The 56612-nt window shown below is 58.4% G+C and carries 50 protein-coding genes, 2 tRNA genes and 1 pseudogene (2 of these 53 only partly in view); 22 read left to right on the top strand and 31 right to left on the bottom strand.

The genetic code is table 11. The features are described 5' to 3' along the window. Window positions 1-2040, bottom strand: the 5' portion of a protein-coding gene (locus DQN55_RS21310) for a TonB-dependent receptor (protein ID WP_048383890.1). It extends 33 nt beyond the left edge of the window; the window shows 2040 of its 2073 coding nt (coding positions 1-2040); its start codon is at window positions 2038-2040; its stop codon lies off the left edge, out of view. 257 nt (window positions 2041-2297) lie between these two features. On the opposite strand from DQN55_RS21310, the gene DQN55_RS21305 reads away from it, so the two are divergent. Together DQN55_RS21305 and DQN55_RS21300 are read left to right on the top strand one after the other, a co-directional pair. After that, window positions 2298-2993 carry a DsbA family protein gene (locus DQN55_RS21305; protein ID WP_048383892.1) on the top strand — a complete coding sequence of 232 codons (696 nt, stop codon included), beginning with the start codon at window positions 2298-2300 and terminating at the stop codon, window positions 2991-2993. A 252-nt stretch (window positions 2994-3245) separates the two neighbouring features. After that, on the top strand, window positions 3246-4529 hold the full coding sequence (locus DQN55_RS21300) for an OprD family porin (RefSeq protein WP_048383899.1): 1284 nt from the start codon (window positions 3246-3248) through the stop codon (window positions 4527-4529). Window positions 4530-4615: 86 nt separating this feature from the next. Here the strand turns inward: DQN55_RS21300 and dsdC are convergent, their stop codons facing one another. The 6 genes from dsdC to DQN55_RS21270 all read right to left on the bottom strand — a co-directional run bounded on the left by dsdC (window position 4616) and on the right by DQN55_RS21270 (window position 12195). After that, window positions 4616-5581 carry a DNA-binding transcriptional regulator DsdC gene (gene dsdC / locus DQN55_RS21295; protein ID WP_048383900.1) on the bottom strand — a complete coding sequence of 322 codons (966 nt, stop codon included), beginning with the start codon at window positions 5579-5581 and terminating at the stop codon, window positions 4616-4618. An 83-nt stretch (window positions 5582-5664) separates the two neighbouring features. Next, entirely contained in the window at window positions 5665-7011 is a 1347-nt protein-coding gene (gene dsdA, locus DQN55_RS21290) for a D-serine ammonia-lyase (protein WP_048383901.1), read from the bottom strand. Window positions 7012-7222: 211 nt separating this feature from the next. Further along, window positions 7223-9661 carry a TonB-dependent siderophore receptor gene (locus tag DQN55_RS21285; protein WP_048383902.1) on the bottom strand — a complete coding sequence of 813 codons (2439 nt, stop codon included), beginning with the start codon at window positions 9659-9661 and terminating at the stop codon, window positions 7223-7225. 113 nt (window positions 9662-9774) lie between these two features. Next, on the bottom strand, window positions 9775-10722 hold the full coding sequence (locus DQN55_RS21280) for a FecR domain-containing protein (RefSeq protein WP_048383903.1): 948 nt from the start codon (window positions 10720-10722) through the stop codon (window positions 9775-9777). After that, window positions 10722-11222 (bottom strand): sigma-70 family RNA polymerase sigma factor, encoded by a 501-nt coding sequence (locus DQN55_RS21275; protein WP_048383904.1) that lies wholly within the window; start codon window positions 11220-11222, stop codon window positions 10722-10724. Before DQN55_RS21275 ends, DQN55_RS21280 begins: the two co-directional genes overlap by 1 nt. Window positions 11223-11295: 73 nt before the next feature. Further along, window positions 11296-12195, bottom strand: coding sequence for a LysR family transcriptional regulator (locus tag DQN55_RS21270; protein ID WP_048383906.1), 900 nt, complete (start codon window positions 12193-12195; stop codon window positions 11296-11298). A gap of 158 nt (window positions 12196-12353) precedes the next feature. Between DQN55_RS21270 and DQN55_RS21265 the strand changes: the two genes are divergently transcribed. Further along, window positions 12354-13913, top strand: coding sequence for an MFS transporter (locus DQN55_RS21265; RefSeq protein ID WP_048383908.1), 1560 nt, complete (start codon window positions 12354-12356; stop codon window positions 13911-13913). A 125-nt stretch (window positions 13914-14038) separates the two neighbouring features. Here the strand turns inward: DQN55_RS21265 and DQN55_RS21260 are convergent. From DQN55_RS21260 to DQN55_RS21250, 3 genes are all read right to left on the bottom strand, one after another. Beyond that, a tRNA-Thr gene (locus DQN55_RS21260) sits at window positions 14039-14114 on the bottom strand. A gap of 84 nt (window positions 14115-14198) precedes the next feature. Further along, on the bottom strand, window positions 14199-15632 hold the full coding sequence (locus DQN55_RS21255; RefSeq protein ID WP_231995631.1) for a heavy metal sensor histidine kinase: 1434 nt from the start codon (window positions 15630-15632) through the stop codon (window positions 14199-14201). Continuing rightward, window positions 15625-16299 carry a heavy metal response regulator transcription factor gene (locus DQN55_RS21250; protein ID WP_048383909.1) on the bottom strand — a complete coding sequence of 225 codons (675 nt, stop codon included), beginning with the start codon at window positions 16297-16299 and terminating at the stop codon, window positions 15625-15627. The genes DQN55_RS21255 and DQN55_RS21250 overlap by 8 nt, the downstream gene beginning before the upstream one ends. 135 nt (window positions 16300-16434) lie before the next feature. Here DQN55_RS21250 and DQN55_RS21245 point away from each other — a divergent pair, with 135 nt between their 5' ends. Both DQN55_RS21245 and uraH read left to right on the top strand, forming a co-directional pair. Next, window positions 16435-16914: a GlcG/HbpS family heme-binding protein gene (locus DQN55_RS21245; RefSeq protein ID WP_048383910.1), complete on the top strand. Its 480-nt coding sequence runs from the start codon at window positions 16435-16437 to the stop codon at window positions 16912-16914. Between the two features lie 36 nt (window positions 16915-16950). Further along, window positions 16951-17361 (top strand): hydroxyisourate hydrolase, encoded by a 411-nt coding sequence (uraH, locus tag DQN55_RS21240; RefSeq protein WP_048383911.1) that lies wholly within the window; start codon window positions 16951-16953, stop codon window positions 17359-17361. Between the two features lie 51 nt (window positions 17362-17412). On the opposite strand, the gene DQN55_RS21235 is transcribed toward uraH, so the two are convergent. From DQN55_RS21235 to DQN55_RS21215, 5 genes are read right to left on the bottom strand one after another with little or no spacing between them, the layout of a single operon-like run. Further along, complete coding sequence (locus DQN55_RS21235; protein WP_048383912.1) at window positions 17413-18645, bottom strand: methyltransferase; 1233 nt, start codon at window positions 18643-18645, stop codon at window positions 17413-17415. Beyond that, the gene (locus tag DQN55_RS21230) at window positions 18626-19315 is read right to left on the bottom strand and encodes an ABC transporter permease (RefSeq protein WP_048383914.1); all 690 of its coding nucleotides are present in this window, start codon (window positions 19313-19315) and stop codon (window positions 18626-18628) included. Before DQN55_RS21230 ends, DQN55_RS21235 begins: the two co-directional genes overlap by 20 nt. Further along, entirely contained in the window at window positions 19315-20007 is a 693-nt protein-coding gene (locus DQN55_RS21225; RefSeq protein WP_048383916.1) for an ABC transporter permease, read from the bottom strand. The genes DQN55_RS21230 and DQN55_RS21225 overlap by 1 nt, the downstream gene beginning before the upstream one ends. A 58-nt stretch (window positions 20008-20065) precedes the next feature. After that, complete coding sequence (locus tag DQN55_RS21220) at window positions 20066-20821, bottom strand: ABC transporter substrate-binding protein (protein ID WP_048383918.1); 756 nt, start codon at window positions 20819-20821, stop codon at window positions 20066-20068. A 13-nt stretch (window positions 20822-20834) separates the two neighbouring features. Further along, the gene (locus tag DQN55_RS21215) at window positions 20835-21608 is read right to left on the bottom strand and encodes an ABC transporter ATP-binding protein (RefSeq protein WP_048383920.1); all 774 of its coding nucleotides are present in this window, start codon (window positions 21606-21608) and stop codon (window positions 20835-20837) included. A gap of 547 nt (window positions 21609-22155) precedes the next feature. Between DQN55_RS21215 and gabP the strand changes: the two genes are divergently transcribed. The 4 genes from gabP to gltS all read left to right on the top strand — a co-directional run bounded on the left by gabP (window position 22156) and on the right by gltS (window position 26691). Then, window positions 22156-23547: a GABA permease gene (gabP, locus tag DQN55_RS21210; protein ID WP_048383922.1), complete on the top strand. Its 1392-nt coding sequence runs from the start codon at window positions 22156-22158 to the stop codon at window positions 23545-23547. A 192-nt stretch (window positions 23548-23739) separates the two neighbouring features. Continuing rightward, window positions 23740-24465: an IclR family transcriptional regulator gene (locus DQN55_RS21205; protein WP_048383924.1), complete on the top strand. Its 726-nt coding sequence runs from the start codon at window positions 23740-23742 to the stop codon at window positions 24463-24465. A gap of 20 nt (window positions 24466-24485) precedes the next feature. Continuing rightward, window positions 24486-25424: a formimidoylglutamase gene (gene hutG / locus DQN55_RS21200; RefSeq protein ID WP_048383926.1), complete on the top strand. Its 939-nt coding sequence runs from the start codon at window positions 24486-24488 to the stop codon at window positions 25422-25424. Between the two features lie 58 nt (window positions 25425-25482). Next, window positions 25483-26691 (top strand): sodium/glutamate symporter, encoded by a 1209-nt coding sequence (gltS, locus tag DQN55_RS21195; RefSeq protein WP_048383928.1) that lies wholly within the window; start codon window positions 25483-25485, stop codon window positions 26689-26691. Between the two features lie 54 nt (window positions 26692-26745). On the opposite strand, the gene DQN55_RS21190 is transcribed toward gltS, so the two are convergent. Further along, the gene (locus DQN55_RS21190; protein WP_048383931.1) at window positions 26746-27780 is read right to left on the bottom strand and encodes a PDDEXK nuclease domain-containing protein; all 1035 of its coding nucleotides are present in this window, start codon (window positions 27778-27780) and stop codon (window positions 26746-26748) included. A 360-nt stretch (window positions 27781-28140) separates the two neighbouring features. On the opposite strand from DQN55_RS21190, the gene DQN55_RS21185 reads away from it, so the two are divergent. Then, window positions 28141-28395: a DUF1272 domain-containing protein gene (locus DQN55_RS21185; protein WP_074703066.1), complete on the top strand. Its 255-nt coding sequence runs from the start codon at window positions 28141-28143 to the stop codon at window positions 28393-28395. 112 nt (window positions 28396-28507) lie between these two features. Here the strand turns inward: DQN55_RS21185 and DQN55_RS21180 are convergent, their stop codons facing one another. The 6 genes from DQN55_RS21180 to DQN55_RS21155 all read right to left on the bottom strand — a co-directional run bounded on the left by DQN55_RS21180 (window position 28508) and on the right by DQN55_RS21155 (window position 33798). Further along, window positions 28508-29419 carry an alpha/beta hydrolase family protein gene (locus tag DQN55_RS21180; protein ID WP_074703064.1) on the bottom strand — a complete coding sequence of 304 codons (912 nt, stop codon included), beginning with the start codon at window positions 29417-29419 and terminating at the stop codon, window positions 28508-28510. Between the two features lie 8 nt (window positions 29420-29427). Beyond that, window positions 29428-29898: a hypothetical protein gene (locus tag DQN55_RS21175; RefSeq protein ID WP_048383936.1), complete on the bottom strand. Its 471-nt coding sequence runs from the start codon at window positions 29896-29898 to the stop codon at window positions 29428-29430. 165 nt (window positions 29899-30063) lie between these two features. Next, window positions 30064-30139 (bottom strand) — tRNA-Phe (locus DQN55_RS21170). 103 nt (window positions 30140-30242) lie between these two features. Beyond that, entirely contained in the window at window positions 30243-30515 is a 273-nt protein-coding gene (locus DQN55_RS21165; RefSeq protein ID WP_048383937.1) for an oxidative damage protection protein, read from the bottom strand. Beyond that, the gene (gene mutY, locus DQN55_RS21160; protein ID WP_048383938.1) at window positions 30512-31579 is read right to left on the bottom strand and encodes an A/G-specific adenine glycosylase; all 1068 of its coding nucleotides are present in this window, start codon (window positions 31577-31579) and stop codon (window positions 30512-30514) included. The genes DQN55_RS21165 and mutY overlap by 4 nt, the downstream gene beginning before the upstream one ends. Next, window positions 31576-33798, bottom strand: coding sequence for an AsmA family protein (locus tag DQN55_RS21155; protein WP_048383941.1), 2223 nt, complete (start codon window positions 33796-33798; stop codon window positions 31576-31578). The genes mutY and DQN55_RS21155 overlap by 4 nt, the downstream gene beginning before the upstream one ends. A 414-nt stretch (window positions 33799-34212) precedes the next feature. Between DQN55_RS21155 and DQN55_RS21150 the strand changes: the two genes are divergently transcribed. The 6 genes from DQN55_RS21150 to hisF all read left to right on the top strand — a co-directional run bounded on the left by DQN55_RS21150 (window position 34213) and on the right by hisF (window position 39085). Beyond that, window positions 34213-35874 carry an OFA family MFS transporter gene (locus DQN55_RS21150; protein ID WP_048383943.1) on the top strand — a complete coding sequence of 554 codons (1662 nt, stop codon included), beginning with the start codon at window positions 34213-34215 and terminating at the stop codon, window positions 35872-35874. A gap of 161 nt (window positions 35875-36035) precedes the next feature. Then, the gene (gene hisB, locus DQN55_RS21145; protein ID WP_048383945.1) at window positions 36036-36629 is read left to right on the top strand and encodes an imidazoleglycerol-phosphate dehydratase HisB; all 594 of its coding nucleotides are present in this window, start codon (window positions 36036-36038) and stop codon (window positions 36627-36629) included. Continuing rightward, a complete protein-coding gene (gene hisH / locus DQN55_RS21140; RefSeq protein ID WP_048383947.1) occupies window positions 36629-37267 on the top strand; it encodes an imidazole glycerol phosphate synthase subunit HisH in 639 nt (212 codons plus the stop codon). The genes hisB and hisH overlap by 1 nt, the downstream gene beginning before the upstream one ends. Further along, a complete protein-coding gene (locus DQN55_RS21135; RefSeq protein WP_048383952.1) occupies window positions 37267-37527 on the top strand; it encodes a DUF2164 domain-containing protein in 261 nt (86 codons plus the stop codon). The genes hisH and DQN55_RS21135 overlap by 1 nt, the downstream gene beginning before the upstream one ends. A 39-nt stretch (window positions 37528-37566) precedes the next feature. Beyond that, the gene (hisA, locus tag DQN55_RS21130) at window positions 37567-38304 is read left to right on the top strand and encodes a 1-(5-phosphoribosyl)-5-[(5-phosphoribosylamino)methylideneamino]imidazole-4-carboxamide isomerase (RefSeq protein ID WP_048383954.1); all 738 of its coding nucleotides are present in this window, start codon (window positions 37567-37569) and stop codon (window positions 38302-38304) included. Window positions 38305-38314: 10 nt separating this feature from the next. Continuing rightward, on the top strand, window positions 38315-39085 hold the full coding sequence (gene hisF, locus DQN55_RS21125; protein ID WP_048383956.1) for an imidazole glycerol phosphate synthase subunit HisF: 771 nt from the start codon (window positions 38315-38317) through the stop codon (window positions 39083-39085). Between the two features lie 54 nt (window positions 39086-39139). Here the strand turns inward: hisF and DQN55_RS21120 are convergent, their stop codons facing one another. The 5 genes and pseudogenes from DQN55_RS21120 to gpmI form a co-directional block, all read right to left on the bottom strand. After that, a complete protein-coding gene (locus tag DQN55_RS21120; protein ID WP_048383958.1) occupies window positions 39140-40786 on the bottom strand; it encodes a trypsin-like peptidase domain-containing protein in 1647 nt (548 codons plus the stop codon). 238 nt (window positions 40787-41024) lie between these two features. Further along, window positions 41025-41807 carry a divergent polysaccharide deacetylase family protein gene (locus DQN55_RS21115; protein ID WP_048383960.1) on the bottom strand — a complete coding sequence of 261 codons (783 nt, stop codon included), beginning with the start codon at window positions 41805-41807 and terminating at the stop codon, window positions 41025-41027. A 1-nt stretch (window position 41808) separates the two neighbouring features. Beyond that, window positions 41809-43118 (bottom strand): annotated as a pseudogene (locus DQN55_RS21110) (S41 family peptidase). A gap of 34 nt (window positions 43119-43152) precedes the next feature. Continuing rightward, on the bottom strand, window positions 43153-44439 hold the full coding sequence (locus DQN55_RS21105) for a murein hydrolase activator EnvC family protein (protein WP_048383967.1): 1287 nt from the start codon (window positions 44437-44439) through the stop codon (window positions 43153-43155). A 198-nt stretch (window positions 44440-44637) separates the two neighbouring features. Further along, window positions 44638-46173, bottom strand: coding sequence for a 2,3-bisphosphoglycerate-independent phosphoglycerate mutase (gpmI, locus tag DQN55_RS21100; protein ID WP_048383968.1), 1536 nt, complete (start codon window positions 46171-46173; stop codon window positions 44638-44640). A gap of 148 nt (window positions 46174-46321) precedes the next feature. Here gpmI and DQN55_RS21095 point away from each other — a divergent pair, with 148 nt between their 5' ends. From DQN55_RS21095 to secB, 3 genes are read left to right on the top strand one after another with little or no spacing between them, the layout of a single operon-like run. Next, on the top strand, window positions 46322-46735 hold the full coding sequence (locus DQN55_RS21095; RefSeq protein ID WP_048383969.1) for a rhodanese-like domain-containing protein: 414 nt from the start codon (window positions 46322-46324) through the stop codon (window positions 46733-46735). Between the two features lie 2 nt (window positions 46736-46737). Then, on the top strand, window positions 46738-46992 hold the full coding sequence (gene grxC / locus DQN55_RS21090; RefSeq protein ID WP_048383971.1) for a glutaredoxin 3: 255 nt from the start codon (window positions 46738-46740) through the stop codon (window positions 46990-46992). Window positions 46993-47034: 42 nt separating this feature from the next. Further along, the gene (gene secB / locus DQN55_RS21085; protein WP_048383973.1) at window positions 47035-47520 is read left to right on the top strand and encodes a protein-export chaperone SecB; all 486 of its coding nucleotides are present in this window, start codon (window positions 47035-47037) and stop codon (window positions 47518-47520) included. A gap of 107 nt (window positions 47521-47627) precedes the next feature. Here the strand turns inward: secB and DQN55_RS21080 are convergent, their stop codons facing one another. After that, window positions 47628-48083, bottom strand: a complete 456-nt coding sequence (locus DQN55_RS21080; protein ID WP_048383975.1) for a tRNA (cytidine(34)-2'-O)-methyltransferase — start codon at window positions 48081-48083, stop codon at window positions 47628-47630. Here DQN55_RS21080 and DQN55_RS21075 point away from each other — a divergent pair. Beyond that, entirely contained in the window at window positions 48082-48522 is a 441-nt protein-coding gene (locus tag DQN55_RS21075; protein WP_048383977.1) for a hypothetical protein, read from the top strand. The two genes, DQN55_RS21080 and DQN55_RS21075, sit on opposite strands and share 2 nt — an antisense overlap. Window positions 48523-48838: 316 nt before the next feature. On the opposite strand, the gene ntrC is transcribed toward DQN55_RS21075, so the two are convergent. From ntrC to glnA, 3 genes are all read right to left on the bottom strand, one after another. Next, complete coding sequence (gene ntrC, locus DQN55_RS21070) at window positions 48839-50272, bottom strand: nitrogen regulation protein NR(I) (RefSeq protein WP_048383979.1); 1434 nt, start codon at window positions 50270-50272, stop codon at window positions 48839-48841. Continuing rightward, entirely contained in the window at window positions 50269-51354 is a 1086-nt protein-coding gene (gene glnL / locus DQN55_RS21065) for a nitrogen regulation protein NR(II) (protein ID WP_048383981.1), read from the bottom strand. Before glnL ends, ntrC begins: the two co-directional genes overlap by 4 nt. A gap of 358 nt (window positions 51355-51712) precedes the next feature. Continuing rightward, window positions 51713-53119, bottom strand: a complete 1407-nt coding sequence (gene glnA, locus DQN55_RS21060; protein WP_048383983.1) for a glutamate--ammonia ligase — start codon at window positions 53117-53119, stop codon at window positions 51713-51715. Between the two features lie 333 nt (window positions 53120-53452). Here glnA and thiI point away from each other — a divergent pair, with 333 nt between their 5' ends. After that, the gene (gene thiI / locus DQN55_RS21050; RefSeq protein ID WP_048383985.1) at window positions 53453-54907 is read left to right on the top strand and encodes a tRNA uracil 4-sulfurtransferase ThiI; all 1455 of its coding nucleotides are present in this window, start codon (window positions 53453-53455) and stop codon (window positions 54905-54907) included. Between the two features lie 140 nt (window positions 54908-55047). Further along, window positions 55048-56612: the 5' portion of a translational GTPase TypA gene (typA, locus tag DQN55_RS21045; RefSeq protein WP_048383986.1), read on the top strand. 256 nt of this gene lie beyond the right edge of the window; the window shows 1565 of its 1821 coding nt (coding positions 1-1565); its start codon is at window positions 55048-55050; its stop codon lies beyond the right edge, outside the window.

The following is a 56612-nucleotide window of genomic DNA, read 5'->3' as shown; positions in this document are numbered from 1 at the left end:
GCGCGGTTCGCCCGGCATGATCTGTGATGCACTGGTGGCCGAGGCATAGTAATCACGGTCGGTCAGGTTGGTCAGCGCACCCCTCACATCCCAGTCTTTTTCGCGATAGCCCGCCAGCGCATCCCAGCGCCCGTAACCCGACAAGACGACAGTGTTCAGGTTGTCGGCATAACGCTGCCCCACCAGCGTCAGGCCCGTTTCGGCGTACCAGCCCATTTCCGGTTTCCAGGTAATAAACAGGCTGCCATTGTGCTTGGCCACTCCGTTGATGCGTTTGCCTTCGAAACCATTGTTGTCCTTGACCACGGTTGCGTCCTGCAGGCCTATGCCGCCGCGCATGTACCAGTTGCCACCGAGTTTGCCGTTGGCCGTCAGCTCAATACCGCGCGAGCGTTGCAGCCCGGAAAGCAGGGTGATGGTCGGATCATCCGGGTCCTTGGTGCGACGGTTGTAGAGTTCCAGCTCATACACGGCCAGGGTGGTACTCAGGCGATCCCCCATCCAGTCGCTTTTCACTCCGACCTCTTTCTGCTTGGTCAGCTCCGGGCTCAGGTCATTGGTGTTGCCGGCAGCTCCCGGGGTGATGCCGATCAAGCCACCGCCTGCCGGGGAGAACGTTTTTGTCCACGACGCGTAAAACGAGTGATTTTCCAGCGGGGTCCAGACCACACCCAGACGCGGGCTGGTGCTGTGGCTTTTACGCTCTTCAGAGATTTCTTTCAGGTTGTTGGTGGACTCGATATCAAAGCGGTCATACCGCAAGCCGGCGAGCACCTGCCATTGATCGTTGAGGCGAATCTGATCCTGAACGTACAGGCCCTGGCTTTCGACTTCAGTGTGGTTATCGCTGGATATCAGCATCGGCCCGGTTGGGCGCAGGTGGCGGTCAGGGTTATATACATCGACCGCCGGTACGCCCTTGGCGCTGTAGAGCTTCGGATCGCGACGCTGGTTGCCGATTTCCAGCCCTGTCAGCAAGCGGTGCTCCAGGCCGAACGTGTCAAAGCCGCCTTCGATCTCGATGTTATTAAAGATGTTGCGGGTGCTCATGTCCTGCTGCCAGCTCTGGCGATTGACCTTGTTGATGATGGGGTCGTAGCCGGTCAGGTAGGTGTTTTCGAACTGACTGTCGAGCTTGAATACGCCCAGGGTATGACGCAGCTGCCAGTTGTCGCTTAATTCATAGCTCAGGCGCGAGCGCAGGTTCTGGGTTTTGTCATCGATAAAGTCGTTTTGCCCGCCGTACGACGTGCCACGGCTGACATCGGCGGGACGTCCGTTGATGCTCGGGATACCGCGATCAGGGGTACGGTTGTAGCGGCTGTATTCGTACTGCACCAGCCAGTTCAGATCCGGGGTAATTTGCCAGCTTATCGAGGGTGCAAAAAGCTGGCGATTGCCGCTGACATGATCGCGAAAACTGTTCTTGTCTTCATTGCCCATGTTCAGGCGCAGGCTGACGGTGTCGCTCGGGTCCGCGCTAAGGTCGGCGTACAGGCTGCGCAAATCTTCGCTGCCTCCCTGGGCCTGAACACTCGACTGACGCCCGAATTGCGGCATTTTGCTGACGCGGTTGATGATCCCGCCCTGACTGCCCCGGCCATACAACACGGCCGCAGGCCCTTTAAGCACCTCAATGCGCTCGATGTTATGCAGGTCGCGCACGTATTGACTGTCGTCGCGAATGCCATCGAGATAAAAGTCGTTGCTGGCGTCAAAACCACGAATGCGCAGGCTGTCGAAGCGGGTATCGGCGGTGCTGCTGACGTTGGGGATCCCGCTCAGGGCTTCGCCCAGACTGTTGATCCCGTAATCGAGTACGTTGCTGGTTTTCACGGAATCGATGGCTTGCGGTACATAGCGCGCCGGAGTTGACGTGCGGGTGGCGGTGGTGACGTCTTTGACCCGAGGGTCATCGGCCTCGGCTTCGCTGGCATTGATCGACAGTTCGGGAAGCACGGTAGCAGCGGTGCCGAATCCGGCGTACAGCAAGGCGCACAGCCCCAGATTCAAGGGCGTTAAACGGCGAGGGGAAAGCATGGTTGAGAAGTGTCCGGGCGGTTGAGAGGGGGGTTATATTTTTAGGGCGCGAATGGTAATGGTTCTTGTTAGTGGGTGGTAAGGATTACCATTTGTGCTGCCTGTAAATATGTATCTGTTTGTTTCTATCTCTTCCGGATCTCACCACACCGGATTCGCCCGGTTCGCGAAACAGACTAAAAGCCATACCGGCGTTTTTCCGCTTACCTCGCAAGGCTAGGCTGGCACTCTGATTTATTGATTCTGCGGAGCAAGCCATGACTGCTACACCCGTCCTGCATTACATCTACGATCCCCTGTGTGGTTGGTGCTATGGCGCCAAGCCATTGATCGACGTGGCACGCGGCATTTTGCCGGTCGTTGCCCACGGCGGCGGGATGATGACCGGCGCGCAACGCCAGCCGGTGTCTGCGCAACTGCGCGACTACGTGATGCCTCACGATCTGCGTATCGCGCAGTACACCGGGCAGCCCTTTGGCGAGGCGTATTTCGAGGGTTTATTGCGCGACACCACGGCGGTGTTTGATTCGGCGCCGCCGACCACTGCGGTGCTGGCCGCTGAACAGCTGGGCGGACGTGGCCTTGAGATGCTGGGGCGTTTGCAAACGGCGCATTACGAAAAAGGGCGGCGCATTGCCGATAACGACGTGCTGATGGCGGTGGCTGTTGAGATGGGGCTGGAGGCCGACGCATTTCGAACGGCATACGATGCGATGAGTGGTGAGGTGACCCTGGCGCACTTCAAGACCAGTCGTCAGCTGTTGTCAAAGGTCGGTGGCCAGGGCTTTCCGACGGTCGTACTGGAACAGTCCGGGCAGTATCAAGTCATCGACCTGGGACCCTATCTGGGCAAGCCCGAAGCGTTTGCTGCCTGGCTGCGCCAGCGCGAAGGCGTAAGCGCAGAACGCGAAGGTGTATGCGCGCCAGTCTGCGGTCTGGATGGCTGCCAGTAACTGTTTCGGGTATTTCGGGCAAAGTTTTGAAGTTTTATGCCAAGTAACGAATTTTTCACGAAATTGACACCTTGCCTTCACGGCGGCTAGGATTCCCGCCAACGCCTGTGGCGATAAGCCATGCACCAAACTTTGCGAAATACCCGCATCGAGTCTTCGAGCGGGTCTTTTTTGTTTATGTGAAGCAACCACCACTCAATGTTTCAGCTTGAAACCCACAGCGCGCCTTTATTCAGTAATAAGGAAAATAAAATGTTGAACAAACGGATAGGTTTGCTTGCATTGGGTGTGCTTAGTGCGACCCAGGCCATGGCCAACGATCAAGCTGATGCAAAAGGTTTTGTCGAAGACAGTCATCTGAACGTGCTGGCGCGTAACGCGTATATCAGCCGCGACTATAAAAACCATCAACAAGATAAAGCCGAATGGGGCCAAGGCTTCCTGGGTACATTTACCTCGGGCTTTACCCAAGGCACCGTCGGTGTGGGTGTGGATGCCTTCGGCATTTACGCGCTGCGCCTTGATGGCGGTGGCGGCAAGAGCGGTGCGGGCGGCATCGACTTCTTCAAGCAGGGCGACAGTGGCAAGGCCGCTAACGACATTGCCAAGGCTGGCGCAGCTGTAAAGGTTCGCGTATCCAACACCGTGCTCAAGTACGGTGATCAGATGCCTGCGCTGCCGGTGCTGATGTACGACAACACGCGCCTGATGCCAGAGAGCTATACCGGCACACTGTTGACCTCCAAGGAAATCGACGGCCTGGAACTCAACGTCGGTCGCTTCACCGCAGAGTCGCGTAAAAGTGCCGAAGCCCGCGACAGCGGCGATCTGAAAAGCATCAACGTGTTTGGTGGCAGCTACAAGTTCACCGAGAACCTGTCGGCGTCGTTGTACGGTTCCGAGATGGAAGACGTATTGCGCAAGCAGTACTTGGGCGTGACCTACGCGATCCCGCTGCAAGACAAACAATCGCTGACGTTTGACTTCAACGGTTACCGTACTCACCTCAACGAAGACTTCGCCCGTGACGAGCTCAAAGTCGACGGTGATGACAACAAAATCTGGAGCCTGGCGGCCACTTACGCCTTTGGCGCACACTCGCTGCTGCTGGCCTACCAGAGCAGCACCGGTGAGATCGGCTACCCGTACGGTGGCTACCGTAACGCCGGCGGCGTCGGCGATGGCGGCAGCACCATTTTGCTGGCCAACTCCTACTGGTCCGACTTCAATGCCAAGGACGAGCGTTCGTGGCAGCTGGGTTACGGCTTCGACTTCGGTTCCGTCGGCATCCCGGGCCTGACCTACAACATCGCTTACGTACGCGGCAGCAACATCGACGACGGTTCAGGCCGTGGCCGTGGTACCGAGCGCGAAATCTTCAACCAGGCCAAATACGTTGTTCAAAGCGGCCCGGTCAAAGACCTGAGCGTGCGTCTGCGCGGTTCGTGGTTGCGCGTGTCGAACAACGCCAGCAACTACAACGTTGGCGGCAACGAAATACGCGTGTTCGTGGATTACCCGATCAGCGTGTTCTGATGCCAGTGGCCTGTTACACAGGCCGCACAGATCAACAAAAAACGCCCCGACTGGTTCGGGGCGTTTTTATTGGCGCGGGCAAACACCTATCCGTCCTCCTGATCATCCAGCACAGCGGATTGTCGTGCGCACTCGCGCAGCCAGTTCATAAACACCAGCAGGCGCTTGGGGATGGTACTGAGCGGTGGATGCACCAGATAATAATCGTAGTGACCAGAACGGCTGAACCCGGCGAGGGGCAGCACGAGTTCGCCGCTATCAATGTGCTTCTGTACCAACTGCTGGCGGCCAATGGCAATGCCGGCGTGATTCAGGGCCGCTGTCACGCTCAGGTCGGAGCGGTCAAAGGTCAAGGTCCGTTTGGGCAGAGCCCCCAGCAGGTTGTGTTGTTCTGCCCACAGCGTCCATTCGGCATCGAAAGCCGCATGATCCCAGGCCAGAGCGTCATGCAGCGTGGTGCAATGCTTGAGGTTTTCCGGTTGCTCATACAGACGATGGTGCTCTGCATATTCAGGGCTGCACACCGGGGCCGACTGTTCGCGCATCAATCGATGGCTTTTCAGTCCGGGGAATTCGCCATTGGCGTAATACAGGGCCAAGTCAACTTTGCGGGTTCGGAAATCAACATTGTCATTGCCTACCCGCAGGTCCAGCGAGACCAGAGGGTAACGCTCGACAAAATCAGCCAGCCTGGGCACCAGCCAGCATTGAGCGATCGAGGGCCGTACATAGAGGGCGATGGAGCCGGTAACTTCGACGCGTGAAGAGTGCTCCAATGCTTCGGACAATTCGCCCATCGCGTGCTGCAGTACTTCGAAGATGCGCTCGCCCTCATCTGTCAGGCTGACCTGTCGGGTCAGGCGCTGGAACAGCTTCATGTTCAACGCCGTTTCGAGTCGGCCGATACGGTGGCTGACGGCGCTGGCGGTCAAGCACAGTTCTTGTGCTGCCCGGGCGAAACTCAGATGACGAGCGGCGACCAGAAAGGTATGCAGGTTGGCGAACTGGCGACTGTCGAGCCGGGCGCTGATTCGAGGTGGAAGGTTAAGCACAGCGGTTTTCCCTCAAGCCAAAGGCTGACTTCTTACGGGATGTGGCAATGCGTGCATCTTGCCACATCCGCTTTGCGCTTGAGTCAGCCCAGCAACTCACGACCTTTGGCCAGGTAAGCGTCCATCTCGTCTGCAGGCACCATATTGCCCCCTGTGGCCCATATCAGATGGGTGGCGTTGTTCATGGCTTGCGGGCTCAAGCCTGCGCGGGTCAGATAGCCTTGTTGTTCGGCCTGCACCCTGGCAAAACCGGGCACGCCCGCCAGCGCGGAAGGTTCAAGGCGCAAGCCTTCGCTGCGCTCCATCAGGGCCAGCAGGCTGTACATTTCTTCGTCACTGACGGTGTAAAAGCCGTCCAGCATGCGCTGCATGGCCTTGCCGACAAAACCGGAAGCCCGGCCAACCGCCAGACCGTCTGCAGCGGTTACGTTATCGATACCGAAATCCTGCACGCTGACTTCATCGTGCAGCCCGGTGTACACGCCCAGCAGCATGCAGGGTGAGTGAGTCGGCTCGGCGAAAATGCAATGCACGGCATCGCCGAAGGCCAGCTTCAAGCCAAAGGCCACCCCGCCCGGCGCGCCACCTACTCCGCAGGGCAGGTAAACAAACAACGGATGTTGTTCATCCACGCTGATCTGTGCCGCCGCCAGTTGTTGCTTCAAGCGTTCGCCGGCCACCGCGTAACCGAGGAACAGATTGACCGAGTTTTCGTCGTCGACGAAATGGCAGGACGGATCGGACTCCGCTTGCTGGCGACCCTGGGCTACGGCCACGCTGTAATCACTTTGGTATTCGACCACCGTTACACCGTGTGAGCGCAGCTTGTCTTTCTTCCATTGCCGGGCATCTGCCGACATATGAACGGTCACCTGAAAGCCCAGCGCAGCACCCATGATGCCGATCGACATGCCGAGGTTTCCAGTGGAGCCGACGGCTATTTTGTACTGGCCGAAAAAGGCCCGAGCCTTGTCGCTGTGCAGCAGCGCGTAGTCGTCATCAAGGGTTAGCAGCCCTCCGGCCAGGGCCAGGACTTCAGCTTGCTTGAGCACTTCATAAATCCCGCCACGGGCCTTGATCGAGCCTGAAATGGGCAGATGGCTGTCGCGCTTGAGCCACAGCGCGCCGTTGAGGCTTTGCCCGTAACGCTCGGCTAGCAATGGATGCAGATGCGTCATGGGCTGGATGTCGGACTCGATAATGCCAGCACTGCCCTCTGTTTCAGGGAAGGCCACCCGCAGGTAGGCCGCAAACCGGTCAAGGCGCGCGCTGGCGTCGGCGACATCAGCGTCAGTCAGTCCCGTATCGGTAAGCGCCTGTGCCACCGGCGCAACCCCAGGGTTGAACCAGGTGGTTTCTTGCAGCGCGATCAGCTCGCGAATCAGCGGGTAGCGGGTGCACCAGCTCTCAAGTGTTTTGCCCAAAATCATGTCGGCCTCCCTGTATTTTCATCCATTAAAGGGCATCGCTGCGCCGGCTGACAAAGGATGAATGTTCAAGGGATAGATGATGTGGGGTCATCTGTCGGGTGTGTGTCCAGGCCAAAGCCTTGCCTTGCGGTGCACTGAAGGACAAATGCAGGCGCGAGCGTACTCGCTCCTGCAGGTGAAACTCAGTCGCTTGAGTGATTGGCGGTGAGCCTCAGAAATCCCAGCGTGTGGTCAGCATGAAGTTGCGTGGCTCGCCATAGATCGCTGAGTTATAGAAGCCGATGTTGGTGTAGTAGTACTTGTCGAACACGTTGTTGACGTTGAGCGTGGTCGACAGGTTTTCCGTGAATTGATAGCGGGTCATCAGATCCACAACCCAGTAGGGTTTTTGCGAGAAATCTTCGTAGCGATCCTTGGGGCTGTTGTACATCTCTTGCCAGGCTGTGCTCTGCCAGCGTGCGCCACCGCCCACGGAGACTTTGTTCAGATCACCCTTGAGTTTGTAGATGGTGTAGAAGCTGAGCTGATCTTCGGGTTCGAAGGTCGAAATCTTTTTACCGGTGTCATCGCGCACCACCTTGTGGGTATACCCGGCCTGCAGGCTCCAGCCCGGGCTCAGCTCACCGGACACTTCCAGCTCGTAGCCCTTGGTTTTCGCGGCGGTACCCTTGAAGGCGTAGTTGGGCGGGGTGGGTGACAGGTTGTTCCAGTCATCGTCCGGGGTGGGGCGGTTGCTTTCCTTGACTTCGAAGTACGCCAGGCTGGCGTTCAGGCGGCCATCGAAAAACTCGCTCTTGAGGCCGATTTCATAGTTTTCTCCCTCGTCCGGGTCCAGCATCTTGCTGTTGCGATCCAGGTTGTAGAACTCCTGAGGCATGAACACATCGGTGTAGCTGGCATACGCGGTCAGGTAGTCGGTGAGGTCATAGGTGATGCCAGCGTAAGGAATCAAACGCCCCGACTCGCGGTAGGTATTGGTTGTACCGGTCAGGGTGTAGTCGACCACTCGCCCGCCCAGGAAGAGCTTCAAGTCATCAGTGATGTTCAGGCGCGTGGTGGCGTAGATGCCTGTCTGGCGCACGGTGTCATCGCTGATTTGCGACGCACGGCCCCAGTCAGGTTTGGCCAGGTGCCCGTTCCAGTTGAAGTAATCGACCAGGTTGGGTGTGGCGAACGTGACGTCCCAGTAACCTTTGCCTTTCCAGTTCGCGGTACTGATCGAGCCGCCCAGCACCAGTTCATGCTCTCGCCCCAGAAAATTGTAGGGGCCGCTGACATAAAGGTCGGCCGCATCGCTGGTGGTTTCGCCCTTGTAACGTTGAGCGTTGATTGTGGCGGTGCCATCAGCTGCGGGCTGGTTGAACTGGATCGCTCCCAATTGGGCATCGTAGCCATTGAGCTTGTGGTCCAGTTGCAGCTTACCCACCCAGCCACTGCCCAGATCCTGTTCCAGGGTCGCGAAGACGGTGCGGGTGTATTGCTGCCAACTGCTCCAGTCGGTGGCGTTGCTGAATGAGCGTTTGGCATCGTTGATCTCACCCGCATAGTTGTAGAGCGGAAAGCTCCCCGACCACGTAGAGCCCTGGGGTTTGTTGTCCTGATAGTCGGCACCCACGGTCAGCAATGTGTCGGGCGTCAGGTCGACTTCAAGGATGCCGTAGAACACCGAACTCTGGTTCGAGTAGCGGTCGATATACGACTGCCTGTCTTGATAGGCCGCCACGGCGCGACCGCGGACATTACCGGTTTCGGTCAACGGGCCGCTGAGGTCCACTTCGGTACGGTAGTTGTCCCAGGAACCGGCTCCTGCGGTGATATGGCCATGAAATTCGTGGGTGGGTTTTTTACGCACCAGGTTGATGGTGCCCCCCAGGGAACCTGCCCCGCTGAGCAGGCCGGAGGCGCCTTTGAGAACCTCGATCCGGTCATAGATCGCCATGTCGCTCAGGGTGTTGCCCGCCGAATAAGCGACGTTACGCACGGCGGAGGGAATCCCGTCGTACTGGAAGTTATTGATCGAGAATCCGCGGGAGTAGTAGTTGGTCCGGTCCGTGTCATAGGCCGATACGGTAATGCCGGGGGTGTGGCGCATCACGTCGTCGACATTGTCGAGCGCAAAATCATCCATGTGCTGACGGGTGATCACGCTAATCGATTGCGGCGTCTCGCGGGGTGTCAGCACCAGGCGGGTGGCCGTAGAAATGGCCCCGGGCGTGTAGGAACCGGTGCCTTCGGTCACCGTGCCCAGCTGGTTGGTGATGACTTGAGTGGCCCCCAGTTGCAGCGCCTCTTCGGGGTTGCTGGCAACAAGTACATAGCCACCGTTGCTCTGACGCTGTGCTTGCAACCCGCTGTTGGCGAGCAGACGGTCGAGGCCTTCCTCGATGCTGTACGAGCCTTCTAGTCCGGCGGTGTTGAGGTACCGGGCCTGCTCGGTGTCGAACGAAATAGTGACCCCCGCTTGCACGCCAAATTGGGTAAGGGCCTTGCCCAGCGGGCCTGCGGCGACCTGATAAGCCGTCTGGCTTTGCGCGCAAGCCTGAGTGGACATCAGTGCCAGGCCGGACACGCTGGCGAGGGATGCACCCAATACCGCCAGGCGAACAGCGCGCGTTATTTTAGTTGTGGCATTGAGGGGGAGCGGGGGCATTCGGTGATCCTTGCATGGTCATGGCAGAAACGCGCTGCGGTCGCGGCTTATGTCATTGACGGATGAGAATCGAAATCAGCAAGGTTAAAGGCCAAAGCATTTTGCGCGTTCGCTTATGCCGGTTCGATACTGACCCAGTAACGGGTCAGATAACGCACCTTCACCGGTAAGGTCTTACCCAGGTTCTCCAGAACCGTTTCGGTGTCATCGATCCGAAAAGCCCCCGAAATACTCAAGTCTTGAACCGATGTTGCACAGCGCAGTACACCCGGGCGATAGCGCCCCAGCTCCTCGACAAAGTCCCCCAGCCGCCAGTCATCCACGCTCAACATGCCTTTGACCCAGGCGGTGGAGGCGGAAGGCAAACGCTCGATTTCACCGGCGGCATCGCGATCGAAAGTGACTTGTTGCCCGGCTTCCAGCCGCAGGAGCAGATCAATGTGCCTGAGGGGGCGAATTTCCACGGCCGATTGCTCTACGCCGACCCGCGTCTGACCGGGTAACTGACGCACGCTGAAGCGGGTGCCAAGGGCGCGTATGCTGCCATCCTCGGTGTGCACGATAAATGAGCGCTGGCCCGGGTCCTTGGCGGTCTGAACCAGAATCTCGCCCTGGTGCAGGCGGATCAACCGCTGTTTGGCATCGAAGAGGATATCCAGCGCCGTGTCGCTGTTCAGTTCCAGTTGCGAGCCATCGTCCAGACGCAGCGTGCGCCGCTCCCGGATACCGGTGCGGTGTTCAGCGAGCATCGAGCGATACGGTACGTGCTCAACCGCCAGCCATGTACTGCTGCCAACGGCCAGTAGCATGCCAAGCATTTTCAAGACATCACGGCGTTGAGCTTTCGCGGCATCCAGGCTGGAGAGGGCTGCTTTTGGCGGGATCATTGCCCATTGGCTTTGAAGCTTTTCGACACGCGCCCAGGCGGCGGCGTGCTGCGGACAGGCTTGCAACCAAGCCTGCCAGGCCCGGGTCCGGGCCTCGCTGACGGCTCCGTCATTAAGCTGCACGTACCAGGTGGCAGCGGCCTCAAGCGTCTTCAAATCCGGAGCGCTGGACATCACTGCTCGACCAGCAGCAGGCAGCGGGTCATGGCGCGAATCAAATGGTTTTTGACCGTGGTGACCGACACACCGAAACGTTCAGCGGCGGCAACGTAGCTCAAGCCTTCGAGTTGCACCGCCAGAAAGATCTCACGCGTCCTGGACCCCAGCTCATCGAGCAGGTCGTCGATCGAGATCAGCGTTTCGATGATCGACAGGCGCACCTCTGGCGAAACATCCACAGGCTCCGGCCTTAATGCCAGCGCCTGCAGGTAAGCCTGCTCAATGGTGCGGCGGCGGACCTTATCGATCAAAAGCGAGCGGGCAATGGTACTCAGATAACCTCGCGGCTCGCGGATAGGCGCGTCATGGCGCGCCGTCATGACACGCAGGAACGTGTCCTGAGCAAGATCGGAAGCATCCGCCGTATTGCCCAGCCGGACGCGCAACCAGCCTTTCAGCCAACTGTTGTGATCGCGGTACAACCGATGGACCACGGAATGGTCGAGCGCCGACATGATAATGCCACCATGCGTAAATGGTAATCGATCGCATTATTGTGATGATGGCATTTTTATGCAAGGGGGTTTTCTAACTGGGCCGGTCGCTAACGAATAGCTGGCTGTGCATAAAATCGATAAAGGTCCGCAGTCTCAGAGAAAGATGTTTGCTGGAGGGCCACAAAAGTCTGAACACGCCGGTGTGAACCGTATAGTCAGCTAACACCTGAACCAGTTGCTGGTTCTTGATGGCGTTAGCCGTCATGAAGTCAGGCAGGCAAGCCATTCCCAAACCTGAACACGCCACATCGACAATCACTTCGGTGGTGTTGCACACCAGGGTCTGAGGCAGCTCGAAATCCGGCTCTGCAGTCTCAATGCGCAGCGGCCAAGGCTCGACTTTCCCTGTCGAAGGAAACTTGTGCAATAAACATGAGTGTGCAGAGAGATCCGACGGCCGTTTGGGTACACCGTGCTGTGCGAGATAGTCTGGAGACGCCACAATCTGGAGCTGAAAGCTCCCCAGCCTTTTAGAAATCAAACGCGAATCACCCGGCTCACCTGTCCGCAATACAGCATCGAAGCCTTCCTCAATAACGTCGACCATTCGATCAGAGAAATCGATATCGAGTTCTATTTCGGGGTAGGCGCGCATGAATTGAATGATGACGGGCATCACCAGGCTGCTGACGAGAGGCAAGCTGATTCGCAATTTCCCCCTCGGTTGCTCGCGGGTATTGCTTAGCTCCATTTCGGCGGCTTCAAGCTCCGCAAGTATCCGTCGGCACCGCTCAAGAAACAGTGAGCCTTCCAACGTCAGGGCAATACTGCGGGTGTTGCGCTGGAACAGGCGTACACCGAGCTTCTCCTCCAGCCTGGCAATGCTTTTACCGACGCCAGAGGAGGAAATACCTAATCGTTTCCCGGCTTCTGTGAAGCTTCGGGTTTCAGCCACCAATACGAAGAGTGAAATGCTGCCAAGCGATTCCAAGGGCTGCCCTCACTGCGGACACCAGCGTCCGATATGTTCGGATTATATGCCTGTTTTTGTTTGCGGACGTAAGCCCTAACCTCTCGATGTGCCGATCACTGCGGACAACCGTGCGCTGTGAAGCGACACCTGCGCACATCAATCAGGAAAACATTCAGATGAATTCGACATGCAGCGTTCAGACGGCTCCCCCGTTACTGACGTGGGTACAGCTGTTCGCAGCGTGCCTGACAGGCATTCTTATCCCGCTTTGCTTTACCGGGCCGGCAGTTGTTCTGTCTTCAATCAGCGCTGCCATGGGTGGATCTGCTGTCGAGCTCAGTTGGGTCGTCAACGCCTATATCCTGACGTATGGCAGCGCGATGATGGCCGCCGGGAGCCTGACAGATATCTACGGACGCAAGCGCGTATGGCTGATGGGACTGGTCATATTCGTATTGTCTACCCTCGCTATTCCCTTCTCCTCCACGGTTGTGCAAATCGATATCCTGCGGCTTGTACAGGGGTTGGGCGGAGCAGCTGCTTTCGCCGGCGCCATGTCATCTCTCGCCCAGGTATTCCACGGCTCTGAACGCACCAGGGTTTTCAGTCTCCTTGGGACCACGTTCGGCATTGGATTAGCCTTCGGCCCCTTGGCTGCCGGGTTACTGGTCGACTCTGCCGGCTGGAAATGGACGTTCCACGCTACGGCATTGATAGGTGTAGTGGGCTTCGTACTCGTCTGCGTGAGCGCGACGGAGTCTAAAGACCCGGCTAACAAGGGTATGGATTGGCCCGGTGCTCTCAGCTTCACGGCCGCACTCACCTTGTTTACCTACGGCATACTCCTCGCGCCTGAAGACGGTTGGGCCAGCCCAATCGTTTTGGGCAGTGTCGTCGGCGCGATCCTGCTGTTCATGCTATTCGTTCTGATAGAGCGCCGAACCAGTAGTCCGATGCTCGACCTTTCGCTATTCAAGCAATCCAGGTTTGTTGGCGTGCAGATCCTGGCAGCAAGCCCTGCATTCTTTTTTGTCGTCCTCATCATCATGCTCCCGGCGCGATTCATCGGAGTCGAAGGGCTCAGTGCTTTGCAGACCGGACAAATGATGATCGCGCTGGCTGCACCCTTGTTGCTTGTGCCGTTTCTGGCGGCCCAGCTCGCGCGGCATTACACCTCAGGGATGCTCTCGGCGGTCGGGCTAATGCTGGTGGCAGTCGGACTGTTTTGGCTAGGTGTCGTGCTGGATGGCGGAGTCAGCAAGGCGGTAATGCCCATGGTGCTGATCGGCATCGGCATTGGCCTGCCTTGGGGTCTGATGGACGGCATGGCCGTTAGCGTGGTTGAAAAAGAACGTGCGGGCATGGCCACAGGGATTTTTAACGCCGTTCGCGTTTCCGCCGATGGCATTGCCATCGCCGTCGCCGGGGCGTTGCTGGCGACGTTCATTCAATGGGGGCTATTCGACGCCGCCACGGGTTTTGCACCGCATCAGATCATGGAAGCATCCAGCCGGGCAGCGCTCGGCGATCTGCAGAACGCCAACAGCCAACTCCCAGGGCAGTCAGAACTTTTGCGCCACGAGTACGCCAACGCGTTTCGACACCTGCTTTTCATCTTGGGTGCTGGCAGCGTACTCACGGCAGTAGCAGTGTTCGCAACACTCGGTCGAGTGAGCGCACATGACCATCAATCCGTAGAGAGGGTGAGTCCCTTGATCGCAGCCGACCGCGAGTGACCGGCACAGACGCCGTACGTTTAGCCTGATCGCTCCAGCACGGCTGCAGCAACGGTATTGGAAGGGGGGCAAGTCTTAAAACAAAAAAGGCCCACCTTGCGGTGAGCCTTTTTTGGTGTTTCGTATGGTGCCGGCACCAAGAGTCGAACTCGGGACCTACTGATTACAAGTCAGTTGCTCTACCAACTGAGCTATACCGGCGTTATGGGCGAGGAGTATACGCGGATGTTTGGGCTTGTAAACCCCTGATAACTGACTATTTTCATGATCCTGGCCGGTGTTCGCTCAAGTCTGGGTGCGAGCACTGGACTGCGCTGGCACGGTATCGACTCCGGACCTCGGAAAAGTCGGGGGATTGCGGGCAAACCCCAGCTCAAACAGTGTGCCGCTGTCATTGCTCACCACGCGTACCTGTCCGCCATGCAAGTGCATGATCGAATGCACGATCGCCAATCCCAGGCCGCCGGAGTCACCGGGTTGGGCGCGTGACGGGTCGACCCGGTAAAAGCGGTCGAACAGTTTGTCGATATGTTGCGGGTCAATCGCCGGGCCAAGGTTGTGTACCCCAATCCAGCCATATTCGGCATCGTCGTGACGCAGCAGGCGTACGGTCGAGCCGGTTTGTGCATGGCGCACGGCGTTGGCCAGCAGGTTGCCCAGCGCCCGTTGCAGCAGTTGCAGGTCGGCTGTCAGGGGGCCGCTGAGCTGATTGTACAGTCGTAACTGGCGGTCTTCGGCCAGGGCCTCGAAGTAATCACACAATCCTTCACCCACTTCTCCAAGATCCAGCACGTGCAGTTGCAAGGGGCGTTGACCGTGCTCGGCGCGGGCGAGAAACATCAGGTTTTCGGCCATGCGATTGAGGCGTTCGTACTCTTCGATATTCGAGGCCAGCACTTCCTGGTATTCGGCCGCGCTGCGTGACTGGTTCAAGGCCAGGCTGTTGCTGCCCAGCAGGTTGTGCAACGGCGTGCGGATTTCATGGGCCAGGTCGGCGGAGAACTGCGACAGCCGTGCAAAGCTGTCTTCAAGCCGTGCGAGCATGGCGTTGAGTGCCTGCACGGGTTCTTTGAGTTCGGCCGGTACGTGGTCGGCGCTCATGCGTTGGTCGAGGCTGCGCGGGTCGATACCGGCCATGGCCCGGGCCAGGTCACGCAGAGGCGTGAGACCGCGACGCAACAGCAGCAGGCCAAGGCCGAAAGCCATCAATGCACCGAATCCCACAGCGCCATACAAACGGATGCGATAGCTGGCGAGCATTTGCTCACGCTCATCAAGACGCTTGCCCACCGTGACGCTCAAGGTTTCCCCTGCCGGGCCTTGCGCCATACCTGCCAGCAGCACTGTCGCGCCTACCGTTTTGATATCGGTGCGTTGTGGTGCCCGTGCTTGAGCAATCGGTGGTACGTCCGGCAAGGCTTGTTGGTGCGGATTAATCGCAATCAACGGGCTGCCGTCCTCACGCTTGACCAGCAACACGCTGTCCAGGTTGCCCAGCATGTTTTGATACAACCGTGGGCGTTCTTGCAGGGCTTCGAGGCTGTCGCTGTCATGCAACAGGGCGCGTACCTGCTCAAGGCGCCCCAGCAGAGCCTGATCGTCACGCCATGCCAGTTCGGAGGCCAATGAGCGATACAGAAACACCCCGATCAGACTCATCACCAATGCGCAGGTCAAAGCAATTGCCAGCGCCAGGCGCCAGGCAATGGACTTACTCATCGGGTGCTTCCAGCTGATACCCGACGCCGCGCACGGTATGGATCAGTTTGGGCATGTAGGGATCGTCGACCTTGGCGCGCAAGCGACGCACGGCGACTTCGACCATATTGGTGTCGCTGTCGAAATTGAGGTTCCAGACCTGGGACGCGATCAAGGTGCGCGACAAGACTTCGCCTTGACGGCTGGCCAGCAGTTGCAGAAGCGAAAATTCTTTGTTGGTCAGGCTGATGCGTTGCCCGCCCCGGCTGACGCGGCGGCGCAGCACGTCGATTTCAAGGTCGGCGATGGCATACGACTCGGCCTCGCGCATGGGGCCACGGCGCAGCAAGGTGCGTACCCGGGCGAGCAACTCGGCAAAGGCAAAGGGCTTGAGCAGATAATCGTCGGCGCCCAGTTCAAGGCCGCGCACGCGGTCTTCGATAGCGTCCTTGGCGGTCAAAAACAGTACGGGCGTGGCGCCGCGTTGGCGAATCAATTGCAATAGTTGCCAGCCATTGAGCCCCGGCAGCATCACGTCGAGGATGATCAGGTCGTATTCCTGCTGCTCGACAAAGTAACGGCCGTCCAGCCCGTTCAGTGCCACATCCACCGCAAAGCCTGATTCTTGAAGGCCTTTGGCCAGGAAATCTGCCGTCTTGGCTTCATCTTCAACCACTAACAAACGCATCGCACACCTCGATCAATCGTTAGCACAGGCTAGGCGCCTTCGGGGGCGTTGCCTATTACAAACTTGTAATGCAACTGACGGGGTTCTGACGGAGGTCGTTGGTTAAGGTGGGCTCATTCCTACAGGAGCTAGCCCATGATGCTGAAAACCTTGTTGTTGTGGACTGCCGTAGGTGTTGCCGGCACCGCCCTGGCAGCACCGAATCTGGCGCGTCATGCCGACCTGGATCTGGCCATCGCCCGCCAACTGGCTGACGCCACGCTCATGCATTGCACCGGCGCGCTGAGCGTGCTCGATCGCGGTGGCAATGTGCTGATAGCGATGCGCCCGGAGGGTGTTGGCCCGCACAACCTGCTGGCCAGCCAACGCAAAGCCTATACCGCGCTTTCGACCAAAACCCCGACCCGTTTGTTTGCCGAACGTGCGCGAGCCAATGCTGAAGCGAACAACCTCAATTCCATCGCTGAGTTGTTGCTGCTGGGCGGTGGTGTGCCGTTGTTTGCCGAGGGTGAACTGGTCGGCGCGATGGGGGGGGCGGGTGCTGGAGGGGCTGAGCAAGACGAAGCCTGCGCGCTAAAAGCGGCGAAACAGATCGGCCTGACCATTCAACGCTGAGTTGATTGTTTTTTAACCATGACTAAAGGATGACCGATGAAAGCTTTGCAAATGACGGTGCTGGCTATGAGCCTGAGCGCCTTGTCGAGCCTGACACTGGGGGCTGGCAACCCTTTGAGCGTGCATGTACTCAACCTGGAAAACGGTCTGCCATCACCGGGCGTCAATGTCACGCTGGAAAAGCATGTGGGTCAAGACTGGCAACCGCTGGCGCAGGGCGTGACCAATGAACAGGGGCGTATCGGCGAACTGTTTCCGGCGAGGCAAACCTTTGAGGCGGGTCAGTATCGGGTGGTGTTTAAAACCGGTGAATACTTCAAGAGCGCTGGCCGCGAGACGTTCTTCCCGGAAATACCGGTGATTTTTGAAGTGAAAAACGCCGGTCAGCACTACCACATTCCGCTGCTGCTCAGCCCTTACGGCTTCTCGACGTATCGCGGGTCGTAGAGCGCTCCCTCACCCGGATCGATAAGACCCGGGTGAGAATGGTTGTTCAAGTTATCCACAACGCTGCGCGATCAACATCAGATTGCGCGGCGTCAGATGGCTGTCGCAGAACTCGCCAATCTCAACCTCATAGCCGTTCTCCACCATAAACAGCGCCCGATCCAGAACCAGCCACAGTTCCAGCGGGCGACGGAAAAGGCCGCGTACCAGCTCCAGATTGCGCACCTGGGCCAGGCGCGCCCAACCTGCCGCTTCTAGGACGGGCCAGTCTTCAGCGCCGGTTGTGGATAAGTTCTTCAGCGCTGCCAGGTCTTCACAGTACTCGGCAAACGGCTTGTTCAGCCAGGCGCCGGGCAGCGAGGGTGTGGATAAGTACTCATCGCACTGACGGCGCTGGCGTTGCCACACATCAAAGCCCAGCCGCCGCGCCATCGATTCGTCGCGCTGGCGCCGCACGCGGCTGCCAGCGGTCACGGTTTCACTCATGGGCAGGCTCAGGTCTTCCTGCGACAGCTGCAAGCCTGATGCTGTGGCGGCTGTGGATAACGCCTGATAGTGCGACGCACTGATACGGTTGTAGCAGCAGGGCGATATGGCAAGTTGTGCACAGCCTGCTGCGCTTGCCAGTTGCAGCAGACGGACATGCAAATCGCCGCAGGCATGCAGCGCCACTGGTGTCATCCGGGGTGTGAGGTGCAAGGCTGCTTCGGGGGCGAGCACATTCTGCTGAACATGACGGGCCGGCAAGTGATGGCGCTGGCTGAGACCCTGGCCGGATTCGATCAGTGCCGGGTCATATTCCAGGCACGTCAGTTGCTGCCCGGCGCTCAGCAGCCGACGCCCCAAATGGCCTTTGCCCGAACACCAGTCCAGCCAGTGGGCAGGTGCTTGCTTGAAGGTCAGGCTTTGGGCAAAGGCTTCAATCTGTTGCCATTTTCGGCCCGGCACGTCCACCTGCAAGCGCTGGTTAGCGGGCGCAAGCACCTGTGTCGCCAGCCGGTCAACCGAACTCAGGGTGCAGGAAGTGGTGGCCAGTTCGGGGAATGGCGCAGGGGCGGGCACGTGCTGGGGATGGTTGTGGCTGGTTTCGGCGTCTTGCAGCGAACGCTGGCGCAACCACTGCGCCAGTTCGGGGTGCTGCGCTTCCCACGGCACATTCAGATGAGTGAAGGGCCGTGGGCGCCACAGGTGCTGGTGTTCATGCAGAAAGGCGTCCAGTGCCTGGAAGCGGGCGAGCAGAGCCTCGCCACGCAGCACGTGAGGTTTAGCGCCCTTGGCAGGCATCGACGCGCAACCAGCGCTCCAGCAGTTTGAAGCCCTGAATCAGTACGAATGACATCACCAGGTAGATCATCCCGGCGGTCAGGAACATGTCCACCGTCAGGTAGTTGCGGGCAATGATGGTGCGGGTCATGCCGGTCAGTTCCAGCAAGGTCACGGTACTCGCCAGCGAGCTGGCCTTGAGCATCAGGATCACTTCGTTGCTGTAGGCCGGCAGGCCGATGCGCGTGGCACGTGGCATGACGATGTGCACCAGGGTTTTGAAGCGAGACATGCCCAGGGCACGTGCGGCTTCGATTTCACCCGGTGGGATGGCTTGGATTGCGCCGCGCAGAATCTCGGCAATATAGGCCGCCGTGTGCAGGGTCATGGTGATGATGGCGCACCAGAACGGGCTGCGCAGATAAGGCCACAATACGCTTTCACGCACCATGTCGAATTGCGCCAGGCCGTAATACACCAGGAACAGCTGAATCAGCAGGGGCGTGCCCCGGAAGAAAAAGATGTAGGCATAAGGCAGTGCACGCACGTACCACAGCCTGGACGAACGGGCGATGCCCAGCGGAATCGCCACAATCAGACCGGCGAGAACCGAGATGGCCGTCAGCTCCAGCGTCAGGGTCGCGCCCTGAATCAGCTTGGGCATCCACTTGAGGATGATTTCCCACTCCATTACGTCCTCCTCACAAAGCCGCGCGCAGCGCGTTTTTCAAGCACGTGCATCGTGCCCATGGCCAATACGGTCAGGCCCAGGTACATCACGGCGGCCACCATGTAGAAGGTGAAAGGGTGTTTGGCGAAGGTCACGGCGTTCTGGGCCTGGCGCATGATTTCTTCCAGACCGATCACCGATACCAGCGCGGTGTCTTTCATCAGGATCATGAACAGGTTGCCCAGGCCGGGCAGGGCGATGCGCCACATTTGCGGCAGGATCAGTTTGCTGAAGATCCGTGGCTTGGACATGCCCAGGGCCATGCCCGCTTCGCGGTGACCTTTGGGAATGGCCAGAATGGCACCGCGAAACACTTCGGTCGCATAGGCACCAAAACACAGCCCCAGCGCGATCACACCCGCCGCGAAAGCGCTGAGGGTGAGTTCGGGCATGCCGATGGCTTCGCCGATGGCACGGACCAGGTTCACGCTGCCGAAGTAAATCAGCAGCACCCAGAGCAGCTCGGGTACACCGCGAACCAGTGTTGAATAAGTACCGCCCAGCCACCTTAAAGGTTTGAGGGGGGAGGTTTTGGCCAATGCACCGAGCAACCCGAGCACCAGGCCAAGACACAGCGCAGTCAGTGCCAGTTTGACGGTCATCAGCGCCCCGGCGGCAAGCGCCGGGCCGAATCCGTATAAATCGATAGTCATGGGGTAGGCAGGCTTTGCTAGGGACCGGCGCAACCCTGGGGCGCGCCGGTCAGGCAGGTCAGTAGATGCTGAACGGGAAATACTTGTCGTTGATCTTCTTGTACGTGCCGTCTTCAACGATTTGCTTGAGGGCCAGGTTCAGCTTGGCGCGCAGTTCGTTGTCGCCTTTACGCAGTGCGATCCCCACCTTGTCATCTTCGTTGACGGGCTCGCCTTTGAATTCGTAAGGCTGGCCAGCCGGGCTTTTCAGCCAATCAAAGTTGGCGTACTTGTCAGCCAGCAGTGCATCGACACGGCCGGATGTCAGATCGAGGTAGGCGTTTTCCTGGGTGTCATACAAGGAGACGGTCGCGTCCGTGCCCAGGTTGTCTTCCAGCCAGGTTGCGGCCTGGGTAGAACGCTGTGTGCCCAGGGCCTTGCCTTTGAGCGACTCGAGGTCGGTTTTGAAATCGACGTTTTTCGGTGCGATGAACTGCTGCTTGTTGGAGTAGTACGGGTCGGTAAAGTCGACGGCTTGCTTGCGTTCGTCAGTGATCGACAAGGACGACACAATGAAGTCGTACTTCTTGGCGTTCAGCGCCGGGATGATGCCATCCCAGTCCGAGGTCACGATTTCGCACTCGGCTTTCATTTTGGCGCACAGGGCCATGGCGATATCCGGGTCGAAACCGACCACCTCGCCGCTGGCGTTCTTGTTATTGAACGGTGGGTAAGCGCCTTCAATCCCGACTTTGTACTTATCAACAGCCAAGGCGTTGGCACTGAACACCAGCGAGGCGGCAGCGGCCAGGAGAAGCTTTTTATAGTTCTGCATTCGGGTTGCTCCGTTAGCGATTGCTGGACATGAATTGTTTGCAGCGCGCCGAAACCGGGTTATCGAAAACCTGTTCAGGCGACCCTTGCTCTTCGATCAGGCCTTGATGCAAAAACACTACTTCGGTGGACACTTGACGAGCAAAGCTCATCTCATGGGTGACCAACAGCATAGTGCGACCTTCGTCGGCGAGTGCGCGGATCACACTAAGTACTTCTTGAACCATTTCTGGGTCAAGTGCTGATGTCGGCTCATCGAACAGAATCACTTTGGGCTGCATGGCCAGCGTACGGGCAATGGCGGCACGCTGTTGCTGTCCGCCGGACAGTTCGGACGGATAGGCATGACGTTTGTCAGCGATACCAACCTTGGCCAGCAATGCTTCTGCCACCACGATGGCTTCAGCCTTGCTCTGGCCCAGTACCCGACGCGGCGCCTCGATCACGTTGTCGAGGATGGTCATGTGCGGCCACAGGTTAAAGTTTTGAAACACGAACCCCAGTTCGCTGCGCATGCGATTGATCTGTTTGCCATCGGCAGCGACCAGTTCACCATTTTTGGCTTTTTTGAGCTTGAGCTCTTCCCCGGCGACCAGGATCTGGCCCTCGTGCGGGTTTTCCAGCAGGTTGATACAGCGCAGCAGGGTGGACTTGCCGGAACCGGAAGAACCCAGGATCGAGATCACGTCGCCGTCGCGTGCGGTCAGCGAGATACCTTTAAGTACCTCAAGCTCGCCGTAGCGTTTGTGCAAGTTGCGGATTTCAAGCGCGGGCGTGGCCAAAGCCATGTGCGGTCCTCATTGTGTTCGGTGCGATCCTGCTGTTGGGCTGCCTTCCTGGCGATGGCCAAGCTAGCATAGGGTCGCAATGGCAACCAGCCGCCTCAACGGGGCAAAAGGCAGGAGGGTGGTCGTTTGTCGCATCGTTACAGCAGACTGTCGCGCCGACAACAACCGACCCCGTGTTTTGCCGTTTGGCCAGACAGGTGTCGCGTAAAAAAGGTCGCGATGTTGCCAGCTTTGGCCCGGTGTTGGAAGCGCGAACCTACTAAAGGTTGTAGATGTGCACTGCTTTTGCGCCATATGAGCAAAATTGGGTATTTTTAGTGCGCAGCACTACACGTAACTGAGTGTTACGGTAACGGATTGGCAAAAAGCCATGGCACTCAATGGCTTGCAAAACGGGTAGTAGTCCTTTGCAGCCCGCGCAAACCGTAGGGCGTGAGTTTTCTGGCGCACTTATTGCGTAAATAATTCGAAACGCCCCGTTGGTTACTTTTTACGAGAAGGTAATCAGGCGGCGCTCGGAATGGCTTTCACTGCAAAGGTAGTCCCAATGAGCAATACGCAAACCTCTAACGGCCTGGAGCAAGGGCTCAAGCCACGGCATGTCACCATGCTGTCGATTGCCGGGGTCATCGGTGCCGGTTTGTTCGTCGGTTCTGGACACGCGATTGCGCAAGCGGGCCCCGCTGTACTGCTGGCTTATGCTGCTGCAGGCACGCTGGTGGTGCTGGTCATGCGCATGCTGGCCGAAATGGCCGTTGCTTCACCAGACACCGGTTCGTTTTCGACGTATGCCGACCGTGCCATCGGCCACTGGGCCGGCTTCACCATTGGCTGGCTGTACTGGTGGTTCTGGGTACTGGTCATTCCACTGGAAGCCGTCGCGGCTGCCAGCATCCTGCATGCCTGGTTCCCGGGTACGGCGATCTGGGTCTTCACTCTGGTCATTACCTTGTTGCTGACCGCCACCAACCTGTTCAGCGTCAAGAACTACGGCGAGTTCGAGTTCTGGTTTGCGCTGGTCAAGGTGCTGGCGATTATTGGCTTCATCGTGCTGGGCGTCCTGGCAGTGATGGGCCTGCTGCCCACCAGCGAAGTCAGCGGCGTGTCGCACCTGGTCGATACCATCGGCTTTATGCCCAACGGCATGGGCGCGGTACTGGCGGCGATGCTGACCACCATGTTCTCGTTTATGGGCACTGAAATCGTCACCATCGCGGCGGCGGAGTCCAAAGACCCAAGCAAACAAATCACCAAGGCCACCAACTCGGTGATCTGGCGGATTGGCTTGTTCTACCTGGTGTCGATCTTCTTGGTGGTGGCCCTGGTGCCATGGAACGACCCGAGCCTGACCCAAGTGGGTTCTTATCAGACGGTGCTTGAGCGCATGGGTATTCCAAACGCCAAGTTGATCGTCGACATCGTGGTGTTGATCGCGGTCACCAGCTGCCTCAACTCGGCGCTCTACACCTCGTCGCGGATGCTGTTCTCCTTGAGCAAGCGCGGTGACGCACCGGCGGCCGCCAAGCGCACCAACGCCAGCGGCACGCCTTACTGGGCGGTGATGATGTCCACCGGCGCTGCCTTTTTGGCCGTGTTCGCCAACTATGTGGCGCCGGCGGCAGTGTTCCAGTTCTTGCTGGCCAGTTCCGGCGCCATTGCCCTGCTGGTGTACCTGGTGATTGCCGTCTCGCAACTGCGCATGCGTCAAAAGCGTGTGGCCCAGGGCGAGAAAATAGCCTTCAAAATGTGGTTGTTCCCGGGCCTGACCTGGGCGGTGATTGTGTTCATCGTGGCCATTTTGACGCTTATGCTGTTCCAGGAAGCGCACCGAGTGGAAATCATGGCCACCGGCTTGCTGAGCGCACTGGTGGTAGCGGCGGGTCTGCTGGTGGCACGTCGTCGACGTATTGAGAAACTGGGGGCAACGGTACTTAGCTGAGGCCAGGAAGGCGCACACGGTTAAGGCCATACTCGAGCCGTCATCCTTAGGGATGGCGGTTTTTTTTGCCTTTGAAACCAGTTATCGACGACCGCTGATCACTATTTCGCCAATAATTCTCAGTGAGTGAGAATCCAATTTCAGTTAATGGGAAACTCCGTGCACCCTGCAGGCAACAGCTAGGGGCCGATAATGAACTACAACACGCCAACTGATCGCTTGCTGCAAATCCTCGTCACCCTCGGACAATCCGGTGAGGCGATCTCTGCGAAAGAGCTCTCTGAGCAACTGGCACAGCCGCTCAGCAGCACCTATCGCCACCTCAAGACCCTGTTGCGTTGGGGCCTCGCTGAAGAGAACGGCCAAGGTCGCTATTTGCCGGGGCCTGCCTGTTTGCAGCTGGCGAAAAAATTCGACCGTGAAGCGGTACTGGTCACGCTGGCCAAGCCAGAGCTCAAGCGCCTGGCCGAGCAAAGTCAGGAAAGCGTGGCGCTGATGGTGCCGAGCAATGGCCAGGCAATTTGTATCGAGCTGGTCGACAGCCCGCAACCCTTGCGCTGCTGCTATCAGAAAGGTCTGGCTCAGCCGTTGCTGGTCGGTGCATCGGCACGGGTGTTGCTGGCGCATATGGATGAGGCTCAGAGCCTGTCCTTGCTCAAGGATCAGGGCGTCGAAGCCGAACAGTGCGCGCAGTACCAGCGCAGCTTTGTCGAAATTCGCCAACAGGGTTACGCCGTGAGCCTGAGCGAGATTGACGACGGCATTTGGGGCGTCAGCGCACCCTTGATCGACAGTCGTAATCGTCTGCAAGGCGCTATCAGCCTCATGGCCCCGGCTTTCCGTGCGCAACAGCGCAGCGAGCGCCTGATCCGCTGGACACAGGACGTAGCGCTGCGCCTGAGCGCCCGGCTCGACTGAATTAGATTGGAGCTTCAACCATGACTGTAATGTCTGACATGTCACTCTGGACAGGTCGCATCGATGCGGGCGAAGGGCAGGGCGCGTTGCGCTGGCACCAGTGGGTCAAGCCCTTGGCGGCCGACCAGCCCGCAGGCACCGTGCTGATCGGCCTGGCCAGTGATGAAGGGGTTAAACGCAACCAGGGCCGCACCGGTGCCCGCCAAGGCCCGTCGGCACTGCGCAAGGCGCTGGCCAACCTGGCATGGCACGGTCACACCGCGTTGTATGACGCGGGCGATGTGGCTTGCGTGGGCAGCGACCTTGAAGGCGCACAACAACGCTACGCACACCAGGTCAGCCAGGTGCTTGATCAAGGGCACTTGCCGCTGGGCCTGGGCGGTGGCCACGAAATCGCATTTGCCAGTTTTAGCGGTCTGGCTGACCACTTGCGTCGCCAAACGCCACGCCCGCGCATCGGTATTCTCAATTTCGATGCGCACTTTGATTTGCGCCACGCCGAGCAAAGCAGTTCCGGCACGCCTTTTCGTCAGATCGCCGAATACTGCCAGCGCGCAGACATGCCGTTCGCCTATTGCTGCCTGGGTGTGAGCCAGTTGAACAACACCCAGGCGCTGTTCGAGCAGGCCGGGCGACTGAACGTGAGCTATCGCCTCGATCGGGACATGAACAGCTGGAACATGTCCGCGATAGAAGCGTACCTGGACACCTTTTTGCGTGACATCGATCACCTGTACCTGACGCTTTGTCTCGATGTTCTGCCCGCCAGTCAGGCACCCGGGGTAAGTGCGCCGTCTGCCCACGGGGTGGACATGCAGATCGTTGAGCACCTGGTGCGCCGCGCCAAGGCCAGCGGCAAATTGCGTATGGCAGACATTGCCGAGCTCAATCCGAGCCTGGATATCGATAACCGGACCGCCCGCATTGGCGCGCGCTTGCTTGCCAGTCTGATGGATTAAGTTTTTCCGGACCTCCCTGAAACCGCTTGTTGAATCATAAGAAAAAGAGAAATTCGCCATGCTGACATTCGAACTGGATGCACTGAGCACCCTCGCTCTCGCGTTGCTCCTGCTGGGCCTGGGCGCCCAGTTAAAAAAACACAGCTACTGGTTGCGCCAGCTTTGCGTGCCGGCCCCCGTGATTGGTGGTTTCGGATTCGCACTGTTGATCTGGTTGCTGCGTGATCAGCAACTGCTCAACCTGACCCTCGACACCAGCCTGCAAGTGCCACTGATGGTGGCGTTTTTCACCACGGTGGGTCTGGGAGGCAGCCTTGGGCTGTTGCGCAAAGGCGGCAAGCTGCTGTTTATCTACCTTGGGGCCTGCTGGGGCCTGGCGTTGCTGCAAAACGTAGTAGGTGTCAGCGTGGCCAAAATGTTGGGTATTGACCCTTTGCTGGGGATCATGGCGGGGGCGGTATCGCTTGAAGGTGGCTTCGGTGCGGCGGCTGCGTTTGGTCCCATCGCTGAAAACCTGGGGGCGGTAGGAGCAACCACCGCCGCACTGGCCTCGGCCACGTTCGGGATGGTTGCGGGCGGTCTGCTGGGCAGCCCTTTGGCCCGCTGGTTGATCGAGCGCAACAAACTCAAGGTTCAGGCCGATGATGCCGGCAGCCTGAAAGCCTTTGAGCACACAGAGCAGACCACGCCCACCGCCCTGGATGCACCGACGCTGCTGCGTCTGCTGACCTGCATCGTGGTGATCATGGTGCTGGGCTTCTGGCTTGGTGGCAGCCTGCAACAGCATTTGGGCATTGTGCTGCCCAGCTATGTAGGTGCGATGTTCGTGGCGATTATCTTGCGCAACCTCAACGACCGGACGCAGGTGCTCGACGTTCCGGACCATGCCGTCAGCACGATTGGTGATGTAAGTCTGGGCATGTTCCTGACCATGGCCATGATGAGCCTGAAATTCTGGGAACTGGAAAAGCTCGGGTTGCCGCTGCTGGTGATTTTGGTGGTGCAAGTGGTGATCATGATCCTGCTGTGTATTTTCGTGCTGTTCCGCGCCTTCGGCCGCAACTACGATGCCGCGGTACTGTGTGCAGGGTTCATGGGGCACGGGCTGGGTGCAACCCCGAATGCCGTGGCCAACATGGGCGCCATCTGCGATCACTACAAAGTCTTCTCGTACAAAGCGTTCATCATCGTGCCGTTGTGCGGTGCCGTACTGATCGACATCGTGGCAATCCCGTTGATCACCTGGTTTATCAACGCTTTCAGCTAAGGCGCCGCACTGCCGGGCCGGGCGACCTTGCGAGGCAAGCCCGGCCCGGGACAGTCAGCGAATGCGGGCTTCGACCAGCGCCTGCTCGCGGTCGAGCTCGGCGCGCAGCTCATCCTCGGTGGGCAGAACGAGGGTGTACTTGCTGGCGAACAATTGCTCATTGCCGTGCAGCACTGAATAGCGCACCACCGAGGCATCCTTTTGTGCGCACAGGATGATGCCGACGGTGGGGCTGTCTTCGGGGCCGCGTTTGAGAACGTCGTAGAGACGCACGTACATGTCCATTTGGCCAATGTCCTGATGGGTCAGCTCGCCGCGCTTCAGGTCGAAAATCACAAAGCACTTGAGCAGGTAGTTGTAGAACACCAGATCAACGTAGAAGTCTTTGCTTTCTGTGCTGATGCGTTGCTGACGGGCAACGAACGCAAAGCCTTTGCCCAGCTCCAGCAAGAACCCTTGCAAGTGGTCGATCAGCGCTTGTTCCAGTCCCGTCTCGAACAGCCCGGCTACCGTGGGCATGCCCAGGAACTCCAGCAGCACCGGGTCACGTACGAACTCACGTGGACTTCTGTTCAGCGGCTCCAGATTGACACTCGCCTCCTGCTTGATCGCCGGGCGGTCCTGACTGACCAGAAGACGTTCGTAATACAGCGTGCCGATTTGCCGTTCCAGCGCCCGTGTTGACCAATTGAGTGTCGCGCACTCATCCATATACCACTGGCGTGCTTGAGGGTTGTCGACTCGCAGCAACGTACGGTAATGGGTCCAGCTCAATTCGGTACGCACTGCGTTCCAAATCGGGAAGGTTTGATAAAAGCTACGCATGTGCCGCAGGTTGCGCTCATCAAAGCCCTTACCGAACTCTGCCGTCAGTGCTTTGGCCAGGGTCGGGAGCAACTGCTTGCCATAGGCGGCCCGTGCGGCACCTGCCTGCTCGTACTCGATGATGTGTCGCCCCATGTTCCAGCAGGTTTGTACCTGCAGCGTATCGACAGCGCGCAGGGCTTTGTGCCGGGCCTGGCGGATCAGTTCGCTCAGGGTGCTCAACAGTGGTGAAAGAGAGGAGTCCTGGAGGGTTGGCCGGGTCATGGTGCCTTCTGTTTAAGGTTGGGAAGGTCACCGAGGATGTCAGCAAGAAGGCACTGGCTGGGCTGGTATTGGCGTGGGAAATCTCAGCTCTGATACCAGTAAAGTGGCTGTCTTCAAGAAAGATCACAGCTATGTAAATCGGTGCATATTGATCTGGGCTTGTAAGAGCTGGCCAATAACGATCAAGGCCGGAATACATTGCTGCGCTTTAGCAACCAATGACCCCGCTCACCTGCGCCCCCGGCACAGAAAGTGCAACAACGCTGCTGGGTTCGGCTACAAATAAACAGCCTGCTTCGCTTCATTTCCGGCACAGGCTATCTACCCTGTGCTTGTCCCGATTTTTCAAAAGGTGCCGCGATGCTCGAATTACGCCCCAATTGTGAATGCTGCGATTGTGACTTGCCGCCGGAATCGCCTCTGGCGCGGATTTGCTCATTCGAGTGCACTTTTTGCGCGTCGTGCTCGGAGCAGAAACTGGGTGGTTTGTGCCCTAACTGCGGAGGAGAGCTGATGGTGCGGCCGCGCAGGCCAGGCAACAAGCTGGCCGACAATCCGCCCTCGACCGTTCGGGTGAACAAGCCTCAAGGCTGCTCCACGGGCCGGGAAGGCTGATGTTCAACGCACCCTGGCAACTCAAATCCTGTGGCCACCGCAGGCTGCGATAAGGGCTGCAAGACCTTCGTTTGTGTTCCACAGCGGACCCAATCATGGCTGCCGGCGACGGTTACAGGACGTTGCTGATGACCTGCCCCGGTGCGCGGGGCATCAGATCACCGTTCAACAACCACTCCAGCGCAATCGGCCATAGGCTCTTCTGAAAACGGCTATGGAAAAACGCGAAATGACCAACGGATGTTTCGCCGATGTCTGCGGGTTTTATCCGTAGATGTGTGCGAGCGCTGGCGCTGAAATAACTTAGAAGGCGCTCGATGGCTGCCACCGTGCCGAAAGGATCGTCGCTCAGGCTGATGGCGAGGGTTTTAGCATTCACGGACGTAAAGGGCAGGGAGGTGTGATGGCGGGCGCTGGGGAGTCTTTCGTAGTGTGTGCTGAAGGCGCTCCAGTCTTTGACCACGCCGGTCGGAGTGTCTTCGAGCCAGCCCAGGCGTTTGCCCGGGAAATAGCCGCACAGGCGCGTGAGCAGCGGCATGAAGGCGTGCCACTTGGCGAGCATCTGCCAGCGTTGGTCGGGAGCATAGTCGCGCCAGTGGGCAAACTGCGCGCCCACGGTCACCAGATGGCGAATAGCCTGTCCGGAAGCCGCCAACCCCGCTGCACAGCCGCCGAAGCTGTGACCGACGACATCGGTCGGCTGGCCGGGGAATTCGCGCTGTGCGCGCTTCAGGAGGGCTTCAAAGTCCAGTGATCCCCAATCCGACCACGACGCCTCGAAGCCGCGCAGCGATCCGTGGCGTGAGGCACCGATACCGCGATAGTCGAACAGCATCACGTCTAGGCCATGACTGAACAGGTAATCGGCAAATCGTGCGTAGTAGCCACATCGTACCGAGGTGGCGGCGTTGATGATGACCACTGCGCGCGTGGCGTCTGGCGCAGGGTGGCGCCATTCAAAGCCGCCCAGCCGATAGCCGTCAGCCGCGGACTCGGTAAACGCCCGGCTAACGGTGTGTGGCAGGGTTGCGGTCAGAGGGTGTTCCGGGCGTTGCGTTCTAGCAGCAAGCGCGACGCTTCAACGTAGTCTTTCTGGAAGGCCGGGGTTTCGATCCAGGCCACAGCACTGTCTTCGTCATCGCCATGCACGGCGATACGGTATTCGATCAACAGGCCCATCAGGAAATCCGTGGCCGGCTCTTCTTCCTCTTCCGAAATCACCAGCTCCAGCACCGGGTATTGCAAGAACACCATGCACATCGTCAGTTGATTTTTGGCTTCAGCGGCTTTCATCGCCTGGAACAGGTCGTCGTAATCGGCCGGGTCAAAACCGTTTTCGAGGATGTCCTGAAAGTCGAACGTGCTGAGGTCGATCTTCACGTCATCGAACGGATTATCAATCAGGGAGCCCGCCGAAGGTTTGGCCGGTTTGCCTGTGCGATTCTGCTTGGCTTTGGATTTGGCTCGCTGCGCGTTCTTTTGCTGTTTTTTGGGCGATGACATGCGATGTGTGTCCTTTGCAGGCTGAAGAGAGGATTGAACCCCATCTCTTTGCAATCGCCAAGAGAGGTGGCGCTGCGGGTATAAATCGCGCCCAACAAAAAACCCGCACTGGGCGGGTTTTTTGTTTGCTTTGAGGTGGTGCGAACACCACATCAAAACTGAATGTGGTGCCCAGAGACGGAATCGAACCGCCGACACGGGGATTTTCAATCCCCTGCTCTACCGACTGAGCTATCTGGGCAACGGGGCGCATTAGAAGCCTTTTTCGATGACCCGTCAAACACTTTTTTGAAAAATATTTAATTATTACCGTCGCTTACGGGCCAAACCCTTTAAAACCGGGATTATTCCGTTGGTGGAACATAGCCTTCGGCTTGGGCGTATTCTTCGCCGCTGAAGAACTTGTCCATTTCGTCCTGCAAATATTTGCGGTCTTCGGCGTTCATCATGTTCAAACGTTTTTCGTTGATCAGCAGGGTTTGGTGTTTTTGCCAGTCAGCCCAGGCCTTGGCCGAGACATGGTCAAAAATGTCCTGACCCTTGGCGCCAGGAAACGGAGGGCGCTCAAGCGCGGGCAGTTCTTCGTTGTACTTGCGGCAGATGATGGTGCGGGTCATGACAACTCTCCAGCGTTCAATAGGTCGGCTGCTCGTTTGAGCAGCTTCTTGACCGGGGCCGCCAGGCCCAGGCGCGGCGGGGTGGCGAGGTTATACCAGAGCCAGTCGGCCTCGGCCACGTGATGGCCGGACTCCTCGACGTGGACCAGCCACGGTTCGATGGCCAGTTGAAAATGGCTAAAGGTGTGGGTCAGGCCAGGCAGCTCGTGTTGCGTGCCCAGGGTCAGCGAGTGTTGCAGTGCCAGATGCTCGAGATCATTGAGGTCTTCCAGCTCGGGCAGGCTCCACAGGCCGCCCCACAGACCGGTCGAAGGGCGACGGTAAAGCAGGATCGCGCCTTCGGCATTGGCCAGCATGGGCATCAGTGTGCGTTTTTGCGGAATGGTTTTGCGTGGCTTGGGAATCGGGTAACGGGTCTCAAGGCCCAGCAGGTGGGCCTCACAGCCGGTTTCAAGCGGGCACAGCAGGCAGCTGGGTTTGCTGCGGGTACAGAGCGTGGCGCCCATGTCCATCATCGCCTGGGTGTAGGCGTTGACCCGGTCATGAGGCGTAAAGCGCTCGGCGGTGGCCCATAGCTGTTTGGCGACCTTGGGCTCACCCGGGTAACCCTCTTGCGCTGTGTAGCGCGCCAGCACCCGTTTGACGTTGCCATCGAGGATCGGCGCACGCAGGCCCATGCTCAGGCTGGCGATCGCGCCTGCGGTGGACAGGCCGATACCGGGCAGCTCGACCAGCTTTTCGACATCCTGCGGGAACTCGCCCGCATAGTCGGCAACCACGATTTTGGCGGTTTTCTGCAAGTTGCGGGCACGGGTGTAGTAACCGAGGCCGGACCACAGGTGCAGCACTTCGTCTTCCGGGGCGGCGGCCAGCGCTTCAACCGTAGGCAGCGAGGCCATGAATCGGTCGAAGTAGTTCAGCACAGTGCTGACCTGGGTTTGCTGCAGCATGATTTCCGAGACCCACACCCGATACGGGGTGATGCCCTGTTGCCAGGGCAGGTCGTGGCGGCCGTGGCGGTCATACCAATCGAGGACCGCCGTTGAAAACTGCTCATCTCTCATCGCTTGAACAACCCCCTGAGGGCGTCTTTCAGCTCGGGGCTGACTTTGTCCCCCAGTTTTTCTTCAATTTTTTCGCTGATTTTGTTGCCTGTTACTTTGGCTGCCACCTTGCCCAGGCCGTCCTTGTCCAGACGGCAGGCCTTGGCTCCCAGCTCCAGAGGGCCGCGGCAACGCAAAGGCAGTGCAACGCCGACGAAGTTCTTGCCGACCTGGCAGGCCGGATCAGGCATGGCGCGCTGGTCGCCTTCTACGGTGATGCCGATGCGGTAATCCATGCCCAAAACACGCAGGTCGATATCGCCATCGCCTTTTACGCTCAGGCCGGGAATGCGGACCACCAGGTCCGGGTTGCTCGCCACGCCGTTACGCAAGACCAGGCTGCCTTTTAGTTCATTGAACGGCGTGTCTTTGCCGCGGGGCTCGCCGCTCAGGGTCTTGCGGTTGAGGATGGAAATGCCGCGACACAGTTGCTGTTCGAGGTTGGCATTGAGCAATACGCCGTCATTGAGCACAAAGCTGGCGGTGCCGTTGAGGCTTTGGATCAGTGCGCTCTGACTGTCGCCGCTGCCCGTGATGTTGCTGTTGAGGGTCAGCAGGCCGGTCACCGGTGGTTTTTTACCCTGGCTCTGCAGGATTTTTTCAACCGGCACATTGTTGATGCGGGTCTGCAGCTTGGCCAGCGGCAGGATCGGCCGCACGTCCAGACTGCCATTGGCGGCGAAGCTACCTTTGTAAAGCGTGCCGCTCAGGTTTTCGAGGGTGAGCAGCCCGGCTTTGCTATTGGCCTTGAGCCCGGCGTTTTGAATCGGCAATTTGCTCAGGGTCAGTTGGTCAAAACGGATATCGGCAACCAGGTCCAGCGCCTTGAGGCGAGTCACAGGAATGATCTTGCTGGTGCTCCAGCCGCTTTTGGTCGGCGCATCCGGCAGCGGGGTGTCGCCCGATGAAGCCAGTGCACCGGCTTCGCTGCCTTGCACTTCGGCCTGGCGTGCAGCCGTGGCGCCGGTGGCCTCTGCCGATTTGGGCGGCAAGTAACGATCTGCGTCGAACGTGTCGCCTTTGAGCTGGATACGCAAGGCTTGTTTGGCGAAGTCTTCTACGGCGATACGGCCGGTGAAGGTGCTGTCATCGACTTTCAGGTTGAGCTCGTCAAAAGCCAGGCTGGTGGGTGTACCGGACAGGCGGCTGACCATTTCGACTTTGCTCAGGCTACCCGGCGCCATCGTTGGCAGGGTGTGGCCGATGCTGTCGAGGAACTTGGCCAGATCAAACTGGGCAATCGACAGCCCGCCGGTGATTTGCGGGGTTTTATCGAGGTTATTGGCTTTGAGTTCACCCAGGGCGCGCAACTGGTTGGCGGAAAGCTTCAGGCCGCTCCATTCGGCGACGTTCGCTGCCATATCAACCAGAATCTGCCCTTGTGCGGCATAAGTCATGGTTTTGCCTTGCAGAGGTTCGCCAGACGCTTCACCGACGATCTTCAGGTCTTCGAACTGATAGCGCTTGAGAATGCGATCAAAGCGCAGCTTGCCGTCGACTTCGGTTTTAACCCGCATCACGGGTTTGTTGGTGCCCAGAAATGCGGTCAGCTTGACCGGGATGCTGATGCCTTCATGCACCGCGCCGGTGCTCATTTGAATACTCTCGGCACTGAATTGCTGGCCGCTTTGCTCATCGTTGTATTCAACCCGTGCGTTGTTGACGGTCAGGCTGTCGATATCGAGCTTGAGTGGCTGGCTGATGCTGTCAGGTTTGGCGGGAGCGGCGGGCTCAGAACCGGTGGCGGCTGTAGCCTCGTTGCCGGCAATCGCCGGTGCCGGCTTGCCGATGTCCTGCCAATTGCCGTGACCGCTTTTGTCGCGGGTCAGGCGCAGGTTCAGGCCTTCGACCCGCACGTCGCTCATTTGCACTTCTTTGCGCAGGAGCGGCAGGACGCGCACAGAGAGGCCGAGCATTTGCAGGTCTGCAAACGGTTGGGTCGGTGCTGTCAGGGTCGCGACGCTGGCATCGTGCAGTTCCAGGCCGAGCCAGGGGAAGAGGCTCCAGCCGATGTCGCCATTGAGGGTCAGTTCAATGTGGGCTTTGTCACGGGCTATCTGGCGGATCTCGTCTTTATAGTCGTTGGGATCAAACAGGTGGCTGAGGGCAAAGCCCAGCGCCACGATGATCAGCAACAATCCGAGAAGCACCAGACCCAGGATTTTGCCGAACGCTTTCATGGGCGGATCCTTGTAGGTCTGTGTGTAAAGAGTTTTAAATTTAGCCGCAGAGTATAGCGCCACGAGGTGCCCGACTGGGGTTGGATCCTCCGAGGCTCAACGCTGCGGATGTCGGCCCGGAGCATCATGGCCGGGACAGTTCGAAAGGCCCGGAATTCAAGGGGCAGGGTGACTTCCCTGGTTGAGCGATGTGTTCGTGGCAGTGCCAGGTTGAGACACATTCGTCGTAAAAGACCACGTCAGTTTGGTATCACTCCTACTTTCAGATGGTAATCTCCGCCTGTTTTCCCGGCCACCTGCGGCGCATTGTCGCGCCTTGGACTTGATCCAATAAAACGGCTGCGTCCTTTCAAGGCGCCAAAGTCGAGGGTTGAGCGTGCCTGGAGAATCTTTTCATTCATGGGGGACATAACAATGAGTACCAGTACCGCTGCGGGCATCCCTGCCTCGCCGTCTGCGTTCCTGTCCAAGGAGCGCATCATCGCCAGGCCCGGCTTCAACCGCTGGCTGGTTCCGCCAGCCGCACTGGCGATTCACCTGTGCATTGGCATGGCCTATGGCTTCTCGGTGTTTTGGCTGCCCTTGTCCAAGGCTTTGGGTGTGACGGCGCCGGTGGCGTGCGCACCTGACATGAGCTTTATCACGCAGGTGTTTTCATCGCAATGCGACTGGCCGATCTCGATGCTTGGCTGGATCTACACCTTGTTCTTCATCTTCCTCGGTTGCTCGGCAGCGGTGTGGGGTGGCTGGCTTGAACACGCTGGGCCGCGCAAGGCGGGCCTGGTGTCGGCGCTGTGCTGGTGTGGCGGTTTGCTGATTTCGGCACTGGGTATCTACACCCACCAGATCTGGCTGATGTGGCTGGGATCAGGGGTGATTGGGGGCATTGGCTTGGGGTTGGGCTACATCTCGCCTGTGTCGACCCTGATCAAGTGGTTCCCGGACAAGCGGGGCATGGCCACGGGCATGGCAATCATGGGTTTCGGTGGCGGAGCAATGGTCGGTGCGCCTCTGGCTGCGGCCTTGATGGGGCACTTTGCCGGGCCGGATGGTGTCGGCGTGTGGCAGAGCTTTTTGGTGATGGCGGCGATTTATTTTGTCTTTATGGTGGGAGGCGCATTGTCGTACCGCGTGCCACCCACCGGCTGGAAGCCTGAAGGCTGGACACCGCCGGTGAAAAAAACCGCCAATGCGATGATTACTCAGCGTCATGTCCACGTGAGCGTGGCCTGGAAAACGCCGCAGTTTGCGCTGGTGTGGTTGGTGTTGTGCCTTAACGTCTCGGCCGGTATCGGCATTCTGGGCATGGCTTCGCCCTTGTTGCAGGAGGTGTTTGCTGGCAAGTTGCTGGGCAACGATCTGACCTTTGGCCAACTGGATGCTGCGCAATTGGCGCAAATCGCGGCCATTGCGGCGGGCTTCACCGGTTTGCTGAGCCTGTTCAATATTGGCGGACGGTTCTTCTGGGCCTCGTTCTCGGACTACCTGGGCCGTAAAAACACCTACTTCGTATTCTTTGCGCTGGGGTTCGCCCTGTATGCGCTGGTGCCGAACCTGGGCCACCTAGGCAACATCTCGCTGTTCGTGGCGGCGTTCTGCATCATCCTGTCGATGTATGGTGGTGGCTTTGCCACGGTACCGGCCTATCTGGCAGACCTGTTCGGGACGCAGATGGTCGGCGCGATTCACGGTCGCCTGCTGACTGCCTGGGCCGCGGCTGGCGTACTGGGGCCGGTCCTGGTCAACTACCTGCGCGAATACCAGTTGAGTATTGGGGTAGAGCGTGCGGCGGCTTACGACATCACCCTGTATATCCTCGCGGGCCTGCTGGTGCTGGGCTTTATCTGCAATTTGCTGGTGCGTCCGGTGGCCGACAAATACTTCATGACCGACGCACAGCTGGCCGCCGAGCAAGCTCTGGGCCACGACAAGGGCGCTGATGCCAATACGTCGCTGGAATGGAAAGCCTCGCCGGGCAGCTTGCCGTTGACCGTCGCGGCCTGGCTGGTGGTCGGCATTCCGTTGCTGTGGGGGATTTGGGTGACCGTGCAAATGACGGCAGTGCTCTTTCATTAAGGCGTAGCGCGTATTTTTAGCCGTTGCCGAGGAGCGCAGACTCGCCTCTTCGGTAGCTGCTACGGGTTATACGTCAGCCGTCTCACCCTTAATGTTTCTGTTTGTCAGACCCGTGCCTATAATGGCCACCTTTTTCGCCCAATGATTTTGCGGAGCTGGTGATGGCCGAACGTAAGGCGTCAGTCGAGCGCGATACTCTGGAAACCCAGATTAAAGCCTCGATCAACTTGGATGGGACCGGTAAGGCCCGATTTGATATCGGTGTTCCTTTTCTTGAGCACATGCTCGACCAGATCGCCCGACACGGGCTGATCGACCTGGACATCGAGTGCAAAGGCGACCTGCATATCGACGATCACCATACGGTCGAGGATGTGGGCATCACTCTGGGCAAAGCCTTCAATCAGGCCGTTGGCGACAAAAAAGGCATGACCCGTTACGGTCACGCCTATGTGCCGCTGGACGAAGCGCTGTCGCGCGTCGTCATCGATTTTTCGGGCCGCCCCGGCCTGGAGATGCACGTGCCCTTCACCCGCGCCACCGTGGGCGGCTTTGACGTTGACCTGTTCCAGGAGTTCTTTCAGGGCTTTGTGAACCACGCCAACGTGACTTTGCACATCGACAACCTGCGCGGGCACAACACCCACCACCAGATTGAAACCGTGTTCAAGGCTTTTGGCCGCGCACTGCGCATGGCAATCACGCTTGATGAGCGCATGGCAGGGCAAATGCCATCGACCAAGGGCGTGCTCTGATGCAGACAGTGGCGGTTATCGATTACGGCATGGGTAACTTGCACTCGGTGGCCAAGGCGCTGGAACACGTCGGCGCCGGCCGTGTGCTGATAACCAGCGATGCCAGCGTGATTCGCGAAGCTGACCGCGTGGTGTTTCCCGGTGTGGGCGCGATTCGCGATTGCATGGCGGAAATCCGTCGCTTGGGCTTCGATTCGCTGGTGCGTGAAGTCAGCCAGGATCGTCCGTTCCTCGGGATTTGTGTCGGCATGCAGGCCTTGCTCGACACCAGCGAAGAGAACGGCGGGGTTGATTGCATCGGCCTGTTCCCGGGTCAGGTCAAATTCTTCGGCAAAGACCTGCACGAAGACGGCGAGCACCTGAAGGTGCCGCACATGGGATGGAACGAAGTGCAGCAGAAGGTCGATCACCCTTTGTGGCACAGCATCCCCGATCTGGCACGGTTTTACTTTGTGCACAGTTACTACATCGCCGCGGGCAACCCTCGCCAGGTAGTGGGTGGCGGGCATTACGGCGTCGACTTCGCTGCCGCGCTGGCTGAAGGCTCGCGTTTTGCCGTGCAGTTCCACCCGGAAAAGAGCCATACCCACGGCTTGCAGCTGCTGGAAAACTTCGTGGCCTGGGACGGGCGCTGGTAATGTCTGCGCGCAAGCCAAAGCCGCCTATTCTCACGCTCACCCCCGAGCAAGAGAACGAAGCCAACAGCAAGATCAAACGCTTTATGGAAGATCGCTTCGAGCTGGATCTGGGTTCGTTCGAAGCGGCTGAAATCCTTGAGCTGTTCACCCGTGAAATCGCGCCGCATTACTACAATCGCGCGATTTTCGATGTTCAAACGCACCTCAAGGAGAGGTTCGAGAGCATCGAAAGCGACCTGTGGGCACTCGAAAAGAACTGATTTCCGAGTCATTGACTCCCGAATTTTAAGGTTTGCCAGATGCTGATTATCCCCGCTATCGATCTTAAAGACGGTGCCTGTGTACGTCTGCGCCAGGGCCGTATGGAAGACTCCACAGTGTTCTCCGATGACCCGGTGAGCATGGCTGCCAAATGGGTAGAGGGCGGTTGCCGTCGTCTGCACCTGGTTGACCTCAACGGCGCCTTTGAAGGCCAGCCGGTCAATGGTGATGTGGTCACGGCCATTGCCAAGCGTTATCCGCATCTGCCGATTCAGATCGGCGGCGGGATCCGCTCGCTGGAAACCATCGAGTACTACGTCAAGGCGGGCGTGAGCTACGTGATTCTGGGCACCAAGGCGGTCAAGAACCCTGAGTTCGTTGCCGAGGCTTGCCGCGCATTCCCGGGCAAGGTCATTGTAGGTCTGGACGCCAAGGACGGTTTCGTTGCCACCGACGGCTGGGCTGAAGTCAGCACCGTGCAGGTCATCGACCTGGCCAAGCGTTTCGAAGCCGACGGCGTGTCGGCCATCGTTTATACCGACATTGCCAAAGACGGCATGATGCAGGGCTGCAACGTGAGCTTTACTGCTGCGCTGGCTGCTGCAACGACCATTCCCGTGATCGCTTCGGGCGGTATCCACAACCTGGGCGATATCAAGACCCTGATGGACGCCAAGGCACCTGGCATCATCGGTGCGATCACCGGTCGTGCGATTTACGAAGGCACGCTGGATGTGGCTGAGGCGCAAGCCTTCTGCGACAGCTACAAGGCCTGAGGAGAACGGCATGGCGCTGGCCAAACGCATCATCCCTTGCCTGGACGTGGATAACGGCCGGGTTGTGAAGGGCGTCAAGTTCGAGAATATTCGCGATGCTGGCGATCCGGTTGAAATCGCCCGCCGTTACGACGAGCAAGGGGCTGACGAGATTACCTTTCTCGACATCACCGCCAGCGTCGACGGTCGTGACACCACGTTGCATACCGTCGAACGCATGGCCAGCCAGGTGTTTATCCCGCTGACCGTGGGCGGTGGCGTGCGCTGCATCCAGGACATCCGCAACCTGCTCAATGCGGGTGCGGATAAAGTCTCGATCAATACGGCAGCGGTGTTTAACCCGGAGTTCGTGGGGGAAGCAGCGCAGCACTTTGGTTCGCAGTGCATCGTGGTCGCGATTGATGCAAAAAAGGTTTCGTTGCCGGGTGAAACTCCGCGCTGGGAAATCTTCACCCACGGCGGGCGTAAGCCAACCGGACTCGATGCTGTTGAATGGGCCATGAAAATGGAAGGACTGGGTGCCGGCGAGATCTTGCTGACCAGCATGGATCAGGACGGCATGAAGAACGGTTTCGACCTGGGTGTGACCCGCGCCATCAGCGATGCACTGGGCATTCCGGTGATCGCTTCTGGTGGTGTCGGTAACTTGCAGCATCTGGCTGACGGCATTCTCGAAGGCCACGCCAGCGCAGTACTGGCCGCGAGTATTTTCCACTTTGGGGAATACACCGTTCCTGAAGCCAAGGCCTATATGGCCGAGCGTGGAATCGTGGTGCGCTAGACCCCCGGCTGTTGCGTGTCAGTGCCTGTTCGCAGGCACTTCACTGCAGTGGCGTCACAGCGGCCTCAGAATATCCATGCGGGGTTGCGAAGGTTCTTTTTTCAGGTTGTAAGAGACGGTGCACAGCGTCAGGGCGTTTTCTCCCGAGCTTATGATCTTGCTGTAGTAACCATCAATCAGTTGTTCTTTGGTTTGTTTGATCAAAATAAGCGAGGCATCTGTCGGGTGGTCTTTATGTGGATAAATACTTTCCCAAGGGCCGCTATCGCGTGGCCGCTCTTCATAGTCGAGCAATTCGGCATAGCCTTCGGGCGTTTTGCAGTCTGTTGATTCATACGGTCCAAACTTTATTTTGTAGTGGTCGAGCAACGGTATGTTGTGATTCCAGTGTGCGACGTATTGTTCGCGGTAGTGTCGATAGCGATCGATTTGCAATGACGGTACTTGCGGCTGTATTTCAATACGCTCGACAGTGATTATTTTCGCAGCGTCAAACTGTGCACTGGTTAAACGGTCTTCGTGGGATTCGACCCCTACGATGCACAGCATGTGCAGCCCCACCTGATTATTCAGCGTGAAGTTGATGGTGGCGTCTTTGGCGCTCATGGCCTGGCTGTAATGACTGCCGTCGCGGCATGCCTTGGCATCGTGGGTGTATTTATAGCGATACAGGGGGGAGTCGACCGTTACGCCAACGTCAAAGGTGTCGGGCCCTGCTTCTTTTTCGGTCAGGCCCTTTTCAAAGACTCGCGCGGGCGGCTGTCGGGCCGGTTCGACGGCGACAGAGGTCAGCTTGTACAGGTCGCACGCGGGAGTGTTGGCCGCCAGCTTGCCCTCCACGAAGCATTGGTTGAGAAAAGACACCGGCTGGGTGTAATGGGTGTCCGGGCGCCAGTGCGCGGTATTGGCCCTGAGTTCGCAGGGGGCATTGGCCAGACATTTGTTATCGGGGTTGGCGCCGTGGTTGTTCGCGACCACCAGGCTGATCAGCTCATTGCTGAACTTGCTCAGGACCGGGCCGCCGAGGCCGCCATGGGTTAGATCGGCACATTGATTGCCCAGTACTTTGGCGCCGACCCAGGGGTAGCTGGCGACATCGACGGGCGCCAGTTGCGTGCAGTGCATGGCATGCAGGTTACTGAACTCCGGGATGCCAAGGGTCAGGATCTCTGTACCCGCAGGTGGTGTGCGCTGGGCAATTTTCAGTGGCTGAATGCCTTTGGCCATCAGCTCCGACAACGTGGTGTCCAGTTCGATGATCGCCAGATTCAACCCGCCATCGCTTTGCCAGGCTACGCGTTTGAACGCGTAACTTTTTACGTCCCCCAGGGTATTGTCAAAGTTATTGAAGAAGAGCGTGCCCTGCATGGACGTATTGTGCCGGGTGCCGCCGGCGTAAGTGTATTCACCAAAGTTCCTGGTGTTCAGGCAGCGATGGCTGGTGATGACGTAAGCAGGGGTTGTGGCTGTCGCCAGGGGTGCATTACGCGTATCAATCAGGCTGGCAGTACAAAAGGCCGTGTTTTCTCCCCGCAGCCGGCCAATTCCCGTCCAGGTGCGGGATCGGTTCTCGGGGTGATCCGAGAGTTTGACGATGCCCACGGGGAGGGTGTTCTCCGGTCGTTCAGGCGGTGCGCCTGTTGCCGTCAGGGAAACGCTGACAAGCGTCATCAAGAGCAAGTGCTGTAATTTATTGTTCATGGGTGAACCTTGTTTTGGCGTGCTAAATGTCCTGGTCAGGACGCATAGGCCTAATAAAACAGGTTCGGAATTCTGGTTGGGGTAGTTATGTATTTTTAACGTCTTCCCGGTCCGGATGACTGGGTGTTGCTGGTGCGTGCCGACAGCTCCATCGCCCGCCCCCTGGATCAGTTGCGCAAAGAGGCGGTTGTGGAGAAGGTTCGCGCCAAGAGTTTACCGGCCCCGGGTTGATCCGCGGTTAGCGGTAAACCCCGTCTTTGCCATGCCCGGCCATGGCCTTGTTGCCGCGCAGGCCGATCATCTGTTTGATATCAATCAACTCGATGCCCCGGGCCTTGAGCTTGGGCAGTTCGCGCTCTAGCACGGCAAGGGTTTGCGGGTAGGGGTGACCGATCATCACGGCTGACCCCTGTTTGTGCGCCAGCTTGATCGCGGTGTCGAGCTGCGTGGTGATCGCCTGCTCAGTGCGCACATCGTCCAGAAACACATCCCGTGAAACGCTGGCCAGTCCGATTTTCTGTGCCTGGGCCGCGGCAACGGTTTGCGCGCTGGTTCGGCTGTCGACAAAGAGCTTGTGCCGGCGCTGCAAGTCGGCCATCAGCCAGGCCATCGCCTGTGGCTGTGAGGTCATGCGGCTGCCCATATGGTTGTTGATACCGCTGGTGTAGGGCACGGCCTTGAAGGCGGCGTTGAGGCGTTTTTCAAGTTCGTCGACAGGCAGGTCGGGGTGCCAGGCAAAAGGGCCCGTAGCCGGGTCCATAGGCATGTGCAAGATGACAATTTTGCCGGCCTTGTGGGCTTCGCGGGCAAATTCGGCAGCGTGCGGGGTGTCGGGCATGACGGCAGCGGTGACGGGGCCGGGCAGGGCCAGAACACGGCGATCACGGGGCAGGTTTTGCCCCAGGTCATCAATGATCAGGCTCAGATAAGCCTTGTGCGGTGCTGCGTCATGAGAGGTCGGCGCCGCATGGGCGGCACCGGTCAGGCAGCAAAACAGGGCAAGGGCGAGAGAGAAGCGCACCTCAGTTGCCGCGCGTGATGCTCAAGCCCTTGAGCAGGCTCAATGCCTGGCTCAGCTGGAAGTCATCGTCCTGCGGCATGGATTTGGCCTTGGGGCCTGAGCCCGAGGGTTTGTCTGCGCCGCCGTTGCCATTGCCAAGGTGACCTTGAAGGTCAGCCTCTTTGTAGTACTCGGTGTCTTGCTCGCGAGTAATCTTGGCGCGGCTGACTTCGATGTCCGGCACGATGCCCTGGGCCTGGATCGAGCGGCCGTTCGGGGTGAAGTACAGCGCGGTGGTGATTTTCAGGGCGCGTTCATTGTTCAGGGGCAATACGGTTTGCACAGAGCCTTTGCCGAAGCTGGTGGTGCCCATTACCACGCCACGCTTGTGATCCTGCAGGGCGCCGGCAACGATTTCCGATGCCGAGGCACTGCCGCCGTTGATCAGCACCACCAGCGGTACGTTATCGCTGAGGTCCCGCCCGGTGGCCGAGAAGCGCAGCTCGGAGTTGGCGATGCGGCCTTTGGTATAAACAATCAGGCCTTTGCTGATGAAGTGATCAACCACTTCAACGGCCGACTGCAGCACGCCCCCGGGTTGTTGCGCAAGTCGAGGATGACGCCCTTGAGTTTCTTGTTGCTGTTCTCGCGGCGCAGTTTGGCCAGGGCCGCAGCGACTTCTTCGCCGGTCTTGACCTGGAACTGAGTGATACGGATGTAGCCGTAGCCGTCTTCAAGCAGCTGGGCCTTGACGCTTTTGACCTGGATATTGGCGCGGGTCAGCGTCACGTCGAACGGCGTGCCGCCGTTGCGTACTAGGGTCAGGGTGATTTTCTGGCCGATCTTGCCACGCATCAGGTCTACGGCTTCCGTCATGCTCAGGCCGCGCGTGGGCTGGCCATTGATCTTGACGATAAAGTCGCCAGCCTGAATACCGGCTTTGCTGGCCGGGGTGTCGTCAATCGGCGAGACGATTTTGATATTGCCGTCTTCGGTGCCGACTTCGATGCCCAGCCCGCCAAACTCGCCGCTGGTGCTTTCCTGCAGCTCGGCGAAGTCTTCGGGGCCCAGGTACGCAGAATGCGGGTCGAGGTTGCTGAGCATGCCTTTGATGGCATTCTCCAGCAGGGTCTTGTCGTTCACGGGTTCAACATACGCGGCCTTGATCCGGTCCATGACCTCGGCAAATGTGCGCAGCTCATCCAGCGGCAGCGGTGCCTTGGTATTGGCGGCTGCCGGCTGGGTGGTTTGCTCGGCAGCAAACGCCAGTGGTGCGCCGATCACCAGGGCGATCGTCAGGGCCAGCGAGTTGAGGCGGGACAAATGCGGCATGTTGGACGAACTCCTACGTATTAAAGGTGATGGCTCATCCTTGAGCGCGACACCATTGTGCAGGATCGCTTGGGCGACCCTGCTGACGAATAGCAAAATACAATGCCGGTGTGGATTGACCACCGCTGTTACCCACAGTGGAAATCACGTCGCCGGCTTTAACGATGTCTCCGGCGGACTTGAGCAATGTTTGATTGTGGCCATATAAGCTCAAATAGCCATTACCGTGATCCAGAATCACCAATTGGCCAGCTCCGCGCAGCCAGTCGGCAAAGACCACTCGACCGCCATGTACGGCGTGCACCTGGCTACCGGAAGGCGCACTGATCATCACGCCATCCCACTTGGTACGCACATCGTCGCCACGGCTTTCACCGAAACGGGCAAGCAATCGACCATCAACAGGCCAAGGAAGTTTGCCCCGGGCCTGAGAAAAAACACCGCCGTAAGATGCACCACCGCTGGAGACCAGTGCTCCGGGGGTTGATTTGACCGGTGGGCGCGGAGCGTCGCTGGCAACCGATTCAGCCTCGCGCTGGCGCTTTTTCTCGGCTTCCTGCCGGGCAATCAGGGCTTTTTGTCGCGCGGCTTCGGCTTCGCGGGCCTGACGGGCGAGGGTCTCTTCAATGGTTTTGAGGACTTTAGCCAGGTCGGCTTGATCCTGCTGGCGAGCCTGCAACTTCTGATCGCGTTCTTTGACATCTCTATTGAGCTTGGCCAGCACTTGCTGGCGCTCCGCACGCACTTTGTCGAGTTCAGCACGCTGGCTGTCGAGGCTGCTTTTTTGCGTCAGCAACTGAGCCTGCTGCAGATTGATATCGGCTTCGACATTGGCCAGTTGACGCAAGGTCTCGTTGAAGTTCTTGAGCTGCTCCAGGCGGGCCTGGCTCAGGTAGTCGTAATAGGTGAGGGTCCGGGCGAATTTCTCCGGATTCTGTTGGTTGAGCAGCATTTTCAGGTATTCCTGACGTCCGCCCTGATAAGCGGCACGGGCCTGAATCGCGATCAGGCGTTGCTGTTCAATTTTTGCGCTGTGGAGTTTTTTTTTCTCGCTATCAAGGCGCAGCAGCTCGCCTTCACTCTTTTTTAATTCTTGTTGCAGGTCTTGAACCTGCTTCTCCAGCTTGCCGATTTCGGTTTCGGTCGTGCGCAGGTCTTTCTGCACACCGGACTTTTCCTGCTGGAGTTTATCGAGGAGCTTTTTAAGCTCGCCGATATCCTGGCGCGTGGCATCCAGCTGCTGTTGGGTTTGTGCGCGCTCGTCGGCAAACGCCGGTTGGAGCAGGCATGCAAGGGTCAGGGCTATAAGGGCGCGAAGCATGGGGCGGGCGACACCTGAGGAACGGGACGGCCTAGTATGCCCGCCATCGTCGAGGATGAGAAATGGATGAAGGTGAAATTGTGGCTTCATGAACCACGCAATCCTGTAGCCGCTGCCGCAGGCTGTGATAAAGGGCCAAAGGCCCTTTATGCCCGGGGACTGCTGCGCAGCCTGGCGGCAGCGGCTACAAGACAGGCCTTAAGCGTCGACCAGAATGGATGTGCCGGTCATTTCTTCAGGCTGTGGGAGTTCAAGCAATTTGAGCATGGTCGGCGCTACGTCAGCCAGTACACCGCCTTCACGGACCTTGAGCGCACGTTTGCCAACATAGATGAACGGTACGGGCTCACAGGTGTGTGCCGTATGTGCCTGGCCGGTGGTGTCGTCGGACATTTGTTCGACGTTGCCGTGGTCAGCGGTGATCAGGGCTTCGCCGCCGACTTTGTCCAGCGCTTCAACAATGCGCCCCACGCAGGCGTCCAGGCACTCAACGGCCTTGACGGCTGCATCGAAGACACCGCTGTGGCCGACCATGTCGCCGTTGGCGTAGTTGACTACGATCACGTCATAGCGCTGGTGCTCGATGGCATCGACAATCTTGTCGGTGACTTCGGGGGCGCTCATTTCAGGCTGCAGGTCGTAAGTGGCGACCTTCGGCGAAGGCACCAGGATGCGCTCTTCGCCCGGGAACGGTTCTTCACGTCCGCCCGAGAAGAAGAACGTCACGTGGGCATATTTTTCGGTTTCGGCAATGCGCAGCTGGGTTTTGCCGTTTTTGGCCAGATAATCGCCAAGGACGTTTTCCAGGCTGCCGGGTGCGAAGGCGCTCGGGGCCGGGATGCTGGCGGCGTATTGGGTCAGCATCACAAAGCCGGCCAGCTTCGGTTGCCGGGCGCGTTCGAATTCGTTGAAGCCGTCTTCTACAAAGACGCGGCTCAGCTCGCGGGCGCGGTCGGCACGGAAGTTCATGAAGACCACGGCATCGCCGTCCTCGACCTTCACCGGTTCGCCAATGGTGGTGGCCTTGACGAATTCGTCGCTTTCGCCACGGGCATAGGCGGCTTCGAGGCCTTCCTGAGCTGTGGCGGCGTTGAATTCCCCTTTGCCGTCGACGATCAGGTTGTAGGCCTGGGCTACGCGGTCCCAGCGGTTGTCACGGTCCATCGCAAAGTAGCGGCCAATCAGGCTGGCGATACGACCTTTGCCCAGGGCCTGGAAGGCTGCGTCCAGCAATTCGATGGATGAGGCGGCGCTTTTTGGCGGTGTGTCACGGCCATCGAGGAAGGCGTGCAGGTAGATTTTTTCGGCACCGCGCTTGAAGGCCAGCTCGGCCATGGCCACGAGGTGGTCCTGGTGGCTGTGAACGCCTCCTTCAGACAGCAAACCCATGATGTGCACGGCTTTGCCTGCAGCGACGGCCTTGTCGACTGCTGCGCAAATGGTCGGGTTCTCGAAGAATTCGCCATCACGGATCGATTTAGTGACGCGGGTAAAATCCTGATACACCACGCGGCCGGCGCCGAGGTTCATGTGGCCTACCTCGGAGTTACCCATCTGGCCGTCCGGCAAGCCGACATCCATGCCTGAACCTGAGATCAGGCCGTTTGGCATGCTCGCGCAAAGACGATCGAGCACCGGTTTCTTGGCCGCATACACGGCGTTGTATTCGTGGCTTTCACTGTGACCGAAGCCATCCAGGATGATCAGGACCAAAGGTTTAGGCGTGGTAGTCATAGATCCCACTCGTGGCTGGTTTAATAGAAGGTATGAAGAGGACGGGCAGTTTAAAGCGAAGTTCAGGTGACGTCACCGCCGGGCGGGGTTTGGCCGACCAAGGCGGCTGTGTATACTGGCCCACATTTTACGACCCTGGAACCTTCTGATGGTTGAGCACCTGATTGCATTTGCCACTTCTCACTACCTGCTTGTAGGCGCGTTTGTCATCCTCCTGGCGATGTTGATCGCCCATGAGATGAGCCGTGGCGGTCGTAGCATCAGCACCGGCGAACTGACCGGCCTGGTCAATCGCGACGAAGGTGTGGTGATTGATATTCGTCCGGCCAAAGACTTCGCCGCCGGCCACATTGTGGGTGCGTTGAACATCCCGCAAGACAAGCTGATGGCGCGCATCGCCGAGCTGGACAAGCACAAGGGCAAAACCATTATTCTGGTTGACGCTCAAGGCCAGCACTCGGGTGGCCACGCTCGCGAGCTGCTCAAGGCTGGTCACAACGCGGCCAAGTTGTCCGGCGGGATTTCCAGCTGGCGCGCCGATAACCTGCCAGTGGTGAAGTAAGTATGTCCAAGGTCATCGTTTACTCCAGCGACTATTGCCCTTACTGCATGCGAGCCAAGGCTCTGCTAGAGCAAAAGGGTGTTGCCTTCGATGAAATAAAAGTCGACGGCAAGCCCCAGGTACGCGCTGACATGGCGCAGAAAGCAGGCCGCACGTCGGTCCCGCAGATCTGGATCGGTTCGTTCCATGTCGGGGGGTGCGATGACCTGTTTGCTCTGGATCGCGCAGGTAAACTGGATGCGTTGCTTAACGTCTGACTCTGAAACCTTAAAAGCCCTGAAGATCAACAAGGATCTGTGATGACTGACCAACAGAACACCGCTGCCGCCAGCGCTGAAGAAAATGCTCCACAATTCTCCTTGCAGCGCATCTATGTGCGTGACCTGTCGTTCGAAGCGCCAAAAAGCCCGGCGATCTTCCGTCAGCAGTGGGAACCGAGCGTTGGCCTGGACCTCAACACCCGTCAAAAGCCACTGGAAGATGACTTCCACGAAGTGGTTCTGACTTTGTCGGTTACCGTTAAAAACGGTGACGAAGTGGCGTTCATTGCTGAAGTTCAGCAGGCCGGCATCTTCCTGATCAAGAACCTTGATCCAGCGTCGATGAACCACACCCTGGGCGCATTCTGCCCGAACATCCTGTTCCCGTATGCCCGTGAAACCCTGGACAGCCTGGTCACCCGCGGCTCGTTCCCTGCGTTGATGCTGGCCCCGGTGAACTTCGATGCCCTGTACGCGCAAGAGCTGCAGCGCATGCAGGAAGAAGGCGCACCGACTGTTCAATAAATAGTCGATGCACAAAAAAAGCGCCGTCAAGGCGCTTTTTTTTTGGGCGGGCGTAAGTCGCGCTCTTCTGTAGTTGCAGCCTGCGGCAGTGACTACAAAAGGAGAGGTTACTTGAAGCCCAGTTGGCGCCAGCCCTCATACACGGCGACAGCCACGGTGTTCGACAGGTTCAGGCTGCGGCAGCCTTCGCGCATCGGCAGGCGCAGGCGTTGTTCACCGGGGAGGGCGTCGAGCACCTCAGGCGGCAGACCACGGCTTTCGGGGCCGAAGATAAAAGCGTCACCTTCGGCAAAGGCGGCATCGTGGAACGGTCGCGAGCCTTTGGTCGTGAAGGCGAACAGACGCGGGTGGCCGAGGCTTTCAAGGCAGCTGGCAAGGTCGGCATGGCGCTTGAGCGGTGCATACTCGTGGTAGTCGAGTCCCGCCCGGCGCAAGCGCTTGTCGTCAAGCTCAAAGCCGATGGGCTCAATCAAATGCAGGTGGCAGCCGCTGTTGGCGCACAGCCTGATAACGTTGCCGGTATTCGGCGGAATTTCTGGTTGGAAAAGGATGACGTGAAACATGCACGGCTCCGAACTTAAAGATAGGCAGCATTCTACGCCTGAAGAGGACCCGAGACCGAAACTATGGCCACGTGTTTTAGGTTCGCTGGCGATTGTCGGTCTGATGGTGGGCATGATGATCGGGCGATTGACCCAACCCGAGCCTATTGAACTGCAACAAGTGGAGGTGCTGCCGGGGGCTTTGGTGGTGTGGTTCAGTGCTGAGCCCAAGCTCCATGGTGAGTGGGTCGACGGCACATTGGGGCTGTTGTTTGATGCACGGGCCAAGCCGCAACACGGTCAGTTCCAGCTTAACGGCAAGGCGCTGAACTGGCGGGTTCGGGGGACTGATGGCGGGTTGCTGCTGACGGTGGTGGCGGCCCGTGCCTTGCGGGGCGACTGGGCCGGCGCGCCGCAGGATGGGCGCTGGCGGTTGCAGGTGAACCTGCAAGAACAATAAAAGAGGGAATTCCGGCCTGCCTGTACCGGGTTCCCCAAAAGCGGGGTGCGCCTTGATGCAAGAGGCATCAAGGCTGCGGGTGTAAAAGTGGGGAGTCTTGACCTGCCTGTATCAAGGTCCCCTAAAGCGGTGTTGCCTGATAAGGGTTATTGCAGGGCACGTGCCAGTTTTTGATTTTTGACGGATTTTTTATCACTCATACGCAAAAGCCCCGGATTCCGGGGCTTTTGGGTTTAGGGTCATAACTTGGCTGAAAGTACTGTTCTAGAGCTTCGCACGCTAATAGTGCGTGTTGCTTGAGCGTGGTGCGTCTGCCTTAAGCCTCGTCGCTCTCATCCTCGTCGCCATCAATCTTCATTCCCAGCTCTTTGATCTTGCGGGTCAAGGTGTTGCGGCCCCAGCCCAGCAGCACGGCCGCATCACGGCGTCGGCCTGCGGTGTGCTTGAGGGCTGTCTCGATCATGATCCGCTCAAAGGTAGGTACGGCGCTGTCGAGCAGATTCGACTGGCCACGGCCAAGGGCCTGGTCGGCCCATTGGCGAAGGGCTTGTTCCCAGTTTGTAATGGGAGACGCGTCCTGTTGCAGGTTCAACAGTTCGGGTGGCAAGTCACTGATGTGCACTTCACGGCCCGAAGCCATCACCGTAATCCAGCGGCAGGTGTTTTCCAGCTGACGCACGTTGCCCGGCCACGGCAGGTTCTTCAGATACTGCTCGGTCTCGGTTTTTAACAGTTTGGGCTCGACGGACAGTTCTTGTGCAGCGCTGCTGAGGAAGTGCCGGGTCAAGGTCGGGATGTCTTCACGACGGTCCGACAGACGCGGGATATGGATGCGGATCACGTTCAGGCGATGGAACAAGTCTTCACGGAACTTGCCGGCCTGCACCAGGGTTTCGAGGTTCTGGTGCGTGGCGGCAATGATGCGCACATCGACCTTGACCGGGGTGTGCCCACCGACCCGATAGAACTCACCATCGGCCAGTACCCGCAGCAGACGGGTCTGGGTGTCAGCGGGCATGTCGCCGATTTCATCCAGGAACAACGTCCCGCCATCGGCTTGCTCGAAACGGCCGCGACGCAAGTTGGCGGCGCCAGTGAACGCGCCCTTTTCATGGCCGAACAGCTCGGACTCCATCAGGTCCTTTGGGATCGCCGCCATGTTCAAGGCAATGAACGGTGATGCCGCACGCGGGCTGTGGCGGTGCAGAGCGTGGGCGACCAGCTCTTTACCGGTGCCTGACTCGCCATTGATCAGCACGGTGATGTTGGAGTGGCTCAGGCGGCCAATGGCACGAAACACCTCTTGCATCGCCGGGGCTTCACCGATGATTTCGGGCGTGCGGGCGAGTATCGGTGTCACATCCAGGCCTTGTTGTTCCTGGGCATGCTGATTGGCACGCTTGACCAGTGACACCGCTTCATCGACATCGAACGGCTTGGGCAGGTATTCGAATGCGCCGCCCTGGTAAGACGCCACCGCGCTGTCCAGGTCCGAGTGGGCGGTCATGATGATCACCGGCAGGCGCGGGTGCTGCTCGCGAATCTTGGCCAGCAAGTCCAGGCCGCTGGAGCCGGGCATGCGAATGTCAGAAATGATCACGTCAGGCTGCTGGCGAGCCAGGCGGCTCATCACTCCATCGGCGCTGTCGAAGCTTTGTGTGGTCATGCCTTCCTGCTGCAAGGCTTTTTCCAGAACCCAACGGATTGAACGGTCGTCGTCGACGATCCACACGGTTTCACTTCGGCTCATGTCGATGCGGCTCCTTGTTCCAGTGGTAGAAAGATCGAGAAGAGTGTGTGGCCGGCGTGGCTTTCACACTCGATCAACCCCTGGTGCTGACTAATGATGTTTTGGGTGATGGCAAGGCCCAGCCCGGTGCCGTCAGGGCGGCCGCTGACCATCGGAAAAAACAGGGTGTCCTGCAGCTCGGCCGGTATGCCTGGCCCGTTATCGATGATTTCTATTTTCGTCACCAATCGATGACGAATATGGCCAATGGTGAACTGGCGCATGGCGCGGGTGCGCAGCGTGATGCGTCCCAGGCGCAGCTCGTTCTGGCTGCTGATGGCCTGCATGGCGTTACGCACGATATTGAGCACGGCCTGAATCATCTGCTCACGGTCGATCAGCAAGTCGGGCAGGCTCGGGTCGTAGTCACGCACCAGCGTGATGCTGCCTTGCGTCTCGGCTTCAACCAGATTGCACACGCGCTCGAGGACTTCGTGAACATTGGTCATGGCCAGCGAAGGCAGTTTATTTGAGCCCAGCATGCGATCGACCAGGTTACGCAGGCGGTCGGCTTCTTCGATGATGACATTGGTGTAGTCGCGCAGGCTTTCGTCGGGCAACTGCCGCGCCAGCAGCTGCGCCGCGCCGCGAATGCCACCCAACGGGTTTTTGATTTCGTGGGCCAGGCCGCGCACCAGCATCTTGCTGGTTTCCTGCTTGGACAGTTGGGCCTCTTCCTTGGTGATGCGCAGCAGTCGGTCGCGGGGGTGAACCTCGAGCAGCAACAGGGTGTTGCCATTGCTCAGGATCGGCGTTACGGCGTAATCCACTGTAAGGGATTGGCCGGTGAGCGAAGTCAGCATGGCCTCGCGCTTGGTAAACGGGTGGGCCTGCTCAACAGCCTGGCGCAATGAGTGCAGTGCTTCGGTGGACTCAGTGAACAGCTCGCTGATGAATTGCCCATGACTGCGTTGACCGCTAATGGCCAGCAGCATTTCCGCCGCAGGGTTCATGTACTCAAGCCGCAAGTCGGCATTGAGCAAAAGCGTGGCGGTGGTCAGGTTGTCGAGTAACAGACGGTGCAGGGCATCACTGATGGTCATGGGACGATCCCGGATTGCATGCGCGAGTGAGGCGCTGGTGCAAGGAAAATGCAAAAACCAAACCAAAGCTCCGAAAAGAAGCGCGAATCACCTGAAATAGGCGCCTTGAGCCCGATTTAATGGCGTCGCAGCCCCGTCATCGAGACGTTTTGAACCAAAGTGGGGTGGTCAGATAATATTTAAGCAGTGATTGCACCAATATAGTGCAAATTGGATGAAAGGTTTCAGTCGGGCTCACACGTGCGGATTGCCAGGAGCATCCACCCTGGCTCGCCTTGAATACCGCCAGGCCGCCCATAAAAAAGGCCTCCCGAAGGAAGCCTTTTTAAATCACGTCGCTTGCGCGAACGCTACTGGATCAGCAGCTGTAGTACAGCTCGTATTCCAGTGGGTGTACGAAGGTACGTACCTGGATTTCTTCTTCGCTTTTCAGGGCGATGTAGGCGTCGATGAAATCGTCGCTGAAAACGCCGCCTTTGGTCAGGAACGCACGACCTTTGTCCAGCTCTTCCAGGGCTTCTTTCAGGCTGCCGCAAACTTGTGGGATCTCTTTCGCCTCTTCAGGCGGCAGGTCGTACAGGTTTTTGTCAGCAGCGTCGCCAGGGTGGATCTTGTTCTGGATACCGTCCAGACCAGCCATCATCAGTGCTGCGAAGCACAGGTACGGGTTGGCTGCCGGATCCGGGAAGCGTGCTTCGATACGGCGCGCCTTAGGGCTGGACACGTAAGGAATACGGATCGATGCGGAACGGTTGCGAGCCGAGTAGGCCAGCATGACCGGTGCTTCGAAACCTGGTACCAGACGCTTGTAGGAGTTGGTAGCCGGGTTGGTGAAGCCGTTCAGGGCCTTACCGTGCTTGATGATGCCGCCGATGAAGTACAGAGCGGTGTCGGACAGGCCGGCATAGCCTTCGCCAGCGAAGGTGTTCTTGCCTTCCTTGGAGATGGACATGTGGACGTGCATGCCCGAGCCGTTGTCGCCGTACAGAGGCTTAGGCATGAAAGTAGCGGTACGGCCGTAAGCGTCTGCCACGTTGTGTACGCAGTATTTCAGGGTCTGAACTTCGTCAGCCTTTTTCACCAGGGTGTTGAACTGCACGCCGATTTCGTTCTGGCCAGCCGTTGCCACTTCGTGGTGGTGAACTTCGATGACCAGGCCCATCTCTTCCATGGCGTTGCACATGGAGGTACGGATTTCGTGGTCATGGTCGAACGGCGGAACCGGGAAGTAGCCGCCTTTGACGCCTGGACGGTGGCCTTTGTTGCCGCCTTCCACGTCCTGGTCGGACATCCAGGAGCCTTGTTCGGAGTAGATCTTGAACATGGAGCCGGAGATGTCGGACTTGAACTTCACTTGGTCGAAGATGAAGAACTCAGGTTCTGGACCGACGAATACGGTGTCGCCGATACCGGTGGACTTCAGGTATTCCTCGGCACGGGTAGCGATGGCGCGTGGGTCGCGGTCATAGCCTTGCATGGTCGAAGGTTCGATGATGTCGCACACCAGGATCAGCGTAGGCTGTTCGGTGAACGGGTCCAGAACGGCAGTGCTGTCGTCTGGCAGCAGGATCATGTCGGACGCTTCGATGCCTTTCCAGCCAGCAATGGAGGAGCCGTCGAACATTTTGCCGTCGGTGAAGAAGTTTTCATCGAGCGCATCACGAGCCGGCATGGTTACGTGGTGCTGAGTGCCTTTGGTGTCAGTGAAGCGCAGATCAATCCACTTGACGTCATGATCTTTGATGAGTTGAACCGACTTCGACATAGTGTCCTCCGGGGTGGCTTCGGGCTGGTAGTGGAGTAGCCCGTTAAATGTGGTTGATGCCGGCGCGAATACTCTGCCAAGGCGACCTGCCTCACAAGGGAGCAAATTGCATGCCAGTGCCCCGACTTGGGCGGAATGCCCCAATCTCAAGCGCGTTAGCGCCGCAGACTACCTATTAGCGGGATTAATCGCACCCAAATGAGGCGAAATCCACGCTTTATGTTCTATTTTGGTGCGCGAAAAACCGTTTGTACGATAACTGGTTAAACCTTGAGCAATTTCCGCTATAATCCGCGCCCCCCTTTTTTGGCAGGCTGCTCGCGCGCTGTTTTCATGAAACTAATCGTTAAAGTCTTCCCCGAAATCACGATCAAGAGCCGTCCGGTTCGGATGCGTTTCGTCCGTCAATTGGCCAAAAACATCCGTGCCGTGCTCCGCGATCTGGACCCGGCTGTGGTGGTGACAGGCGTGTGGGACAACATCGAGCTGCAAACGCGCGTGAGTGACCCCAAAGCCTTGAAGGAAATGACTGATCGCCTGAGCTGCATGCCGGGCATCGCGCATTTCCTGCAAGTCGATGAGTACCCTTTGGGCGATTTCGACGACGTCGTTGCCAAGTGCAAATTGCACTTCGGTGAAACGTTGGCGGGTAAAGTCTTTTCGGTGCGCTGCAAGCGCGCTGGCAAGCACCCGTTTTCGTCCATGGAAGTCGAAAAATACGTCGGCAGCCAGCTGCGGCGTCAGTGTGGTGCCGCCGGAATTTCGCTGAAAAACCCGGAAATTGAAGTCCGTATCGAAATTCGCGACCAACGGTTGTTTGTGATCCACAGCCAGCACGACAGCATCGGCGGTTATCCACTGGGGGCGCTTGAGCAGACCCTGGTGTTGATGTCCGGCGGCTTCGACTCGACGGTAGCGGCCTACCAGATCATGCGCCGCGGCCTGATGAGCCACTTTTGCTTCTTCAACCTCGGCGGGCGTGCCCACGAACTGGGCGTGATGGAAGTCGCGCACTATATATGGAAGAAGTACGGCAGCTCGCAGCGCGTGCTGTTTGTCAGCGTTCCGTTCGAAGAAGTTTTGGGGGAAATTCTCGGCAAAGTCGATAACAGTCATATGGGCGTCATTTTGAAGCGTATGATGTTACGCGCTGCGTCCCGTATTGCGGACCGGCTCGAAATCGATGCGCTGGTGACCGGCGAGGCGATTTCCCAGGTGTCCAGCCAGACGCTGCCCAACCTGTCGGTGATTGATTGCGTGACCGACAAACTGGTGTTGCGCCCACTGATTGCCAGCCATAAGCAGGACATCATCGACCAGGCGGTGCAAATCGGTACGGCCGATTTCGCCAAGCACATGCCTGAATATTGCGGGGTGATTTCGGTTAACCCCAAGACCCACGCAAAACGCAACCGCGTGGAGTACGAAGAACAACAGTTCGATATGGCCGTGCTTGAGCGAGCGCTTGAGCGGGCCAAACTGGTGCCGATCGATCGTGTGATCGATGAGTTGGGCCAGGACTTGCAAGTCGAAGAGGTCAGCGAGGTGCTCGCGGGTCAGATCGTGATCGACATCCGTCACCCGGATGCTCAGGAAGATCAACCGCTGGAACTGGCTGGCATCGAAGTACAAGCGTTGCCGTTCTATGCACTGAACAGCCGCTTCAAGGAACTGGATGATACCCGTCAGTACCTGTTGTATTGCGACAAAGGCGTGATGAGTCGCCTGCATGCCCACCATTTGCTCAGTGAGGGACATGCCAATGTGCGCGTTTATCGACCGAGCTAAGAGCCCGGGGCTGTATGCCTGTGGCCTGCGTCACCGGCCCCCCGACGCCGCCGTCAAGCTGTAACGGCTTTTACGGACTCTACTGTTAATCGCTGCCTGGACTCAGTCAGCACACCGAATCCTCTGATCGAGATACACAAGTGATCGAAAATCTACGTAACATCGCCATCATTGCTCACGTTGACCACGGTAAAACTACCCTGGTAGACAAACTCTTGCGTCAATCCGGCACTCTGGAGCGCAACGAGCTCAACGACGAGCGCGTGATGGACTCCAACGACCAGGAAAAAGAGCGCGGCATTACCATTCTTGCCAAGAACACCGCTATCAACTGGAACGGCTACCACATCAACATCGTGGACACCCCGGGCCACGCCGACTTCGGCGGCGAAGTTGAACGCGTAATGTCGATGGTTGACTCCGTTCTGCTGCTGGTTGACGCTCAAGACGGCCCTATGCCGCAAACCCGTTTCGTGACCAAGAAGGCTTTCGAAGCCGGCCTGCGTCCAATCGTGGTCATCAACAAGGTTGACCGTCCAGGCGCGCGTCCGGACTGGGTTCTGGATCAGATCTTCGACCTGTTCGACAACCTGGGTGCTACCGAAGAACAGCTGGACTTCAAAGTGGTTTACGCCTCCGCCCTGAACGGTATTGCTGGTCTTGACCACACCGACATGGCTGAAGACATGACCCCGCTGTACCAGTCGATCGTCGACAACGTACCGGCACCAAAAGTTGACCGTGACGGTCCGTTCCAGATGCAAATCTCGGCACTGGACTACAACAGCTTCCTGGGCATTATCGGCGTTGGCCGTATCGCTCGTGGTCGCGTCAAGCCGAACACTCCGGTTGTTGCCATCGACGCTGACGGCAAAAAACGCAACGGTCGTATCCTGAAGCTGATGGGTCACCACGGTCTGCACCGTGTAGACGTTGAAGAAGCTTCGGCAGGCGACATCGTTTGCATCAGCGGTATGGATTCGCTGTTCATCTCCGACACCCTGTGTGATCCGCTGAACGTTGAAGCGATGAAGCCGTTGACCGTTGACGAGCCAACCGTTTCCATGACCTTCCAGGTAAACGACTCGCCTTTCTGCGGTAAAGAAGGCAAGTTCGTGACTTCCCGTAACATCAAGGAACGTCTGGACAAAGAGCTGCTGTACAACGTTGCACTGCGCGTTGAAGAAGGCGACTCGGCTGACAAGTTCAAGGTTTCCGGCCGTGGCGAACTGCACCTTTCGGTTCTGATCGAAACCATGCGTCGCGAAGGCTTCGAAATGGGCGTTGGTCGTCCTGAAGTGATCATCCGTCTTGTTGACGGCGTGAAGCACGAACCGTTCGAGAACGTAACCATCGACACCCCTGAAGATTCTCAGGGCAAGGTGATGGAAGAGATGGGCCTGCGTAAGGGCGACCTGACCAACATGGTGCCGGATGGCAAAGGCCGTGTTCGTCTGGAATACAACATCCCTGCTCGTGGTCTGATCGGTTTCCGTAACCAGTTCCTGACCCTGACCAACGGTGCTGGCATCCTGACCTCGATCTTCGATCGTTACGACGTTATGAAGTCGGGCCACATGTCCGGCCGTCAGAACGGCGTTCTGGTATCGGTTGAGACTGGCAAGGCGCTGACCTACTCCCTGGAAACTCTTCAGGCGCGTGGCAAGCTGTTCGTTGAACACGGTCAAGAAGTCTACAACGGTCA

Origin of the sequence: Pseudomonas taetrolens (genome assembly GCF_900475285.1) — a bacterium.
Classification (GTDB): Bacteria; Pseudomonadota; Gammaproteobacteria; order Pseudomonadales; family Pseudomonadaceae; genus Aquipseudomonas; species Aquipseudomonas taetrolens.
This window is presented reverse-complemented; position numbering and strand designations above follow the sequence as displayed.

Bases quoted from the DNA above. Each gene is read 5' to 3' on its own strand.
- DQN55_RS21305 (WP_048383892.1), top strand. From the start codon at position 2,298: ATGACTGCTACACCCGTCCTGCATTACATCTACGATCCCCTGTGTGGT.
- DQN55_RS21300 (WP_048383899.1), top strand. From the start codon at position 3,246: ATGTTGAACAAACGGATAGGTTTGCTTGCATTGGGTGTGCTTAGTGCG.
- dsdA (WP_048383901.1), bottom strand. From the start codon at position 7,011: ATGATTTTGGGCAAAACACTTGAGAGCTGGTGCACCCGCTACCCGCTG.
- DQN55_RS21285 (WP_048383902.1), bottom strand. From the start codon at position 9,661: ATGCCCCCGCTCCCCCTCAATGCCACAACTAAAATAACGCGCGCTGTT.
- DQN55_RS21280 (WP_048383903.1), bottom strand. From the start codon at position 10,722: ATGTCCAGCGCTCCGGATTTGAAGACGCTTGAGGCCGCTGCCACCTGG.
- DQN55_RS21275 (WP_048383904.1), bottom strand. From the start codon at position 11,222: ATGTCGGCGCTCGACCATTCCGTGGTCCATCGGTTGTACCGCGATCAC.
- DQN55_RS21265 (WP_048383908.1), top strand. From the start codon at position 12,354: ATGAATTCGACATGCAGCGTTCAGACGGCTCCCCCGTTACTGACGTGG.
- DQN55_RS21255 (WP_231995631.1), bottom strand. From the start codon at position 15,632: ATGAGTAAGTCCATTGCCTGGCGCCTGGCGCTGGCAATTGCTTTGACC.
- DQN55_RS21250 (WP_048383909.1), bottom strand. From the start codon at position 16,299: ATGCGTTTGTTAGTGGTTGAAGATGAAGCCAAGACGGCAGATTTCCTG.
- DQN55_RS21245 (WP_048383910.1), top strand. From the start codon at position 16,435: ATGATGCTGAAAACCTTGTTGTTGTGGACTGCCGTAGGTGTTGCCGGC.
- uraH (WP_048383911.1), top strand. From the start codon at position 16,951: ATGAAAGCTTTGCAAATGACGGTGCTGGCTATGAGCCTGAGCGCCTTG.
- DQN55_RS21235 (WP_048383912.1), bottom strand. From the start codon at position 18,645: ATGCCTGCCAAGGGCGCTAAACCTCACGTGCTGCGTGGCGAGGCTCTG.
- DQN55_RS21230 (WP_048383914.1), bottom strand. From the start codon at position 19,315: ATGGAGTGGGAAATCATCCTCAAGTGGATGCCCAAGCTGATTCAGGGC.
- DQN55_RS21225 (WP_048383916.1), bottom strand. From the start codon at position 20,007: ATGACTATCGATTTATACGGATTCGGCCCGGCGCTTGCCGCCGGGGCG.
- DQN55_RS21220 (WP_048383918.1), bottom strand. From the start codon at position 20,821: ATGCAGAACTATAAAAAGCTTCTCCTGGCCGCTGCCGCCTCGCTGGTG.
- DQN55_RS21215 (WP_048383920.1), bottom strand. From the start codon at position 21,608: ATGGCTTTGGCCACGCCCGCGCTTGAAATCCGCAACTTGCACAAACGC.
- gabP (WP_048383922.1), top strand. From the start codon at position 22,156: ATGAGCAATACGCAAACCTCTAACGGCCTGGAGCAAGGGCTCAAGCCA.
- DQN55_RS21205 (WP_048383924.1), top strand. From the start codon at position 23,740: ATGAACTACAACACGCCAACTGATCGCTTGCTGCAAATCCTCGTCACC.
- hutG (WP_048383926.1), top strand. From the start codon at position 24,486: ATGACTGTAATGTCTGACATGTCACTCTGGACAGGTCGCATCGATGCG.
- gltS (WP_048383928.1), top strand. From the start codon at position 25,483: ATGCTGACATTCGAACTGGATGCACTGAGCACCCTCGCTCTCGCGTTG.
- DQN55_RS21190 (WP_048383931.1), bottom strand. From the start codon at position 27,780: ATGACCCGGCCAACCCTCCAGGACTCCTCTCTTTCACCACTGTTGAGC.
- DQN55_RS21185 (WP_074703066.1), top strand. From the start codon at position 28,141: ATGCTCGAATTACGCCCCAATTGTGAATGCTGCGATTGTGACTTGCCG.
- DQN55_RS21175 (WP_048383936.1), bottom strand. From the start codon at position 29,898: ATGTCATCGCCCAAAAAACAGCAAAAGAACGCGCAGCGAGCCAAATCC.
- DQN55_RS21165 (WP_048383937.1), bottom strand. From the start codon at position 30,515: ATGACCCGCACCATCATCTGCCGCAAGTACAACGAAGAACTGCCCGCG.
- mutY (WP_048383938.1), bottom strand. From the start codon at position 31,579: ATGAGAGATGAGCAGTTTTCAACGGCGGTCCTCGATTGGTATGACCGC.
- DQN55_RS21155 (WP_048383941.1), bottom strand. From the start codon at position 33,798: ATGAAAGCGTTCGGCAAAATCCTGGGTCTGGTGCTTCTCGGATTGTTG.
- DQN55_RS21150 (WP_048383943.1), top strand. From the start codon at position 34,213: ATGAGTACCAGTACCGCTGCGGGCATCCCTGCCTCGCCGTCTGCGTTC.
- hisB (WP_048383945.1), top strand. From the start codon at position 36,036: ATGGCCGAACGTAAGGCGTCAGTCGAGCGCGATACTCTGGAAACCCAG.
- hisH (WP_048383947.1), top strand. From the start codon at position 36,629: ATGCAGACAGTGGCGGTTATCGATTACGGCATGGGTAACTTGCACTCG.
- DQN55_RS21135 (WP_048383952.1), top strand. From the start codon at position 37,267: ATGTCTGCGCGCAAGCCAAAGCCGCCTATTCTCACGCTCACCCCCGAG.
- hisA (WP_048383954.1), top strand. From the start codon at position 37,567: ATGCTGATTATCCCCGCTATCGATCTTAAAGACGGTGCCTGTGTACGT.
- hisF (WP_048383956.1), top strand. From the start codon at position 38,315: ATGGCGCTGGCCAAACGCATCATCCCTTGCCTGGACGTGGATAACGGC.
- DQN55_RS21120 (WP_048383958.1), bottom strand. From the start codon at position 40,786: ATGAACAATAAATTACAGCACTTGCTCTTGATGACGCTTGTCAGCGTT.
- DQN55_RS21105 (WP_048383967.1), bottom strand. From the start codon at position 44,439: ATGCTTCGCGCCCTTATAGCCCTGACCCTTGCATGCCTGCTCCAACCG.
- gpmI (WP_048383968.1), bottom strand. From the start codon at position 46,173: ATGACTACCACGCCTAAACCTTTGGTCCTGATCATCCTGGATGGCTTC.
- DQN55_RS21095 (WP_048383969.1), top strand. From the start codon at position 46,322: ATGGTTGAGCACCTGATTGCATTTGCCACTTCTCACTACCTGCTTGTA.
- grxC (WP_048383971.1), top strand. From the start codon at position 46,738: ATGTCCAAGGTCATCGTTTACTCCAGCGACTATTGCCCTTACTGCATG.
- secB (WP_048383973.1), top strand. From the start codon at position 47,035: ATGACTGACCAACAGAACACCGCTGCCGCCAGCGCTGAAGAAAATGCT.
- DQN55_RS21075 (WP_048383977.1), top strand. From the start codon at position 48,082: ATGCACGGCTCCGAACTTAAAGATAGGCAGCATTCTACGCCTGAAGAG.
- DQN55_RS21080 (WP_048383975.1), bottom strand. From the start codon at position 48,083: ATGTTTCACGTCATCCTTTTCCAACCAGAAATTCCGCCGAATACCGGC.
- ntrC (WP_048383979.1), bottom strand. From the start codon at position 50,272: ATGAGCCGAAGTGAAACCGTGTGGATCGTCGACGACGACCGTTCAATC.
- glnL (WP_048383981.1), bottom strand. From the start codon at position 51,354: ATGACCATCAGTGATGCCCTGCACCGTCTGTTACTCGACAACCTGACC.
- glnA (WP_048383983.1), bottom strand. From the start codon at position 53,119: ATGTCGAAGTCGGTTCAACTCATCAAAGATCATGACGTCAAGTGGATT.
- thiI (WP_048383985.1), top strand. From the start codon at position 53,453: ATGAAACTAATCGTTAAAGTCTTCCCCGAAATCACGATCAAGAGCCGT.